Source organism: Pseudomonas sp. AFG_SD02_1510_Pfu_092 (assembly GCF_003331055.1).
Taxonomy (GTDB): domain Bacteria; phylum Pseudomonadota; class Gammaproteobacteria; order Pseudomonadales; family Pseudomonadaceae; genus Aquipseudomonas.
Genome location: NZ_PUQD01000007.1, coordinates 57672 through 112707, shown reverse-complemented (window position 1 = coordinate 112707; position 55036 = coordinate 57672). Strand labels below are relative to the sequence as shown.

General features: G+C 64.4%; 56 protein-coding genes (2 of these 56 only partly in view). 26 read left to right on the top strand and 30 right to left on the bottom strand.

The annotated features are described in order from the left end of the window. Positions 1 to 1119: the 5' portion of a sigma-54-dependent transcriptional regulator gene (locus tag C6A77_RS05425; protein WP_114168362.1), read on the bottom strand. The gene continues 441 nt to the left of window position 1, outside the view; only the first 1119 of its 1560 coding nucleotides appear in the window; it begins with the start codon at positions 1117 to 1119; its stop codon lies beyond the left edge, outside the window. Between the two features lie 256 nt (positions 1120 to 1375). Between C6A77_RS05425 and phhA the strand changes: the two genes are divergently transcribed. From phhA to C6A77_RS05405, 4 genes are all read left to right on the top strand, one after another. Then, positions 1376 to 2164 carry a phenylalanine 4-monooxygenase gene (phhA, locus tag C6A77_RS05415; protein ID WP_114168361.1) on the top strand — a complete coding sequence of 263 codons (789 nt, stop codon included), beginning with the start codon at positions 1376 to 1378 and terminating at the stop codon, positions 2162 to 2164. 40 nt (positions 2165 to 2204) lie between these two features. Further along, positions 2205 to 2561: a 4a-hydroxytetrahydrobiopterin dehydratase gene (locus C6A77_RS05410; protein ID WP_114168360.1), complete on the top strand. Its 357-nt coding sequence runs from the start codon at positions 2205 to 2207 to the stop codon at positions 2559 to 2561. Between the two features lie 292 nt (positions 2562 to 2853). Beyond that, positions 2854 to 2982, top strand: coding sequence for a hypothetical protein (locus C6A77_RS26085; protein WP_256202935.1), 129 nt, complete (start codon positions 2854 to 2856; stop codon positions 2980 to 2982). Between the two features lie 91 nt (positions 2983 to 3073). Then, positions 3074 to 4261: an MFS transporter gene (locus C6A77_RS05405; protein ID WP_114168359.1), complete on the top strand. Its 1188-nt coding sequence runs from the start codon at positions 3074 to 3076 to the stop codon at positions 4259 to 4261. 93 nt (positions 4262 to 4354) lie between these two features. Here C6A77_RS05405 and C6A77_RS05400 read toward each other — a convergent pair whose 3' ends face one another. After that, a complete protein-coding gene (locus C6A77_RS05400; protein WP_114168358.1) occupies positions 4355 to 7375 on the bottom strand; it encodes an FAD-binding and (Fe-S)-binding domain-containing protein in 3021 nt (1006 codons plus the stop codon). 152 nt (positions 7376 to 7527) lie between these two features. Here C6A77_RS05400 and C6A77_RS05395 point away from each other — a divergent pair, with 152 nt between their 5' ends. Then, a complete protein-coding gene (locus C6A77_RS05395; RefSeq protein WP_114168357.1) occupies positions 7528 to 8412 on the top strand; it encodes a LysR substrate-binding domain-containing protein in 885 nt (294 codons plus the stop codon). 179 nt (positions 8413 to 8591) lie between these two features. On the opposite strand, the gene C6A77_RS05385 is transcribed toward C6A77_RS05395, so the two are convergent. The 6 genes from C6A77_RS05385 to C6A77_RS05360 form a co-directional block, all read right to left on the bottom strand. Further along, positions 8592 to 10013 (bottom strand): amino acid permease, encoded by a 1422-nt coding sequence (locus C6A77_RS05385; RefSeq protein WP_161959647.1) that lies wholly within the window; start codon positions 10011 to 10013, stop codon positions 8592 to 8594. A gap of 742 nt (positions 10014 to 10755) precedes the next feature. Then, a complete protein-coding gene (gene rluB / locus C6A77_RS05380; RefSeq protein ID WP_114168355.1) occupies positions 10756 to 11823 on the bottom strand; it encodes a 23S rRNA pseudouridine(2605) synthase RluB in 1068 nt (355 codons plus the stop codon). Between the two features lie 273 nt (positions 11824 to 12096). Next, entirely contained in the window at positions 12097 to 12867 is a 771-nt protein-coding gene (gene scpB / locus C6A77_RS05375) for an SMC-Scp complex subunit ScpB (protein WP_114168378.1), read from the bottom strand. After that, entirely contained in the window at positions 12854 to 13579 is a 726-nt protein-coding gene (locus C6A77_RS05370; RefSeq protein ID WP_161959648.1) for a ScpA family protein, read from the bottom strand. Before C6A77_RS05370 ends, scpB begins: the two co-directional genes overlap by 14 nt. A gap of 125 nt (positions 13580 to 13704) precedes the next feature. After that, complete coding sequence (locus C6A77_RS05365) at positions 13705 to 14334, bottom strand: L-threonylcarbamoyladenylate synthase (protein ID WP_114168377.1); 630 nt, start codon at positions 14332 to 14334, stop codon at positions 13705 to 13707. 13 nt (positions 14335 to 14347) lie between these two features. After that, positions 14348 to 15208: a PHP domain-containing protein gene (locus C6A77_RS05360; RefSeq protein WP_114168353.1), complete on the bottom strand. Its 861-nt coding sequence runs from the start codon at positions 15206 to 15208 to the stop codon at positions 14348 to 14350. Between the two features lie 67 nt (positions 15209 to 15275). On the opposite strand from C6A77_RS05360, the gene C6A77_RS05355 reads away from it, so the two are divergent. The 5 genes from C6A77_RS05355 (at position 15276) to C6A77_RS05335 (ending at position 19059) form a co-directional block, all read left to right on the top strand. Next, the gene (locus C6A77_RS05355) at positions 15276 to 15869 is read left to right on the top strand and encodes a septation protein A (protein ID WP_114168352.1); all 594 of its coding nucleotides are present in this window, start codon (positions 15276 to 15278) and stop codon (positions 15867 to 15869) included. Between the two features lies 1 nt (position 15870). After that, a complete protein-coding gene (locus C6A77_RS05350; protein WP_114168351.1) occupies positions 15871 to 16170 on the top strand; it encodes a YciI family protein in 300 nt (99 codons plus the stop codon). 205 nt (positions 16171 to 16375) lie between these two features. After that, a complete protein-coding gene (locus tag C6A77_RS05345) occupies positions 16376 to 17053 on the top strand; it encodes a response regulator transcription factor (protein ID WP_114168350.1) in 678 nt (225 codons plus the stop codon). A 188-nt stretch (positions 17054 to 17241) separates the two neighbouring features. Then, positions 17242 to 17658 carry a Spy/CpxP family protein refolding chaperone gene (locus C6A77_RS05340; protein ID WP_114168349.1) on the top strand — a complete coding sequence of 139 codons (417 nt, stop codon included), beginning with the start codon at positions 17242 to 17244 and terminating at the stop codon, positions 17656 to 17658. A 60-nt stretch (positions 17659 to 17718) separates the two neighbouring features. Next, on the top strand, positions 17719 to 19059 hold the full coding sequence (locus C6A77_RS05335; protein WP_114168348.1) for a HAMP domain-containing sensor histidine kinase: 1341 nt from the start codon (positions 17719 to 17721) through the stop codon (positions 19057 to 19059). A 146-nt stretch (positions 19060 to 19205) separates the two neighbouring features. Here the strand turns inward: C6A77_RS05335 and C6A77_RS05330 are convergent, their stop codons facing one another. Next, on the bottom strand, positions 19206 to 19763 hold the full coding sequence (locus C6A77_RS05330; RefSeq protein ID WP_114168347.1) for an NAD(P)H nitroreductase: 558 nt from the start codon (positions 19761 to 19763) through the stop codon (positions 19206 to 19208). 102 nt (positions 19764 to 19865) lie between these two features. Between C6A77_RS05330 and C6A77_RS05325 the strand changes: the two genes are divergently transcribed. Next, positions 19866 to 21320, top strand: coding sequence for a TrkH family potassium uptake protein (locus C6A77_RS05325; protein ID WP_114168346.1), 1455 nt, complete (start codon positions 19866 to 19868; stop codon positions 21318 to 21320). Here the strand turns inward: C6A77_RS05325 and C6A77_RS05320 are convergent. Continuing rightward, on the bottom strand, positions 21277 to 22338 hold the full coding sequence (locus C6A77_RS05320; protein WP_114168345.1) for an AraC family transcriptional regulator: 1062 nt from the start codon (positions 22336 to 22338) through the stop codon (positions 21277 to 21279). The two genes, C6A77_RS05325 and C6A77_RS05320, sit on opposite strands and share 44 nt — an antisense overlap. Positions 22339 to 22491: 153 nt before the next feature. Between C6A77_RS05320 and C6A77_RS05315 the strand changes: the two genes are divergently transcribed. Further along, on the top strand, positions 22492 to 22803 hold the full coding sequence (locus C6A77_RS05315; protein WP_114168344.1) for a DUF962 domain-containing protein: 312 nt from the start codon (positions 22492 to 22494) through the stop codon (positions 22801 to 22803). Positions 22804 to 22820: 17 nt separating this feature from the next. Here the strand turns inward: C6A77_RS05315 and C6A77_RS05310 are convergent, their stop codons facing one another. Further along, positions 22821 to 23618 (bottom strand): UDP-2,3-diacylglucosamine diphosphatase, encoded by a 798-nt coding sequence (locus tag C6A77_RS05310; RefSeq protein WP_114168343.1) that lies wholly within the window; start codon positions 23616 to 23618, stop codon positions 22821 to 22823. 128 nt (positions 23619 to 23746) lie between these two features. Here C6A77_RS05310 and C6A77_RS05305 point away from each other — a divergent pair, with 128 nt between their 5' ends. Both C6A77_RS05305 and C6A77_RS05295 read left to right on the top strand, forming a co-directional pair. Then, positions 23747 to 24514: an AraC family transcriptional regulator gene (locus C6A77_RS05305; protein WP_114168342.1), complete on the top strand. Its 768-nt coding sequence runs from the start codon at positions 23747 to 23749 to the stop codon at positions 24512 to 24514. 184 nt (positions 24515 to 24698) lie between these two features. Further along, positions 24699 to 25589 (top strand): DMT family transporter, encoded by an 891-nt coding sequence (locus tag C6A77_RS05295; RefSeq protein WP_114168341.1) that lies wholly within the window; start codon positions 24699 to 24701, stop codon positions 25587 to 25589. On the opposite strand, the gene C6A77_RS05290 is transcribed toward C6A77_RS05295, so the two are convergent. Then, the gene (locus tag C6A77_RS05290) at positions 25590 to 25871 is read right to left on the bottom strand and encodes a SelT/SelW/SelH family protein (RefSeq protein ID WP_114168340.1); all 282 of its coding nucleotides are present in this window, start codon (positions 25869 to 25871) and stop codon (positions 25590 to 25592) included. It lies immediately after the preceding gene. A gap of 67 nt (positions 25872 to 25938) precedes the next feature. On the opposite strand from C6A77_RS05290, the gene C6A77_RS05285 reads away from it, so the two are divergent. Continuing rightward, positions 25939 to 28125, top strand: coding sequence for a patatin-like phospholipase family protein (locus tag C6A77_RS05285; protein WP_114168339.1), 2187 nt, complete (start codon positions 25939 to 25941; stop codon positions 28123 to 28125). Between the two features lie 115 nt (positions 28126 to 28240). Here the strand turns inward: C6A77_RS05285 and C6A77_RS05280 are convergent, their stop codons facing one another. Together C6A77_RS05280 and recQ are read right to left on the bottom strand one after the other, a co-directional pair. Next, complete coding sequence (locus C6A77_RS05280; RefSeq protein WP_114168338.1) at positions 28241 to 28678, bottom strand: MarR family transcriptional regulator; 438 nt, start codon at positions 28676 to 28678, stop codon at positions 28241 to 28243. Positions 28679 to 28828: 150 nt separating this feature from the next. Then, complete coding sequence (recQ, locus tag C6A77_RS05275) at positions 28829 to 30976, bottom strand: DNA helicase RecQ (RefSeq protein ID WP_114168337.1); 2148 nt, start codon at positions 30974 to 30976, stop codon at positions 28829 to 28831. A gap of 245 nt (positions 30977 to 31221) precedes the next feature. Between recQ and C6A77_RS05265 the strand changes: the two genes are divergently transcribed. From C6A77_RS05265 to C6A77_RS05255, 3 genes are all read left to right on the top strand, one after another. Next, positions 31222 to 31809 (top strand): YecA family protein, encoded by a 588-nt coding sequence (locus C6A77_RS05265; protein ID WP_025340148.1) that lies wholly within the window; start codon positions 31222 to 31224, stop codon positions 31807 to 31809. 7 nt (positions 31810 to 31816) lie between these two features. Next, complete coding sequence (locus C6A77_RS05260) at positions 31817 to 32182, top strand: YbaN family protein (RefSeq protein WP_114168335.1); 366 nt, start codon at positions 31817 to 31819, stop codon at positions 32180 to 32182. A gap of 310 nt (positions 32183 to 32492) precedes the next feature. Beyond that, positions 32493 to 33851 carry a TolC family outer membrane protein gene (locus C6A77_RS05255; RefSeq protein ID WP_114168334.1) on the top strand — a complete coding sequence of 453 codons (1359 nt, stop codon included), beginning with the start codon at positions 32493 to 32495 and terminating at the stop codon, positions 33849 to 33851. A 240-nt stretch (positions 33852 to 34091) separates the two neighbouring features. On the opposite strand, the gene C6A77_RS05250 is transcribed toward C6A77_RS05255, so the two are convergent. The 3 genes from C6A77_RS05250 to C6A77_RS05240 all read right to left on the bottom strand — a co-directional run bounded on the left by C6A77_RS05250 (position 34092) and on the right by C6A77_RS05240 (position 37452). Next, complete coding sequence (locus C6A77_RS05250; RefSeq protein ID WP_114168333.1) at positions 34092 to 34691, bottom strand: DTW domain-containing protein; 600 nt, start codon at positions 34689 to 34691, stop codon at positions 34092 to 34094. 164 nt (positions 34692 to 34855) lie between these two features. After that, positions 34856 to 36421: a PAS domain-containing methyl-accepting chemotaxis protein gene (locus tag C6A77_RS05245; protein WP_114168332.1), complete on the bottom strand. Its 1566-nt coding sequence runs from the start codon at positions 36419 to 36421 to the stop codon at positions 34856 to 34858. Positions 36422 to 36558: 137 nt separating this feature from the next. Beyond that, a complete protein-coding gene (locus C6A77_RS05240; protein WP_051099419.1) occupies positions 36559 to 37452 on the bottom strand; it encodes a LysR family transcriptional regulator in 894 nt (297 codons plus the stop codon). 224 nt (positions 37453 to 37676) lie between these two features. On the opposite strand from C6A77_RS05240, the gene speB reads away from it, so the two are divergent. Continuing rightward, the gene (gene speB / locus C6A77_RS05235; protein WP_114168331.1) at positions 37677 to 38627 is read left to right on the top strand and encodes an agmatinase; all 951 of its coding nucleotides are present in this window, start codon (positions 37677 to 37679) and stop codon (positions 38625 to 38627) included. A gap of 132 nt (positions 38628 to 38759) precedes the next feature. Next, the gene (locus tag C6A77_RS05230) at positions 38760 to 40139 is read left to right on the top strand and encodes a sodium:solute symporter (protein ID WP_114168330.1); all 1380 of its coding nucleotides are present in this window, start codon (positions 38760 to 38762) and stop codon (positions 40137 to 40139) included. Between the two features lie 189 nt (positions 40140 to 40328). On the opposite strand, the gene C6A77_RS26080 is transcribed toward C6A77_RS05230, so the two are convergent. Both C6A77_RS26080 and C6A77_RS05220 read right to left on the bottom strand, forming a co-directional pair. Further along, the gene (locus C6A77_RS26080; RefSeq protein WP_256676271.1) at positions 40329 to 40457 is read right to left on the bottom strand and encodes a PA1414 family protein; all 129 of its coding nucleotides are present in this window, start codon (positions 40455 to 40457) and stop codon (positions 40329 to 40331) included. Between the two features lie 124 nt (positions 40458 to 40581). Then, positions 40582 to 41475 carry a LysR family transcriptional regulator gene (locus C6A77_RS05220; protein WP_114168329.1) on the bottom strand — a complete coding sequence of 298 codons (894 nt, stop codon included), beginning with the start codon at positions 41473 to 41475 and terminating at the stop codon, positions 40582 to 40584. Positions 41476 to 41581: 106 nt separating this feature from the next. Here C6A77_RS05220 and C6A77_RS05215 point away from each other — a divergent pair, with 106 nt between their 5' ends. Beyond that, on the top strand, positions 41582 to 42754 hold the full coding sequence (locus C6A77_RS05215) for an MFS transporter (protein WP_114168328.1): 1173 nt from the start codon (positions 41582 to 41584) through the stop codon (positions 42752 to 42754). 127 nt (positions 42755 to 42881) lie between these two features. Here C6A77_RS05215 and C6A77_RS05210 read toward each other — a convergent pair whose 3' ends face one another. From C6A77_RS05210 to C6A77_RS05195, 4 genes are all read right to left on the bottom strand, one after another. Next, positions 42882 to 43808, bottom strand: a complete 927-nt coding sequence (locus C6A77_RS05210) for a DMT family transporter (protein ID WP_114168327.1) — start codon at positions 43806 to 43808, stop codon at positions 42882 to 42884. 106 nt (positions 43809 to 43914) lie between these two features. Continuing rightward, positions 43915 to 44310, bottom strand: a complete 396-nt coding sequence (locus C6A77_RS05205; RefSeq protein WP_114168326.1) for a transcriptional regulator — start codon at positions 44308 to 44310, stop codon at positions 43915 to 43917. Positions 44311 to 44383: 73 nt separating this feature from the next. Beyond that, complete coding sequence (locus C6A77_RS05200) at positions 44384 to 44638, bottom strand: BrnA antitoxin family protein (protein WP_114168325.1); 255 nt, start codon at positions 44636 to 44638, stop codon at positions 44384 to 44386. Beyond that, entirely contained in the window at positions 44616 to 44855 is a 240-nt protein-coding gene (locus C6A77_RS05195; protein WP_114168324.1) for a BrnT family toxin, read from the bottom strand. The genes C6A77_RS05200 and C6A77_RS05195 overlap by 23 nt, the downstream gene beginning before the upstream one ends. 38 nt (positions 44856 to 44893) lie before the next feature. On the opposite strand from C6A77_RS05195, the gene C6A77_RS05190 reads away from it, so the two are divergent. After that, positions 44894 to 45166 carry a hypothetical protein gene (locus C6A77_RS05190; protein WP_114168323.1) on the top strand — a complete coding sequence of 91 codons (273 nt, stop codon included), beginning with the start codon at positions 44894 to 44896 and terminating at the stop codon, positions 45164 to 45166. A 126-nt stretch (positions 45167 to 45292) separates the two neighbouring features. On the opposite strand, the gene C6A77_RS05185 is transcribed toward C6A77_RS05190, so the two are convergent. Beyond that, entirely contained in the window at positions 45293 to 46654 is a 1362-nt protein-coding gene (locus C6A77_RS05185) for a DEAD/DEAH box helicase (protein ID WP_114168322.1), read from the bottom strand. A 103-nt stretch (positions 46655 to 46757) separates the two neighbouring features. On the opposite strand from C6A77_RS05185, the gene C6A77_RS05180 reads away from it, so the two are divergent. Continuing rightward, a complete protein-coding gene (locus C6A77_RS05180; RefSeq protein WP_114168321.1) occupies positions 46758 to 48020 on the top strand; it encodes a mechanosensitive ion channel family protein in 1263 nt (420 codons plus the stop codon). Positions 48021 to 48387: 367 nt separating this feature from the next. Here the strand turns inward: C6A77_RS05180 and C6A77_RS25890 are convergent, their stop codons facing one another. The 6 genes from C6A77_RS25890 to C6A77_RS05145 form a co-directional block, all read right to left on the bottom strand. Then, positions 48388 to 48630 (bottom strand): hypothetical protein, encoded by a 243-nt coding sequence (locus C6A77_RS25890; protein WP_114168320.1) that lies wholly within the window; start codon positions 48628 to 48630, stop codon positions 48388 to 48390. A gap of 565 nt (positions 48631 to 49195) precedes the next feature. Then, the gene (gene arfB / locus C6A77_RS05170; RefSeq protein WP_114168319.1) at positions 49196 to 49609 is read right to left on the bottom strand and encodes an alternative ribosome rescue aminoacyl-tRNA hydrolase ArfB; all 414 of its coding nucleotides are present in this window, start codon (positions 49607 to 49609) and stop codon (positions 49196 to 49198) included. Positions 49610 to 49674: 65 nt separating this feature from the next. Continuing rightward, positions 49675 to 50610, bottom strand: a complete 936-nt coding sequence (locus tag C6A77_RS05165; protein WP_114168318.1) for an AEC family transporter — start codon at positions 50608 to 50610, stop codon at positions 49675 to 49677. Between the two features lies 1 nt (position 50611). Then, entirely contained in the window at positions 50612 to 51487 is an 876-nt protein-coding gene (locus C6A77_RS05160; protein WP_114168317.1) for a carboxylate/amino acid/amine transporter, read from the bottom strand. Between the two features lie 284 nt (positions 51488 to 51771). Next, a complete protein-coding gene (locus C6A77_RS05150; RefSeq protein ID WP_114168315.1) occupies positions 51772 to 52371 on the bottom strand; it encodes an FMN-dependent NADH-azoreductase in 600 nt (199 codons plus the stop codon). Between the two features lie 109 nt (positions 52372 to 52480). Then, a complete protein-coding gene (locus C6A77_RS05145; protein WP_012051530.1) occupies positions 52481 to 52795 on the bottom strand; it encodes a hypothetical protein in 315 nt (104 codons plus the stop codon). A 48-nt stretch (positions 52796 to 52843) separates the two neighbouring features. On the opposite strand from C6A77_RS05145, the gene C6A77_RS05140 reads away from it, so the two are divergent. The 3 genes in view from C6A77_RS05140 to C6A77_RS05130 are tightly spaced (at most 13 nt apart) and all read left to right on the top strand, a layout consistent with a single transcriptional unit that may run on beyond the window. Next, complete coding sequence (locus C6A77_RS05140; RefSeq protein WP_012273620.1) at positions 52844 to 53767, top strand: LysR family transcriptional regulator; 924 nt, start codon at positions 52844 to 52846, stop codon at positions 53765 to 53767. 13 nt (positions 53768 to 53780) lie between these two features. Beyond that, positions 53781 to 54593 carry an alpha/beta hydrolase gene (locus tag C6A77_RS05135; protein WP_114168314.1) on the top strand — a complete coding sequence of 271 codons (813 nt, stop codon included), beginning with the start codon at positions 53781 to 53783 and terminating at the stop codon, positions 54591 to 54593. Continuing rightward, positions 54587 to 55036 carry the 5' portion of a peptidylprolyl isomerase gene (locus C6A77_RS05130; protein WP_114168313.1) on the top strand. 108 nt of this gene lie beyond the right edge of the window, so the window shows 450 of its 558 coding nt (coding positions 1–450); it begins with the start codon at positions 54587 to 54589; its stop codon lies off the right edge, out of view. The genes C6A77_RS05135 and C6A77_RS05130 overlap by 7 nt, the downstream gene beginning before the upstream one ends.

Genomic DNA, 55036 nt, shown 5'->3' with positions numbered 1-55036 from the left:
CGACAACACATTGAGCCGGTGATACAGGTCCTGGCGGAATTCGCCACGGGCGCACAACTCCGACAAATCCACCTGGGTCGCGCAGATTACCCGCACATCCAGGTACACCTCTTCATCGCTGCCGACCCGGCGGAAGCAGCCATCCTGCAGAAAACGCAGCAGCTTCACCTGCAGGCGCGGGCTCATCTCCCCTACCCCGTCGAGAAACAGCGTGCCGCCGGCAGTCAGCTCCAGCAGCCCCAGCTTGCCCTCGGCCCGTGCCCCTTCGAATGCCCCAGGGCCATAACCGAACAGCTCGGTCTCGGCCATCGACTCGGGCAAACCGGCGCAGTTGAGCGCCATCAACGGCGACTGGCCGCGCGGGCTGGCCAGGTGGCAGGCACGCGCCAACAGTTCCTTGCCGGTGCCGGTCTCACCCTCGATCAGCAACGGCGCATCCAGCGGCGCCATGCGCCGCGCCTCGCGCACCACCGCAGCCATTACCCGCGAACTCTGGAAGATGCTGTCGAAACCGCGCAGCTCCTGCTTGCGCACGTTGTAGATGCGCTCACCGATCCGGTCGGCACGGTGCAGGGTGAGCACCGCGCCGGCCAGCGCCTCGCTGTCGTCGTGCTCGGACTGCAGCGGCGCGATATCGGCAAGGAACACATCGCCCTTGACCTTGATGCGCAAGCCGTTGATGCGCGACTTGTTGGCCCGTACCAGCTCCGGCAGGTCGAAATCTTCCACATAGCGCGCCAGCGGCATGCCCGGCACCTCGTCGACGCGCACCCCCAGCAGCTGCGCCGCGGCACGGTTGGCGGCGACGATGCTGCCGCCCATGTCGATCGACAACACCGGAAAGTCCAGCGCCCCCAGCAGCGCGTTCAGCTCCATGTGCCGCCGCTCGCTGGGCATCAGCCCCACGCGCTTGACGCCGAACACCCCGGCAATCGCCTCGAACTTGGGCCGCAGCGCCTGGAATTGCAGATTGATCAGGTTCGGGCAGTGCAGGTAGATGGCGTTGCCATGGTCACCGCCCACCTCGCCGCGTAGCACGTTGATGCCGTACTCCACCAGCAGGTTGAGGATGTCGCGCAGGATGCCAATGCGGTTCTGGCAGTGCACTTTGATACGCATGAGGGCTCTCGAGGCGCCGATGTTTTTCAACACCGCGCGCAAAAGTCGTAAAGATAAGCTGACAAAAACCGCCGAAGCATCAGCCAGATGGCTCGGATTTTCCGACACCTGCGGCTTTTTGTAAAATTATCGTTACGAAATCCGCGGCAAAAGCCGCCCGCACCCCTGGCCCTCCCCCGTGCAAAGCAGTCGATGAGGGGATATTCCTTAGGCATGTCCTGCACATAACAAGAAAAGCCCTCACCAGGAGAGCCCCATGAAACAGACGCAATACGTGGCACGCGAGCCCGATGCGCATGGTTTTATCGAGTATCCGCAGCAAGAGCATGCGGTATGGAACACCCTGATCACCCGTCAGCTGAAGGTGATCGAAGGCCGCGCATGCCAGGAATACCTGGACGGCATCGACCAGCTCAAGCTGCCCCACGACCGTATTCCGCAACTGGGCGAGATCAACAAGGTGCTGGGCGCCACCACCGGTTGGCAGGTAGCCCGGGTGCCGGCGCTGATCCCCTTCCAGACCTTCTTCGAACTGCTGGCCAGCAAGCGCTTCCCGGTCGCCACCTTCATCCGCACCCCGCAAGAGCTGGACTACCTGCAAGAGCCCGACATCTTCCACGAGATTTTCGGCCACTGCCCGCTGCTGACCAACCCGTGGTTCGCCGAATTCACCCACACCTACGGCAAGCTCGGCCTGGCCGCGACCAAGGAACAACGCGTGTATCTGGCGCGCCTGTACTGGATGACCATCGAGTTCGGCCTGATGGAAACCGCCCAGGGTCGCAAGATTTATGGCGGTGGCATCCTCTCGTCGCCGAAAGAGACCGTCTACAGTCTGTCTGGCGAACCGGAGCACCAGGCCTTCGACCCGGTCGAGGCGATGCGTACGCCGTACCGCATCGACATCCTGCAGCCGCTGTATTTCGTGCTGCCGAACATGAAGCGCCTGTTCGACCTGGCCCACGAAGACATCATGGGCATGGTTCACAAAGCCATGCAGCTGGGCCTGCACGCCCCCAAGTTTCCACCCAAGGTCGCCGCCTGAGCGGACCTTGCCGATAACAACTCGAAGCGGAAAACACCACATGAATGCCTTGAACCAAGCCCATTGCGAAGCCTGCCGCGCTGACGCACCGAAGGTCACCGACGAAGAGCTGGCCGAGCTGATTCGGGAAATCCCGGACTGGAACATCGAAGTACGTGACGGCCACATGGAGCTGGAGCGCGTATTCCTGTTCAAGAACTTCAAGCATGCCCTGGCGTTCACCAATGCCGTGGGCGAAATCGCCGAGGCCGAGGGCCACCACCCGGGCCTGCTGACCGAGTGGGGCAAGGTCACCGTGACCTGGTGGAGCCACTCGATCAAAGGCCTGCACCGCAATGACTTCATCATGTGCGCGCGCACTGACAAGGTTGCGCAGACGGCTGAAGGCCGCAAGTAATCGTTTCAGGATTGGGGCCGCTGCGCGCCCCTTCGCGGGCTTGCCCGCTCCCACAGAGGCCGCGTAACCCTGGGTTTTCGCAGCACCCTGTGGGAGCGGGCGCGCCCGCGAAGGGGCGCACAGCGGCCCCAATTTTTTCCCCCGCCAAATGTCCGCTGTTCGCCCGCAAAACCGACCAACGATCGGCAAAAAATCCAAACTGTCATCCAGACTTGTGTATCCTGCCCTTGCTTCGCGAAGCCCAAACGCGCCTGGCGCAGACTTTTCACTCACACTTGCGAGGAACGACGAGATGCATGAAATCCCGAATCTTCCCTTCCCAAGCCTGAACCCAGAAGAGCCAACCGTGACCGTTCACGCCGAACCGGCAACTGCCGTCGAGCAGGATGGTGACGATCAATCCAGCGCTGACCAGGAATAACCGCGCATCCCCCGACTGTGTGAAAACGGCTGACCTGCGGGCTACCCCCGTCATCACGTTTTCACACCGTCCAGAATCTACGTAGGCCCTCATGCCCGACTCACCGCGCCCCCTTGCGGTCACCCTGCAAGTCGTCTCCATCGTCCTGTTCACCTTCATCGGCTACCTGAACATCGGCATCCCGCTGGCCGTACTGCCCGGCTATGTGCACAACGAACTGGGCTTCAGCGCCGTGGTCGCCGGCCTGGTGATCAGCGTCCAATACCTGGCCACCCTGCTCAGCCGCCCCACCGCCAGCCGCATCATCGACAACCACGGCAGCAAGAAGGCCGTCATGTATGGCCTGGCCGGCTGCGGGCTCAGCGGGGTGTTCATGCTGGCCTGCGCCTTTCTCACCCAGCTGCCGTGGCTGAGCCTGACCTGCCTGCTGCTCGGCCGCCTGGTGCTGGGCAGCGCGGAAAGCCTGGTGGGTTCGGGCTCGATCGGCTGGGGCATCGGCCGGGTGGGCGCGGCCAATACCGCCAAAGTCATTTCCTGGAACGGCATCGCCAGTTACGGCGCACTGGCGGTCGGCGCGCCGCTCGGCGTGCTGATGGTCAAGGGCCTAGGGCTGTGGAGCATGGGCGTGAGCATCATCTTGCTATGCGCGCTCGGCCTGTTGCTGGCCTGGCCCAAGCAGGCGGCACCGATTGTCAGCGGCGTACGCCTGCCGTTTCTGCGGGTGCTGGGCAAGGTGTTTCCGCATGGGTCCGGGCTGGCCCTGGGCTCGATCGGCTTTGGCACCATCGCCACCTTCATCACGCTGTACTACGCCAGCCGTGGCTGGGCCAATGCCGCACTGACCCTGAGCCTGTTCGGCGCCAGCTTCATCAGTGCGCGGCTGCTGTTCGGCAACCTGATCAACCGGCTTGGCGGTTTTCGCGTGGCGATCGCCTGCCTGTCGGTGGAAACCTTGGGGTTGCTGATGCTGTGGCTGGCGCCCAGCGCCGAACTGGCGTTGGCCGGGGCTGCGTTGAGCGGGTTCGGATTCTCGCTGGTGTTCCCGGCCTTGGGCGTGGAGGCAGTGAACCAGGTATCGGCAGCCAACCGCGGGGCGGCGGTGGGGGCGTATTCGCTGTTCATCGATTTGTCGCTGGGCGTGACCGGTCCGCTGGTGGGCGCGGTGGCGGCGGGGTTCGGCTTTGCTTCGATGTTCCTGTTTGCTGCTGGGGCGGCGGCTTGCGGGCTGGTGTTGAGCCTGTATCTGTACCGGCAGGCGCGTCGGGAGCGTAGTCACTAAAAGCGCGGGCGCTCCCACAGGAGATCGCACACTTCCTGTGGGAGCGGCCTTGTGTCGCGATGGGCTGCGAAGCAGCCCCCGAGGCCATCAGCCCTAGCGCTTGACGTACTGCAACACCACTTCCAGCGGGTGGCGCATCTGCCGTTCGGTCATACGCTTGACCTGGCTGCGGCACGAATAGCCGGTCGCCAACGGCTCGCCTTGCTTGTCCAGCTTGGTCGCCCAGCTCTGCTCGAAGATGGTCCGCGAGGTGTCCTGGTTGCGCGCCTCGTGCCCATAGGTACCGGACATGCCACAGCACCCCGTCGCCTCGGTCACCAGCTTCAACCCCAGACGCGCGAACACCTGCTCCCATTGCCGGGTACTGGCCGGTACGTTGGTCTTTTCGGTGCAATGGGCCATCAGGCGGAAGTTGCCCGGCGCGGTCGGCGCCTGTTCCGGCAGCACATCCATCAGCCATTCCTGCGGCAGCAGCACCTGCGGGCAACCCTCCAGCCCCGGCACCTTCTGGTATTCCTGGCGGTACACCAGGGTCATCGCCGGGTCCAGGCCGACCAGCGGCACGCCGCAATCGGCCAGCGCCTTGAGCTGGGTGGCATTGCGGATCGCCGCCCTGGCGAATGCGCCGAGGAAGCCCTGCACATGCAGCGGCTTGCCATTGGCACTGTACGGCGCCAGGAACACCCGGTGGCCCAGGCGGTGCGCCAGGTCGATGAAGGCCGACAGCAACGGCGTCTCGAAGTAACGGGTAAAGGCATCCTGCACCAGCACGATGCTGCGCTCGCGCTGGGCCGGGGTCAGTTCGCGCAGGGCCGGCACCGTGGCCACGCCCACGCGGCAGCGGGTCAGGGTGGCCTGGAAGTTGAAGCGGCTGATCAGCGGGCTATCGACCATACCGACCTTGTCGGCCAGCAACCGGCTCACCCACTTCGAGCCCATCACCGCGTTGTACAGGCCCGGCGCATGGGCCAGGTACGGGATGGTGAACTCCAGCGAGCCGATCAGGTAGTCACGCAGCGGGCGCTGGTAGCGGCCGTGGTACAGCTCGAGGAAGCGCGAGCGGAAGTCCGGCACGTTGACCTTGATCGGGCACTGCCCGGCGCACGACTTGCACGCCAGGCAGCCGGCCATGGCGTCGTATACCTCATGGGAAAAATCTTCCTGGCCCTGGCTGCGCGCGCGGTTGTTGCGCAGCCGCGCTGGCAGGCCCTTGAGCCACGACACCTGGTTGCGCGCGGCGGCCAGCACATCGATGTTCGCGTCGCCCTGCAAGCGCAGCCATTCGCGCATCAGCGAGGCACGGCCCTTGGGCGAATGCTGGCGCTCACGGGTGGCCTTCCACGACGGGCACATGGCGTCGTTGGGGTCGTAGTTGTAGCAGGCGCCATTGCCATTGCAGTGCACGGCGCCAGGGAAATCCTGCCACACGCGCTCGTCGATGGTACGGTCGAGGTCACCGCGCAGGGTCACGCCGTCCACCGGGGTCAGGCCCTCGGCGCTGCCTGGCGGGGTGCAGATCTTGCCCGGGTTGAGCTGGTTGTGCGGGTCGAAGGCGCCCTTCAGGCGCTGCAGCGCCGGGTACAGCTCGCCGAAGTATTCCGGCACGTACTCCGAACGCAGGCCCTTGCCGTGTTCACCCCACAGCAGGCCGCCGTAGCGCTTGGTCAGCGCCGCCACGGCATCGGAAATCGGCTTGACCAGGGCAGCCTGGGCCGGGTCTTTCATGTCCAGCGCCGGGCGCACGTGCAGCACCCCGGCATCGACATGGCCGAACATGCCGTAGGCCAGGCCATGGCCATCGAGCAAGGCGCGGAATTCGGCGATGTAGTCGGCCAGTTGCTCCGGCGGTACCGCGGTGTCTTCCACGAACGGCTGCGGGCGCACTTCGCCCTCGACGTTGCCCAGCAGGCCAACCGAGCGCTTGCGCATGGTATACACGCGGGTCACCGCTTCGGCGCCCTCGGCCAGGGTATGGCCCAGGCGCTCGACGCTGGTGTCGCTCTGCAGGTGCTGGATGAACGCCTGCACCTTGGCGTTGACCTCGGCCGGGTCGTCCCCGCAGAACTCCACCAGGTTGATGCCCAGGGTCGGGCGCTCGGGGTCGGCCGGAAAGTATTCGGCGACGCTGTGCCAGACGATGTCCTTCATCGCCAGCATCAGCACCTTGGAGTCGACCGTCTCGATCGACAGCGGCTTGTGCGCCATCAGCGCGTTGGCATCACGCAGGGCATCCATGAAGCTGCTGTAACGGACGTTGACCAGCACCGCGTACTTGGGGATCGGCAGCACGTTGAGCTTGGCTTCGACCACATAGCCCAATGACCCTTCGGCACCGCACAGCACGCTGTTGAGATTGAAGCGGCCCTGCTCGTCGCGCAGGTGCGCCAGGTCGTAACCGGTCAGGCAGCGGTTGAGCTTGGGGAAGGTGGCCTCGATCAGTTCGCCTTGGGTTTGCTCGATCTCGCGCGCCATGCGGTACACCTCGCCGACCCGGCCGGGCGCGGCACAGGCCTGTTCCAGCGCGGCTTCGTCGATCGGCAGGCTGTGCAGGCGCTCGCCACCGAGCAGCACGCTGTGCAGTTCCAGCACGTGGTCGCGGGTCTTGCCGTAGGTGCAGCTGCCCTGGCCGCTGGCGTCGGTATTGATCATGCCGCCGACAGTGGCACGGTTGGAGGTGGACAGTTCCGGGGCAAAGAACAGGCCGTGCGGCTTCAGCGCGGCGTTGAGCTGGTCCTTGACGGTACCGGCCTGCACCCGCACCCAACGCTCCTCGACGTTGATTTCGAGCACCTGGTTCATGTGCCGCGACAGGTCGACCACGATACCGTCGGTCAGCGACTGGCCGTTGGTGCCGGTGCCACCGCCGCGCGGGGTCAGCTTGACTTGGCGGAAGCGCGCCTCGGCCATCAGCGTGGCGACCCGTGCCACGTCATCGGCGTCAAGCGGGAACACCGCCGCCTGCGGCAAGCGCTGGTAGATCGAGTTGTCGGTGGCGAGCACGGTGCGGGTGCCGTAGTCGGCGCTGATCTGGCCACGGAAGCCGCTGCTGCGCAGGGCTTCGAGGAATTCGGGGTAGGTGGCAGCGGGGGCAACGGTCGGCAACTGGGCGATCATCGAAGGATGGCCTCTTGATATGGGCTAATTCACGGGATTCCTGTCATACCAGCATGAGTGATGCCATGCGGGGATGACGCATGGGCCAATGTTCCTGTAGTTTCGCTTGCGGGGCAAACGGATAATCCTGCCGCTATCGATGACTTTAATGAATGAATTACCGCCACCTGACCCCGTCCATGTCGCTGCTGCTGGCATTCGAGGCCGCCGCCCGGCATGAAAGCTACACCCGCGCCGCCGCCGAGCTGTCGCTGACCCAGAGCGCGGTCAGCCGCCAGGTGCAGGCGCTGGAGCAGCAGCTGGGCCTGACCCTGTTCCGCCGCGAGGGGCGCCAGGTGCAGCTGACCGATGTCGGCCGGCTGTATCAGCGCGAGCTCAGCGAGGCGCTGGGGCGCATACGCAGCGCCACCTTGCAGGCACTGGCCTACCAATCGGGGGTCGGCACCTTGCGCCTGGCCACCTTGCCCACCTTCGGCTCGAAATGGCTGCTGCCGCGGCTGCATGCGTTCTACAGCGCGCACCCGGGCATGCTGGTGCACATTCATTCACGCATCGAAGCGATCAATTTCGACACCAGCGAGATCGATGCCGCCATCGGCGTGGCCAGCCACGACCTGCCGGGGCTGGTCTGCCATCGCCTGCATGCCGAGGAACTGGTGGTGATCCTGCCGCCGGAGGCGGCTGCGCATGGCCAGGACTGGCCCCCGGCGCGGATCAGTGAAGAGGTGCTGCTGAACGTGGCCAACAACCCGCACGCCTGGGGCGAGTGGTTCTCCCACCATGGCCTGGCACACCGGGCGATGCGCCTGGGGCCGAGCTTCGAGCTGACCTCGCACCTGATCCAGGCGGTACGGGCCGGGATCGGCATCGGCCTGGTGCCGCGCATCCTGGTGGAGGAAGAACTGGCCAAGGGCGAGCTGTACAGCCCCGGGGAGGCGTTTGCCAGCCAGCGCAGTTATTACCTGATTTACCCGCCGCGGAACGAGGCCTTGCCATCGTTGCGGGCGTTTCGCAGCTGGTTGCTCGAACAGATCTGAAGTCTGGGCTGCCTGTACCGGCCCTTTCGCGGGCACGCCCGCTCCCACAGGGACATCACAGGCCCTGAGTGCTGCGCTGTACCTGTGGGAGCGGGCGCGCCCGCGAAAGGGCGGCACAGGCAACAAAAAACCCGAAGCCAGTCACCTGGCTTCGGGTTTCTCTGATCACCTGTAGCGCCTTACTTGGCCACGCTACCGACAACCCCACCGACCTGCGCCTTACGGCGACGCGGCTTGACCATGTACACCACGAACATCGCGAACAGCCACAGCGGCATCACATACACCGACACCTGGATACCCGGGATCATCAGCATGATGCCAAGGATCAGCACCACGAAGGCCAGGCAGATGTAGTTGCCATAGGGGTACCACAGCGCCTTGAACAGCGGCTTCTGGCCGGTGCGGTCGAGGTGCTGGCGGAACTTCAGGTGCGAGTAGCTGATCATTGCCCAGTTGATCACCAGGGTGGCCACCACCAGCGACATCAGCAGCTCCAGGGCGTTCTGCGGCATCAGGTAGTTGAGCAGCACGGCGAAGAAGGTCACGGCGGCCGAAGCCAGGATCGAACGCACTGGCACGCCACGCTTGTCGACCTTGGCCAGCGACGCCGGGGCATCGCCCTGCTCGGCCATGCCCAGCAGCATGCGGGCGTTGCAGTAGGTGCCGCTGTTGTACACCGACAGCGCGGCGGTCAGCACCACGAAGTTCAACAGGTGCGCGGCCACATCACTGCCCAGCAGCGAGAACACCTGCACGAACGGGCTGCTGCCATAGCTGCCGCCGGACGCGTCGATGCTGGCGACCAGGTTGTCCCACGGGGTCAGCGACAACAGCACCACCAGGGCACCGACATAGAAAATCAGAATGCGGTAGATGACCTGGTTGATCGCTTTGGGGATCACGGTCTTCGGCTTGTCGGCCTCGGCGGCGGTGAAGCCGAGCATTTCCAGGCCACCGAAGGAGAACATGATGAACGCCAGGGCCATCACCAGCCCGCTGACACCGTTCGGGAAGAAGCCACCATGCGACCACAGGTTGGCCACGGTGGCTTCAGGGCCGCCGCTGCCGCTGGTCAGGAGGTAGGCGCCCAGGCCGATCATGCTGACGATGGCCACCACCTTGATGATGGCGAACCAGAACTCGGCCTCACCGAAGAACTTCACGTTCATCAGGTTGATGGCGTTGATCAGCACGAAGAAGCCTGCCGCCGTGACCCAGGTAGGGATCTCCGGCCACCAGTAGTGAACATACTTGCCGACCGCCGAAAGCTCCGACATGCCCACCAGGATGTACAGCACCCAGCAGTTCCAGCCCGACAGGAAGCCGGCGAAACCACCCCAGTAGGTGTGGGCGAAATGGCTGAACGAGCCGGCCACCGGCTCTTCGACGATCATTTCGCCGAGCTGGCGCATGATCATGAAGGCGATGAAGCCGCAGAGGGCGTAGCCGAGGATCATCGACGGGCCGGCGGATTTCATCACGCCGGCAGAGCCGAGGAACAGACCGGTGCCAATCGCACCACCAAGGGCGATCAGCTGGATGTGGCGGTTCTTCAGGCCCCGCTTGAGCTCGCCTGAATGCATGTTTTGTCCACTCATGAACGAAGTCACCTGCATTGTTTTTATCTGTGACGGAATCGGACCCACGGCGCTTGTGGCGCAGCGGAATGGGCAAGGTGGTTACCTTGGGTTTCCTGACCTCAGGTGCCGCCGGGGCGGCTCAACCGGGTGTGATCAAGAGTGCGCGGTACGCAAAGGAGTCACAGGTAAAACGCGGCGCACTGTATACCCCTGCAAACGCGCAGGCGTCAACGCACTGCATCGTTTCCCCGGGAAAAAACGCAGCGATCCTGTGGTGTGGGCCTTGAAAGGCGGAGTGATCGGCGTACATGGCGCCTCCATTTGTTGTTTTGTCAGCCTGGCTCTGTGGACAGGCTTTTGCACACGGCAATTGCAGCTATAACACCGTGGCACGGGGGTTTGGGCAAGGGCGGGCGGGGGCTGGGCGACGGGCTGGGCGCATGGAGGTCGGCAAGGTTTGTTTACAGAATTGGCCCTGATCTGAAATGCGGACTGAAATCGGCCAGATTCGTATAGATTTTTTTACAGAGTGGTTCGGGAACTTGCCAGTCGTCCGAAAAATTCTTTTAGCTCAATATCTTGGGGCCGCTTTGCGGCCCATCGCCGGCAAGCCAGCTCCCACAGGGTCAGCACAATGGCCGGATTTACGGCAATCCTGTGGAAGCTGGCTTGCCGGCGATGGGCTGCAAAGCAGCCCCAAATTCTCACAGGCGTAAAAAACCAGCCCGAAGGCTGGTTTCTTTTTCAACGCAAAGGCCAATCAGCCACGCGGCTTGCCACGACCGCGTCCTGCCGGCTTTTCACCGTCAGGCTTGTTCGGGCGCTTGCGCATCTCGCTCGGGCGCTCGGCCACGGTGCTGCCACGGCTGGTCTTGCGCGGGGCTTCTTCACGCGGCTTGCGCGCCGGGCGCTCGTCGCCAGCGCCACCGTCCTGCGCCGGGCGCAGGTTGCGCACGCGCTCGCCACGGCCCAGCGGGCGGCTGGATTTGCGCTGCAGGCGCTCCATTTTGTCCTTGGCCTTGAGCTTCATGGCTGGCAACGCGACCGGCTGCAGGCCCACTTCAGCGGCGAGGATGTCGATTTCGCCCTGGCTCATTTCGCGCCAGCGGCCCATCGGCAGGTCGGAGTTGAGGAACACCGGGCCGAAACGCACGCGCTTCAGGCGGCTGACCACCATGCCCTGGGACTCCCACAGGCGACGCACTTCACGGTTACGGCCTTCCATCACCACGCAGTGGTACCAGTGGTTGAAGCCTTCGCCACCGGGTGCCTTCTGGATGTCGGTGAACTTGGCCGGGCCATCTTCCAGCATCACGCCGGCTTTCAGGCGCTCGATCATTTCGTCGTCGACTTCACCACGCACACGTACCGCGTACTCGCGGTCCATCTCGTAGGACGGGTGCATCAGGCGGTTGGCCAGTTCACCGTCGGTGGTGAACAGCAGCAGGCCGGTGGTATTGATGTCGAGGCGGCCGATGTTGATCCAGCGGCCTTCTTTCGGCCGTGGCAGGCGGTCGAACACGGTCGGGCGGCCTTCCGGGTCGTCACGGGTGCAGATTTCGCCATCGGGCTTGTTGTACATGATCACCCGGCGGGTGGCCTCGGCGGCCTCTTCGCGCTTGATCAGCTTGCCGTCCACGGCAATGGCATCGTGCAGGTCGACGCGCTGGCCAAGGGTGGCCTCGACGCCGTTGACCTTGATGCGGCCCTGGCTGATCCAGGCCTCGACATCACGGCGCGAGCCGACGCCAATGCGCGCCAGCACTTTCTGCAGCTTTTCGCCGGATGGAGGGGTGATTTCGGTATTTTGCAGGTCTTGCTCACTCATCTGGGCACCTCCCGGTGTAGGAATGAAAAAGGGTTTCTGGCGACGAATGCGCCAAAAGGCCGCGCATCATACGCGGTTCGTTGGGGGAACGCACTGGAGGGTAGAGAGTTTTGTGGGCTTTGCCAGGGGTTTCTGCCTAATGGTGATGTATTGGCAGTGCTGGCCTCTCCGCGGGTAAACCCGCTCCCACAGGTACAGCATCACTCTCAGGCCTGTGATATCCCTGTGGGAGCGGGTTTACCCGCGAAAGGGCCAGCACAGGCAACAAAGCCATCAGGGCAGTGACTTGCCCTCTTCCTCCACAGAGGCCTCGGGCTCTTCCTCGCGCAAGTCATCGAAATCGGTTTTCAACCCCTCCTCCATGGCATCCAGCTCCACCAGCAGGCTGCGGAAGCTGGTTTCCTCCTTCGGCTCGGCAACCTCCTCTTCTTCCCCCAGGCTGGCATCGGCCAAGGCCTGCAGGTGCGCCGGTACCGGGGCGTCATCCGGGTCGAGCAGCGGCTCCGGTTCCATCTCGCGCAGCTCGGCCAGGGCCGGCAGTTCGTCCAGGCTCTTGAGGTTGAAATGGTCGAGAAACGCCTTGGTGGTGGCGAACATCGCCGGCCGGCCGGGCACTTCGCGGTAGCCGACCACGCGGATCCATTCGCGCTCCATCAGGGTCTTGATGATGTTGCTGTTCACCGCCACGCCCCGCACATCCTCGATCTCGCCGCGGGTGATTGGCTGGCGGTAGGCGATCAGCGCCAGGGTTTCCAGCAGCGCGCGCGAGTAGCGCTGCGGGCGCTCCTCCCACAAGCGCCCGACCCACGGCGCAAAGCTCTCGCGAATCTGCAGGCGGTAGCCGCTGGCCACCTCCTTGAGTTCGAAGGCGCGGCCCTTGCACGACTCGCCCAGCAGCTCCAGGGCGCGCTTGAACACCTTGGGCTCCGGGCGCTCGGCTTGCTCGAACAGTTCGTACAGGCGCTCCAGGGATTGCGGCTTGCCCGAAGCCAGCAGGAAGGCTTCGATCAGCGACGCCAGGTCGCGGGGTTCATTCAGGTTCATCAGGTTCTTCAACACGCGCCGGGCGAAGCCGCACATGGATGGCGGCGAAGGGTTCATTCTGCACCAGTTCGACCAGCGATTCCTTCACCAGCTCAAGAATCGCCATGAACGTAACCACCACGCCCAGCTTGCCCTCCTCGGCGGCAAACAGCTCGACGAAGGGGACGAACGCGCCGCCCTTGAGGCGCTCCAGCACCTGGCTCATGCGCTCGCGGGTAGACAGGGTCTCGCGGCTGATCTGGTGGCTTTCGAACAGGTCGTTGCGGCGCATCACCTCGGCCATCGACACCAGCAGCTCTTCCAGGCTGACCTGCGGCAACAGCTTGCGCACCTTGGCCTGCGGCGCTTCCAGGCGCGGCACCAGCACCTCGCGGCCGACCCGTGGCAGCTCGTCGATGCCCTCGGCGGCGGCCTTGAAACGTTCGTACTCCTGCAAGCGGCGGATCAGCTCGGCGCGCGGGTCGCCCTCCTCTTCCTCGACCTCGGTCGAACGCGGCAGCAGCATGCGCGACTTGATCTCGGCGAGCATGGCGGCCATCACCAGGTATTCGGCAGCCAGCTCCAGGCGCACGCTCTTCATCAGCTCGACATAACCCATGTACTGCCGGGTGATTTCGGCTACCGGGATGTCGAGAATGTCGATGTTCTGCTTGCGGATCAGGTACAGCAACAAGTCCAGCGGCCCCTCGAACGCTTCGAGGATGACTTCCAGGGCGTCCGGCGGGATGTACAAATCCAGCGGCAGTTCGGTCAGGGCTTCGCCGTAGACCAGCGCCAGTTGCAACTGCCGAGGCTCCTCGGCCTGTGCGGCCGGCGCCTCGGGCGCATCCACCTGGCTCACGCGTCGACCAGGAATGGCGTCGGGTCGCCGCAGCCTTCGCGGATCAGCGCCGGCTCGTCGCCCGTCAGGTCGATGATGGTCGAGGCCTTGAGGTCACCGTAACCACCGTCGATGATCAGGTCGACATGGTGCTCCAGGCGCTGGCGGATCTCGTAGGGGTCGGTCATCGGCTCTTCTTCGGGCGGCAGGATCAGGCTCACGCTCATCAACGGTTCGCCGAGTTCTTCCAGCAGGGCCAGCACGATCGGGTTGGAGGGCACACGCAAGCCGATGGTGCGGCGCTTTTCGTGCATCAGCAGCCGCGGGACTTCGCGGGTGGCGTTGAGAATGAAGGTGTAGGGCCCCGGGATGTGCGCCTTGAGCAGGCGGAAGGTAGAGGTATCGATCTTGGCGAACAGGCCCATCTGCGACAGGTCGCAGCACAACAGGGTGAAGTTGTGCTGCTTGTCCAGCTTGCGCAAGGTGCGCACACGTTCGATCGCGCCCTTGTCACCGATCTGGCAGCCAAGCGCATAAGCCGAGTCGGTCGGATACACCACCACGCCACCCTTGCGGATGATCTCGACGGCCTGTTTTATCAGGCGCGCCTGCGGGTTCTCCGGATGAATCTGGAAAAATTGGCTCACGTAGTCGTCCTGTTCATAGCGCCAAAGGCTGTTCATGGCTGAATCGACGCCACAGAGGTGGCAGGTCCTCGGGCAATGGCCGGTAGGCACCGATCTCGCCCCAGGTGCCGGGGCCGTGGAAGTCGCTGCCAGCGCTTGCCAGCAGACCAAACTCACGGGTAAGGATGGACATCGTGCCCACCTGCTCGGCCGGCATCATCCCGTTGACCACTTCAAGTGCCTGCCCGCCTGCCTGAATATAGTCGGCTATCAGCCTTCTGCGCTTGCTGCGGGTCAGATCGTAGTGCATGGGATGCGCCAGGCTCACCCAAGCGTTGGACTGGCGCAAAGTGGCGACGGTTTCATCCAGGCTCGGCCAGTGCTGCTTGACGTCGCCCAGCTTGCCGGCGCCCAGCCACTTGCGAAACGCCTCGCCGCGGTCCTTGACATGCCCGGCACGCACCAGAAACTCGGCAAAATGTGGGCGCGCCGGGGCGTTGCCGCTGTCACCCAGCTCGTGCTGCACGGCGCGGGCGCCTTCGAGGGTACCGGGCATGCCCTTGGCCGCCAGCCGTTTGTCGATTTCTTCGGCACGCAGCCAGCGGCCACGGTGCAACGCCTCGATTGCGGCCAGCAGGGGCGGCGCGTCAAGCGGGAAGTCATAACCCAGCACGTGGATGGTCGCGCCGCCCCAGGTGCACGACAGCTCCACCCCGCTGACCCAGTGCATGCCCTTGTCGCGGCAGGCCTGGCGCGCCTCGGGCAGGCCTTCGAGGGTGTCATGGTCGGTCAGTGCCAGCGTTTGCACCCCGTGCTCATGGGCCCGGGCGACCAGTACCGTGGGCGACAGGGCGCCGTCGGAGGCCGTGCTGTGACAGTGCAGATCAACATTCATGGAGGAGCGCTTTCGCTGGAATCGATGTTTGTTATTATGCCGTCACATCCCGATTCTGGCTGCCATTGTGAAACAATTCATCGATTTCATCCCGCTGCTGCTGTTCTTCATCGTCTACAAGCTCGACCCGCGCCCCATGGAAGTCGCCGGCCACAGCTTCGAATTCGGCGGTATCTACAGTGCCACGGCCATGCTGATCATCAGCTCGCTGGTGGTGTACGGCGCGCTGTTCCTGCGCCAGCGCAAGCTGGAAAAGGGCCAGTGGCTGACCTTGGTGGCGTGCCTGGTGTTCGGCGGCTTGACCCTGACCTTCCACAGCGAAACCTTCCTCAAGTGGAAGGCGCCGGTGGTGAACTGGCTGTTCGCCCTGGGCTTTGCCGGCAGCCACTTCGTCGGCGACCGGGTGCTGATCAAGCGCATCATGGGCCACGCGCTGAGCCTGCCGGATGCCATCTGGGCCCGCCTGAACCTGGCCTGGATCGCCTTCTTCCTGTTCTGCGGCGCGGCCAACCTGTTCGTCGCCTTCACCTTCCAGGACTTCTGGGTCGACTTCAAGGTGTTCGGCAGCCTGGGCATGACCGTGATTTTCCTGGTGGCGCAGGGCGTGTACCTGTCGCGCCACCTGCACGACGACCCTTCCACCTCCAAAACCAAGGATTGACATGCTCTACGCCATCATCGCCAGCGACGTCGCGAACTCCCTGGAAAAGCGCCTGGCCGCCCGCCCGGCGCACATCGAACGCCTGCAGCAGCTGAAGGCCGAGGGCCGCGTGGTACTGGCCGGCCCGCACCCGGCCATCGACAGCAACGACCCGGGCGAAGCGGGTTTCAGCGGCAGCCTGATCGTTGCCGAGTTCGAATCGCTGGCGGCGGCGCAGGCCTGGGCCGATGCCGACCCGTATATTGCGGCCGGGGTTTACGACCAGGTCGTGGTCAAGCCATTCAAGCAGGTACTGCCCTGAGCTGAGACCGCTTCGCCTGCTTCGCGGGCTTGCCCGCTCCCACAGGTAATCCACCAACCTCAAGATCTGTGGTGTCCCTGTGGGAGCGGGCAAGCCCGCGAAGAAGGCGACGCGGTACTGGCAGTTATACGCTTGCCATCAGTCTGCGGTATCTTTGCCACTGGCGGGCCGAATAGCCGCCGTCAATGGTTGAATTGAGTGAGTCATGAGCGAGCTGTTACTGATTGATGATGACCAGGAGCTGTGCGAGCTGCTCGGCAGCTGGCTGACCCAGGAAGGTTTTACCGTGCGTGCCTGCCATGATGGCCACAGCGCACGCCAGGCCTTGGCCACGCACGCCCCGGCGGCTGTGGTGCTGGATGTGATGCTGCCCGACGGCAGTGGCCTGGAACTGCTCAAGCAGTTGCGCAGCGAGCACACCGAACTGCCCGTGCTGATGCTCTCGGCCCGTGGCGAGCCACTGGACCGCATCCTCGGCCTGGAACTGGGCGCCGACGATTACCTGGCCAAACCCTGCGACCCGCGTGAACTCACCGCCCGCCTGCGTGCCGTGCTGCGCCGCAGCCACCCCACCGCCACCAGCAACCAGGTCGAACTGGGCGACCTGGTGTACAGCCCTGCGCGTGGCGTGGCCAGTGTCGATGGCCGCGAAATGACCCTTACGCTGTCCGAAAGCCGCATACTCGAAGCCCTGCTGCGCCAACCCGGCGAGCCACTGGACAAGCAGGAACTGGCGCAGATCGGCCTGGGCCGCAAGCTGACCCTGTACGACCGCAGCCTGGACATGCATGTCAGCAACCTGCGCAAGAAGATCGGCCCGCACGCCGATGGCCGGCCGCGCATCGTCGCCCTGCGCAGCCGTGGCTATTACTACTGCCTGTAACAAGGCTGGGGCCGCTGCGCGGCCCATCGCCGGCAAGCCAGGCTTCCCACAAGCACTGCGTTGGCTTCGGGTTCACACGGCACTGACTGGTCTTTACCGAGCCTTTACCTTGTGCTGACTGCGCCTGACGGTGATCTCCCTAGACTGTGCTCATCCGGTAACCACCGGCCCCTGAAAGGAGAGACACCATGCGCAAGACCCTTATCGCCCTGATGTTCGCCGCCGCCCTGCCGACCGTGGCCATGGCCATGCCTGAAGGCGGCCCGCGTCACGACGGCCCGCATCATCGCGGTGATGCGCCTTTCCACCAACTGGACCTGAGCCGTGACCAGCGCCAGCAGGTCGGCAAGCTGATGGGCGAGCAGATGAAACAGCGCCGCGACGTCACCGAGCGCTACCTGGCCAAGCTGCCAGAGGCCGAGCAGAAAGCCATGCAGGCCGAGCTGCAGGCCAACCGCGACAAGACCGACAGCGCCATTCGTGCCCTGCTCCAGCCCGAGCAGCAGAAGAAGTTCGACGAACTGCAGAAGGAACGCGCCGCACGAAAAGCCGAGTGGCAAGAGTTCCAGGCCTGGAAAGCTGAAAAAGCCGGCAAGGCCCAGTAAGCTGTCCGCCCGACGCCCGGCCCGCCTCAGCGCGAGCCGGGCTTTTACCGTTTGCAGGAGGTGCACTTGCGTTCACTGTTCTGGCGCATCCTGGCCAGTTTCTGGCTGGCCATCACCCTGGTTGCGGGCCTGTCGATCCTGCTCGGCCACATGCTCAACCAGGACACCTGGATCCTCAGCCGCCACCCGGGCCTGAACACCCTGGCCAGCAAGTGGGCCAAGCACTACGAACACGAAGGCCTGGCCTCGGCGCAGCACTTTCTGGAACGGCGCAAAAGCCGCTACAAGATCGACGTACAGGTGCTCGACGACAGTGGCGAGGCCGTGGTGCCCGGCACCTTCCCGCGCCGTGCGGCGGCACTCGAGGCGCGCCAGCACAACGACCAGCGGCGCCTGCCGTGGCGCCGCCTGACCGAGGAATACACCAGCCCCGACACCGGCGAGACCTACCTGCTGATCTACCGTATCCCGCACCCGGCGCTGGATGCCTGGCACCGTGAAAGCCTGTTGTGGCCGCTCAGCGCACTGGGCATCGCCCTGGTGGTGCTGACCCTGTTCAGCCTGCTGGTGACCCTGTCCATCACCCGCCCGCTCGGCCGCCTGCGCAGCGCCGTGCACGACCTCGGCCAGACCACCTACCAGCAGAACAGCCTGGCCCGGCTGGCGGCGCGGCGCGACGAATTCGGCGTGCTGGCCAAGGACTTCAACAAGATGGGCGCGCGCCTGCAAAGCACCATCGGCAGCCAGCGCCAGTTGCTGCGCGATGTGTCCCATGAGCTGCGTTCACCACTGGCCAGGTTGCGCATCGCCCTGGCCTTGGCCGAGCGCGCCGAGCCTGAGCAGCGCGAGGCCCTGTGGCCACGCCTGACCCGCGAATGCGACCGCCTGGAAGCGCTGATCAGCGAAATCCTCGCCCTGGCGCGGGTCGATGCCGAACAGGCCCATGCCGAGCCGGTCGACCTCAATGCGCTGCTCGGCAGCGTGCGCAAGGACGCCCTGCTCAGCGCCCCGGAACAGGACGTACGCCTGGAGGCGCAGCCGGGCTTGACCCTGCTGGGCTGGCCAACGCTGCTCGAGCGTGCCGTGGATAACCTGCTGCGCAACGCCCTGCGCTTCAACCCGGTGGGCCAGCCAGTCGAACTCAGCGCGGTGCGCGAGCACGACCGTATCCTGATCAGCGTGCGTGACCATGGGCCGGGGGCGGCGGCGGAACACCTGGCGCAGTTGGGCGAGCCGTTCTTCCGTGCCCCGGGGCAGGATGCGCCGGGGCATGGGTTGGGGCTGGCGATTGCGCGCAAGGCGGCGGAGCGCCATGGCGGCAGCCTGGAGCTGGGCAATCACCCGCAGGGTGGCTTTGTGGCGAGGCTGGAATTGCCTGTGGCTGAAGCGACAGGCAGTTGATTTGATGTAAATGCTCCCGGCCCTTCGCGGGCTTGCCCGCTCCCACAGGTAAAACACTGCCTTCAAGGCCTGTGTAGTACCTGTGGGAGCGGGCAAGCCCGCGAAGGAGCCGGGTGCCCTACTCCAGCAGTCAGCCCGAAACGGCGCTATTCGCCCCAGGCACTGACAAAATCAGCAGTCTGCAGAACAGGCGCGGTACGCGGCTCGGTCAACGGCGTGCCGACATACAGGTAACCGACCACCTCCTCGTTCTCGGCCAAGCCCAAGCCCGTGCGCACATGGGCATCGAAGGCCATGTCACCGGTGCGCCATACCGCGCCGATACCTTGCGCGTGCGCCGCAATCAGGATGCCGTGCGCGGCACAGCCGGCCGCCAGGCGCTGCTCGGACTTGGGCACCTTGAAGTGCTCCTGCAAGCGGGCCACCACCACGATCAGCAAAGGCGCCCGCATGGGCAGGGCGCGGGCCTTGTCCAGTGCAGCCTGGCTGGCATCTCCCTTGTGCTGCAGCGCTTCGGCGAACAGCTCGCCCAGCTTCTCGCGGCCCTGGCCTTCGATGGTAAGGAACCGCCACGGCCGCAGTTGGCCATGGTCGGGGGCGCGCAAGGCGGCCTGGAACAGCGCTTCGCGCTGGGCGGCATTGGGCGCCGGATCGGTAAGGCGTGGCACGGAAACACGGTTGAGCAATGCGTCGAGAGCCTCCATCGGCTACCCTCCTGGTAGGTGAATGTGCCGCCATTCTAGCGTTTACATCAGCAGACCCATAGGTAGAATGGCGCCCTTCCGTTTCGAGTCAGAGCAGATCACATGGCGTTGCCGACCTTAAGGATCATTGGTTTCATCATCGGCATCTTCCTGATTACCCTCGCCGTCAGCATGGCAGTGCCCATGGCCACCCTGGTGGTCTTCGAGCGCACCCGTGACATGCCGTCGTTCCTCTGGTCGAGCCTGATCACCTTCCTCGCCGGCCTGGCGCTGGTGCTGCCGGGTCGCCCCGAGCATGTGCACCTGCGCCCGCGCGACATGTACCTGCTGACCGTCAGCAGCTGGCTGGTGGTGTGCGTGTTCGCCGCCCTGCCGTTCCTGCTGACCCAGCACATCAGCTACACCGACGCCTTCTTCGAAAGCATGTCGGGCATCACCGCCACCGGCGCCACCGTGCTCAGCGGGCTCGACAACATGTCGCCGGGCATCCTGATGTGGCGCTCGATGCTGCACTGGCTCGGCGGTATCGGCTTCATCGGCATGGCGGTCGCGATCCTGCCGCTGCTGCGCATCGGTGGCATGCGCCTGTTCCAGACCGAATCGTCCGACCGCTCGGAAAAAGTCATGCCGCGCTCGCACATGGTCGCCAAGTCGATCGTGGGCGTGTACGTCGGCTTCTCGATCCTCGGTGCGCTGGGCTTCTGGTGGGCCGGCATGAGCCCGTTCGATGCGATCAACCACGCCATGTCGGCGATTTCCACGGGCGGTTTCTCCACCTCCGACCAGTCGCTGGCGAAATGGGACATCCCCGCCGTGCACTGGGTCGCGGTGGTGGTGATGATCCTTGGCAGCCTGCCCTTCACCCTTTATGTGGCAACCCTGCGCGGCAACCGCAAGGCACTGCTGCGCGACCAGCAGGTGCAGGGCCTGCTGGGGATGCTGGTGGCCACCTGGCTGGTGCTGGGCACCTGGTACTGGGCCACCACCAACCTGCACTGGCTCGACGCCCTGCGCCACGTGGCGCTGAACGTGACCTCGGTGGTCACCACCACCGGCTTCGCCCTCGGCGACTACAGCCTGTGGGGCAACTTCTCGCTGATGCTGTTCTTCTACCTGGGCTTCGTCGGTGGCTGCTCCGGCTCGACGGCCGGCGGCATCAAGATCTTCCGCTTCCAGGTCGCCTACATCCTGCTCAAGGCCAGCCTCAACCAGCTGATCCACCCACGCGCTGTGATCAAGCAGAAGTACAACGGCCACCGCCTCGACGAAGAGATCGTGCGCTCGATTCTGACCTTCTCGTTCTTCTTCGCCATCACCATCTGCGTAATGGCGCTGCTGCTGTCGCTGCTCGGCGTGGACTGGATGACCGCCCTGACCGGGGCCGCCGGCACGGTCTCGGGCGTCGGCCCGGGCCTGGGTGAAGTGATCGGCCCGTCGGGCAACTACGCCAGCCTGCCGGATGCGGCCAAGTGGATTCTCGCCAGCGGCATGCTGCTCGGGCGCCTGGAGATCATCACCGTGCTGGTGTTGTGCATGCCGGCGTTCTGGCGTCACTGAGCACGTCGCCGTCCGTGCCCAGGCGGGCACGGTATTCGCCTGGGGTGGCAGCGAACCAGCGGCGGAATGCCCGGTAGAAGTTGCTGGGGTCGGCAAAGCCCAGCAGGTAGGCGGTTTCCAGCAGGGTCATGGCGGGCTGCGCCAAGTATTGCTCGGCCAGTTCGCGGCGGGTGTCGTCGAGCAAGGTCTGGAAGCTGGTGCCTTCTTCCTGCAGCCGCCGCTGCAGGGTGCGCTGCGACAGGTGCAGGGCCTGGGCCACGGCTTCGCGCTTGGGCTCGCCCTGCGGCAGCACGCGGCACAGCACCTGGCGCACGCGGTGGCTGACCCGGCTTTCCGAGAAGCGCGCCAGGTACTCCCCGGCAAAACGGTCGTGCAGCACTGCCATGGCTTCGTTGGCGGTGGGCAGCGGCGCCTCCATGTCGGCGCGCTCGAACACCAGCGCATCGTGCGGTGCACCGAACACCAACGGTGAATGGAAAGCGACCCTGTACGGTTCGATGTTCTTTGGCTGCGGCCCCTGCACCAGCACCCGGCGCGGCTGCACCGGCCGGCCGCTGAGCCATTTGCACAGCGCCAGCGCACAGGCCAGCGACGCTTCGGCACTGTGCCGGGTGGGTGGCAAATGGTCGCCGTGCACGGTCAGGATCAGCGAATAACCTTCGGCGCCGAGGACGAAGCTGAGGTCGGAGCTTTCGGCGATGATGCGCTGGTAACGCACCAGGCGCTCGAAGCCTTCGGCCAGGGTGCGGCTGGACATCAGCGCATAGCCGACCACATGGAACGACGCCGGGCGCACCACCCGCGCCATGTTCAGGCCGATGGCCTCGTTGCCCGACAGCTCCACCGCCAGCTGCCACAGCCGGGTCATGGCGTCCTGAGGGAAGCGCGCATCGGGGTCGTCGAGGGCGGCGAAGTCCAGCCCCAGCTGCCGGAACATGGCCCGGCAGTCCAGCCCTTCCAGTTCCAGCGCCTTGACGATCCCTGATGCCCAGCTGGCTGACGTGGTTCTTTCGCTCATGACAGGATTCTTCTGCCGCCCGCTCCTGCGGTGCACCCCAAGGATATTCGATTGGCGCCTATTGTCACTGGTAGGCTTCGCCAGTCACTCTAGACTCGAATCAGGCTCCACGCCGTGCAGCTTGTCCAGAAGTATTAATCCCGGAGCACTGCCATGAACCGCACAGCGCCGTTTCGCAGTTTTGCCGAGTTCTATCCTTACTACCTGGGGGAGCACAGCAACCCCACCTGCCGCCGCCTGCACTTTGTCGGCACCAGCCTGGTGATTGCCCTGCTGGCCTACACCATTGGCAGTGGCAAATGGTTGCTGCTGCTGGCGGTGCCGCTGTTCGGTTACGGCTTTGCCTGGGTCGGGCATTTCTTTTTCGAGAAGAACCGGCCGGCGACCTTCAGCCACCCGCTGTACAGCCTGGCCGGGGATTTCGTGATGTTCCGCGACATCCTGCTGGGCCGGATCAGCCTCTAGTTCGCGGCGCTGACCGCTTACGCCGGCTCGCGGACCGCCGCCGCTGCCTGCGCCTCGGCCAGCCGGTACAGCTCGATCGTGCCATCCCAATGCTCGATCAGCGCGGTACACGACTCGACCCAATCCCCGCAGTTGAGGTACTCCACCTCGCCAACCCGGCGGATCTCGGCATGGTGGATATGCCCGCACACCACGCCCTGAAAACCACGCCGGGTACATTCATGGGCGATGGCATCTTCGAAATCGCTGATGAAGTTCACCGCGCCCTTGACCTTGTGCTTCAGGTAGGCCGACAGCGACCAGTAGCCATAACCGTAACGGGCACGCCAGTGGTTGAGCCAACGGTTGAGCACCAAGGTGAACTCGTAGGCGCGGTCACCGAGGAAGGCCAGCCAGCGGTGGTAACGGGTGATCACATCGAACTGGTCACCATGGATCACCAGCAGGCGGCGGCCATCGGCGGTCAGGTGCTCGGCCTCGTCGACCAGCTGGATGTTGCCGAGGATCAGCCGCGAGTAACGGCGCAGAAACTCGTCATGGTTGCCGGTGACGTAGATCACCTCGGTGCCGCGCTTGCTCATGGTCAGCAGGCGGCGGATCACGTTGGTGTGGGCTTGCGGCCAGTAGATCCCGCCGCGCAGCTTCCAGCCATCGATGATATCGCCCACCAGGTAGATGCGGTCGGCCTGGTAGCCCTTGAGAAACTGCGACAGGTGTTCGGCCTGGCAGTCGCGGGTGCCCAGGTGCACATCGGAAACCCACAAGGTACGCACGCGTTGCTTGCGCGAAGGGCGGGACAGTTCGGCATGGGTCATGGGCAGGCTCCGGCGCAGTTTGCTGGAGACTGGCAGGCGCGGATGACAGCGCGGTGGCAATACCGTTACGAGTGATGGGCAGCCGCGAATGAGGCACAATGCGCGTCTGCCTTGCGAGGACGCTACCCATGACCGCCGGCCCGATCCTCTCGCTACGCCATTACCGCGACAGCCTGATCGCCCACAGCCACGAACACCCGCAACTGGTGTTCGGCCTGCGCGGCCGCCTCGAGTTCGAGGTGCAGGGGCATGGCGCCGGCATCGATCGACACGGGCTGGTCGTGGTACCGGCGGGCGCCCATCACACCTGCGCCAGCGACGCTGGCAGCGATTGCCTGGTGCTGGATGTGCCCGGCGACCACTGGCTTGGCGAACAACTGGGCGAGCATGCCGACGCCAGCCGCCGTCTGCTTGACCGCGCCGCCGCCCTGGGCCTGGATGCACGCCAGCAGCAACTGGTGGACTGGCTGGCGGCCAGCCCCATGCATGACCCGCTGATTGCCCGCCAAGGCGCGGCGTTGCTGCTGGCCAGCCTCACCCCCACGGCAGCTGCCAGTGTCAGCGCCAGCCGGCGTCTGCCCTACGCGGCGTTCGATGCGCATATCGAGCAGCAGGCCGCCTACCCGCTGCAAGTGGCCGACCTGGCGCGTATCGCCGGGCTGTCCAGCGCCCGTCTGCATGCGCGCTTCACTGCCGAGTGCGGGATGACACCGATGGATTACATTCGCCAGCGGCGCTTGCTCAAGGCGCGCCGGCTGGTGCTGCAGACCTCGCTGCCGATGGGCGAGATTGCCGCGCAGGTGGGCTACAGCTCGCAGAGCGCGTTTTCGGCAGCGATGTTGCGGGCGTTCGGCTGTACGCCGCTGGCGTTGCGGCGCGAGTCTGCCGACAATTGACGCCAGTCTTGCGACAGAACGCGTTTGCCTGAGCCTATACACTTTGCCTGTGCCGGCCCTTTCGCGGGTAAACCCGCTCCCACAGGTACTGCACAGGCATCGAAAGCGGTGCAGTACCTGTGGGAGCGGGCATGCCCGCGAAGAGGCCGGCACAGCCAGTAGAGATCTTGAGCAAGGACTACCCATGAACCACCGCACCGCCCTCGGCGCCCTGCACATCGGCGCGCTGTTCTTCGGCCTCACCGGCGTCTTCGGCAAACTGGCCGCCAGCGCCAGCCCGGCGATCATCGTCTTCGGCCGCGCCGCCTTCGCCGTGCTCGCCCTGGCCCTGTTCGCCAGCCTGGCCGGCCCGGGCTGGCAGCGCCTGAGCGGCCAGGATGCGCGCCGCCTGTTGCTCGGCGGTATGCTGCTGGCCGGCCACTGGGTCAGCTTCTTCATTGCGGTGAAGGTCGGCGGCGTGGCCATCGCCACCCTCGGCTTCGCCAGTTTCCCGGCCTTTACCGTGATCCTCGAAGGCCTGCTGTTCCGCGAACGTATCCGCCGCAACGAGGCCGTGCTGGTGCTGCTGGTCAGCCTCGGCCTGGTACTGGTCACGCCGGCATTCGACCTGGCCAGCGAAGCCACCGGCGGCCTGCTCTGGGCCTTGCTGTCCGGGCTGCTGTTCTCGTTGCTGTCACTCACCAACCGCGCCGGCTCCGGCCGCCTGCCTGCAGTGCAGGCGGCGCTGTGGCAGAACCTGGTGGTAGGCCTGTGCCTGCTGCCGTTCGCCGCACCGGGCCTGGCCGCGGTCGCCGCCATGGACTGGCTGTGGATCGCCCTGCTCGGCATCTTCTGCACCGGCGTGGCGCACAGCCTGTTCGTCGCCAGCCTGGCGGTGATCAAGGCGCGCACGGCGGCCGTGGTGTTCGGCATGGAGCCGGTCTACGGCATTGCCGTGGCCTGGGTGGTGTTCGCCGAAACCCCGACCCTGCGCATGCTGCTGGGCGGTGCGCTGATCATCTTCGCCATCGTGCTGTCCAGCCGCCTGGCCGCCGAGCAACCGCCCAGGCAGCGGCCACTGGCCGAGGGCGCCTGATCAGCGGTCGTTGTGACCCAGGTCTCGCTGCGGGTCGATCTGGTCGCGCACGCGTTGCTTCAACACCTTGGCTTCGGGGAAGCCACCGTCGGCCTTGCGCTCCCAGACCTGCACGCCATCGCAGGTAATGCGGAACACCCCACCGGTGCCAGGCTCCAGGGCCACCCGGCCAAGGTCGTCGGCGAAGGTGCTGAGCAGTTCCTGGGCCAGCCAGGCGGCACGCAGCAGCCATTGGCACTGAGTGCAATACGTGATGACGATTTCCGGCTTGCTGTCGGCCATGGTGAAGCATCTCCAGGTGAGGGGCCGCTTATACTAGCGGTCTTTAGCCCACGGTTTGAGACTCACGATGCGCCGTTTGCTGTTCTGTTTCCTGCTCGCCTTCACTGCACTTACGGCGATTGCCGCCGAAGCGCCCCGGCCCAAGGTCGGCCTGGTGCTGTCTGGCGGCGCAGCCCGTGGCCTGGCCCACATCGGTGTGCTCAAGGCGCTGGAGCAACAGGGCGTACGCATCGATGCCATTGCCGGCACCAGCATGGGCGCGGTGGTCGGCGGCCTGTACGCCTCGGGTTATAGCGTCGAAGAGCTGGAAAAGCTGGCCACCACCCTCGACTGGCAACAGGCGCTGTCGGATGCCCCGCCACGCAAGGATGTGCCGTTCCGGCGCAAGCAGGACGACCGGGATTTTCTGGTCAAGCAAAAGCTCAGCTTTCGTGACGACGGCAGCCTGGGCCTGCCGCTGGGGGTGATCCAGGGGCAGAACCTGGCGTTGCTGCTGGAAAGCAAGCTGGCGCATACCGCCGATACCCGTGACTTCGACAAGCTGCCGATTCCCTTCCGCGCAGTGGCCACCGACATCGCCAGCGGTGAAAAGGTGGTGTTCCGCCGTGGCCACCTGCCCCAGGTGATCCGCGCCAGCATGTCGATCCCGGCGGTGTTCGCCCCGGTCGAACTGGACGGCCGGCTGCTGGTGGACGGCGGCATGGTCGATAACATCCCGCTCGACGTCGCCCGTGAAATGGGCGTGGACCTGGCCATCGTGGTCGACATCGGCACGCCGCTGCGCGACCGCAAGCAGCTGGCCACGGTGGTCGATGTGCTCAACCAGTCGATCACCCTGATGACCCGGCGCAATTCCGAAGAACAGTTGGCCAGCCTGCACCGCGACGATATCCTGATCCAGCCGCCGCTGAGCGCCTTCGGCGTGACCGATTTCGGCCGCGCCGAGGCAATGATCGACGCCGGTTACCGCGCCACCCGCCTGCTCGACCCGCGCCTGGCCGCCCTGCGCCGCCCCGAAGGCGACAGCAGCCTGGCGGTGGCCCGCTCGCCGCGCCAGCGCACGCCGACGATCACCGCGATCCGCATCGAGAACGATTCCAAAGTCAGCGACGAGGTCATCCGTTCGTACATCCGCCAGCCGATCGGTGCACCGCTGGAGCTCGGCCGCCTGCAGACCGACATGGGCACGCTGTATGGCCTGGATTACTTCGACCGCGTGCAGTACCGCGTGGTGCACAAGGGCGACGACAATACCCTGGTGATCAACGCCCGGGGCCGACGCGGCGGTACCGACTACCTGCGCCTGGGCCTGAACCTGTCGGACGACCTGCGCGGCGACAGTGCCTTCAACCTGGGCGCCAGCTACCGGGTCAACGGCATCAACAGCCTGGGCGCCGAATGGCTGACCCGTGGCCAGATCGGCGACCAGCAAGAGCTGTACAGCGAGTTCTATCAGCCGCTGGATGTCGGCTCGCGCTATTTCATCGCGCCCTACCTGGACTTCGGCTCGCAGAACATCGAAGCGACCCTGGACAACGACCCGGTCGCCGAATACCGCCTTCAGCGTTACGGCTTCGGCCTGAACGTCGGCCGGCAGATCGGCACCAATGGCGAAGTGCGCCTGGGTGTAGGCAAGGCCTGGGGCGAAGCCGAGGTGCGCATCGGCGACCAGGACCTGCCCAAGGTCAGTTTCAACGAAGGCTTCTATGAGCTGAAATACTCGTTCGACACCCTCGACAACGTGTACTTCCCGCACCGTGGCGAGGATATCGGCCTGACCTTGCGCAAGTACGACCCGTCGCTGGACTCTGACCAGGATTACCGGCAGTGGCTGTTCAACCTGGACAAGGCGCTCAGCAGCGGGCCGAACACCTTCGTGCTGGGCGGGCGCTACGGGCGCACGCTGGACGCAACCGAAGTGGTCACCTCGAGCTTCGTGCTGGGCGGGGCGCGGGAGCTGTCAGGCTTCCGCCAGGACTCGGTGTCGGGGCAGAACCTGAGCCTGCTGCGTGTGGTCTACTACCGCCGCCTGACGCCACGGGCCTACGTGCCGCTGGACTTCCCGCTGTACATCGGCGGCTCGCTGGAGCGCGGGCGGGCGTGGAACAACGACAACGAATTTGACAGTGGTTACATCAATGCGGCTAGCATCTTCCTGGGGCTGGAGACGCCGTTGGGGCCGTTGAATTTCAGCTATGGCGCCAACAGTGCGCATGAGCAGGCGGTGTACCTGAACCTGGGGCATACGTTCTGAACGGGCGGGGCCGCCGTGCGGCCCTTCGCGGGCATGCCCGCTCCCACAGAGAAACGCGATACACCTGTGGGAGCGGGCATGCCCGCGAAGGGCTGCAAAGCAGCCCCGGTGGCCCTCAGGATTTCTCCAGGTTGGCCAGAATCTTCGCATGCACGCGCATGCACACCTGCAGCTCCGCTTCATCCACGCCAGTGAACAGCTCGACCCGCAGCTGATTGGCAATGGTCTCGATCTGGTCGATCAGCGGCTTGGCCGGCGGGCACAGCACGATCTTCTTCGCCCGCCGGTCCTCCAGCACTGCCTGCCGGCGCACCAGCCCCTGCCCTTCCAGGCTGTCGAGCAGGCGCGCCAGGGTCGGGCCTTCCACGCCCACGCTCTGCGCCAGTTCACGCTGGGTCGGGGCTTCTTCGAAACGCGCCAGGTGCAGCAGCACCAGCCAGCGCGCCTGGGACAGGTTGAGGCCGGCCAGGCGGCGGTCCAGCTCGGCGCGCCACCCCCGGGACATCTGGGCCAGCTGCATGCCGAAGCGGTGTTGGTTGTCGGTCAGGGGCATAAGTGACTCATTGAACAGATCTAATTATTAGGCAGCTAACCATGGCCGCTCCCGCGAGGCAAGGCTTGCGCCTGCGGGAAGGATCGATAATCGGCAAAAAACATGACCAGGGTCAGCCGTTGGCAATTCTGCCGTGGACCCGGCCGCCGGTCACAGCTCGAACTCGGCCGCCAGCGCCGCACGCACGCAATACAGCACACCTTCCGGCACCCGCCCGGCGAACTGCGGGGCAATCGCCGACACCGGTGGCAGCTCGCCCTCACCATCGAGGAAGGCGTCCTGCACCTCCATCAACAGGTCTTCCGGCAAGTCCAGGGCCTGCTCCAGGCTCAGTTCCTGACGGCACAGCGCCTCGGCCAGCAGGCTGTAGACGTTCTTCTCGCTGCAGTTGAGCTGCCCGGCGATCTGCGCCGGGGTCATGCCGGCACGCGCCAGGCTGACCAGTTCGTGGCGCAGGTCGAGCACCACTTTCGGCGCCTCGTCGCTGCCGCCGCTGCTGTTCAGCACCTCGAGGAAGGCCTGGCCGTAACGCTCCAGCTTGCGCGCACCGACGCCGCTGACCTGGGCCATGTCGCTGAGGCTGGCCGGCTGGCTGCGCAGCATCTCCAGCAGGGTGGAGTCGGGGAAAATGACATAGGGCGGCACGCTGTGCTCCTCGGCCAGCTTGCGCCGCAGGGTGCGCAGCGCTTCCCACAGTTCGCGCTCTTCGGCCCGCACCAGCTGGCTGGCCGGGCTGCCGCCGCTGGACGACGAGGCCTTGGCGCTGGTCTGCGGCTTGAGGTCGCGGCGCAGTTGCAGGGTCACCTCGCCACGCAGCAGCGGCCGGCAACTGTCGGACAAGCGCAGGCCGCCATAGCCTTCCAGGTCGATGTCGACCAGGCCGCGCGCCACCAGCTGGCGGAACAGCGAACGCCACTCGAACTCGGCCAGGCCCTTGCCGACGCCGAACACCGAAAGCTTCTCGTGGCCGAAATTGCGCACCTTTTCGGTGTCCTTGCCCAGCAGCACATCGACCAGATGGCCGACGCCATAGCGCTGGCCGGTGCGGAACACCGCCGACAGCGCCTGACGGGCCGGCTCGGTGGCGTCCCAGGTCTGCACCTGGTCGACGCAGTTGTCACAGTGCCCGCACGGCTGTTCGAGGGTTTCATCGAAGTAGGCCAGCAGCGATTGCCGGCGGCAGCGGGTTTCTTCGCACAGCGCCAGCATGGCGTCGAGCTTGTGCTGTTCGATGCGTTTGTGCCGCTCGTCACCTTCGGAGTTCTGCAGCATCTGCTTGAGCATCACCATGTCCTGCAGGCCGTAGGCCATCCAGGCATCGGACGGCAGCCCGTCACGGCCGGCACGGCCGGTCTCCTGGTAGTACGCCTCGAGCGACTTGGGCAGGTCGAGGTGCGCGACGAAGCGCACGTTGGGCTTGTCGATGCCCATGCCGAAAGCGATGGTGGCGACCATGATCAGCCCTTCCTCGTTGAGGAAGCGGTGCTGGTTGGCCGCGCGCGTCTCGGCTGCCAGGCCGGCGTGATAGGGCAGCGCCGGAAAGCCCTGGTCGCAAAGGAAAGCGGCGGTTTCATCGACCTTCTTGCGCGACAGGCAGTAGACGATACCGGCGTTGCCGCGGCGCTCGCCGAGGAAGGCCATCAACTGCTTGCGCGGCGCCTCCTTGGGTACGATGCGGTAGAAGATGTTGGGCCGGTCGAAGCTCGACAGGAAGCGCTCGGCGCCTTGCAGGTGCAGGCGCTGGACGATCTCTTCACGGGTGCGCATGTCGGCGGTGGCGGTCAGCGCGATGCGCGGCACATGCGGGAACAGCTCGGCCAGCTGCCCCAGCTGCAGGTATTCGGGGCGGAAATCGTGGCCCCATTGCGACACGCAGTGGGCCTCGTCGATGGCGAACAGCGAGATATCCAGGTCGCGCAGGAAGTCGAGCATGCGCGGCTGTACCAGGCGTTCCGGCGCCAGGTACAGCATCTTCACTTCGCCGCGGCGCAGGCGCCCGGCCAGGTCACGCTGCTGCTCCGCGGTCAGCGTCGAGTTCAACGCCGCGGCCGCCACCCCCAGTTCATCGAGCGTGGCAACCTGGTCGTCCATCAGCGCGATCAACGGCGAAACCACCACCGTCAGCCCCGGGCGCAACAACCCCGGCACCTGGAAACACAACGACTTGCCGCCGCCGGTGGGCATCAGCACCAGGGCATCGCCGCCATTGGCCACGCAGTCGATGATCGCTGCCTGGCGCCCGCGGAAACTGTCGTAGCCGAAGACGTCCTTGAGAACGCGCTGAGCCTGTTCGAGCATGTGCAACTCCACAAATCGCCGTACCATCCTGGACACAGGCTGGACGAAAAACCCGCCCCGCACACGCCGAATGCGTAAGCGGTTTTTGCCAGGCAGCCGGCAAACCCTGCCCCTGGATGAAAATCGCGGAGTATACCGCAGCACCGCGCCGCGCAGGGCACCACGGCGATAGACGTTCCCTTTGCCCCGCCAGCGCTGCAAGGTGCTAGAATTCGTTATCGTTTATTCCCCAAGGTAGCCCTGTAATGTCCTTCGCCGAGCAACTGACCCGCCTGCAAGCCTTCCTCGACGCCGACGAGCTGCACGAAGAAGCGCTGGACTACGTCGCCGCCCACGGCTACCTCACCGCCCTGTCGATCAATGCCGAGGAGGTGCCCGAGCGCGAGTGGATCGACGCCCTGTTCGCTGAAGAGCCGCATTACGCCAGCGATGCCCAGCGCACCGAGATCGAAGCCACCCTGGTTGCGCTGAAGGCGCACATCGCCCGCCAGCTGGCCAGCGATGACGAGTTCGAGCTGCCATGCGACCTCGACCTGACCGACGAGCCGGACGATTCCGACCTGCGCGGCTGGTGCATCGGCTTCATGGAAGGCGTGTTCCTGCGCGAAGAAGCCTGGTTCGAGAACGCCGAAGAAGAAGTCAGCGAAATGCTCTTGCCGATCATGGTCGGCTCGGGCCTGTTCGACGAGCAGCCGGAGTTCGCCGACATCGCCAGCAACGCCAACCTGCAGGACGACATGATCGTTCAGATCCCCGAGGCGCTGACTGCGCTGTTCCTGTTGCTGCATGCCCCTGACGAAAAACCGGCGCTGCTCAAGCCACGCCACCACTGAGTCGCCCGTGCGCTACCTGCTGCTGGCCTGCGGCTGGCTCAGCGTCGCGCTGGGGGTATTGGGGATTTTCCTGCCGGTACTGCCCACTACCCCTTTTCTGCTATTGGCGGCGGCCTGTTTTGCCCGCAGCTCGCCGCGCTTTCACCACTGGCTGGTCCATCACCCGAAGCTCGGGCCGTGGATCCGTGACTACCTCAGTGGTGAAGGCATCCCCCTCAAGGGCAAGCTCTACGCCATCGGCCTGATGTGGGCCAGCATCGGCCTGTCGTGTTATCTGGTGCCGCTGTTCTGGGCGCGCACATTCATGTTGAGCAGCGCTGTCCTGGTAAGCCTGTTCATTCTCAGCCGGAAAACCCTGCACAAGCCAAGGTGACAATATTTTGTCGCCAAATATCAATTTCGCCTAACTGATAGCGAACTTATCCAAAATCGTTCTGGAACCCGTCGAAAGCCTCGTATTTACTGGGTTTGATGGCAATTCGCGCGTCCGGATTTGTCGCCTCTCCGTCAAGGAGTTAGACAATATATGTCTTACATGGCAAATTGATATGAAGAAATCTTCTTATCTATCGCAATGAATGTACTTAGCTGTGTTGTTAAAAACCTGCAACACTATATGCGATAAGTTTATCGTCATTTTTTTGGCGAACAGCAGGATCAATCCAGGATCAGGGAGATGTACCATGCGCGTTTTGAACCCCATCACCAGTGCATTACTGTTGGCCCTGGCCAGTGCCAACGTACAGGCGATGTCGATCACCGAGGCTGTGCAAAGCGCCGTGGACTACCACCCGCAAGTCAGCTCCAACCGCAACAGCAAACTGTCGGCCGATGAAGATGTGAAGTTTGCGCGTGGTGGCTACTACCCTTCCGTGGACCTGGTCGCCGGCTATGGTCGTCAGCGTTCGGACAACGTCAACACCCGTGCCGAGGGTAACCATAACAAGGCAACCCTCAACTACACCCAGTCCGAGCTGCGCCTGCGGCAGATGATCTTCGACGGCTTCAACACCTCGAATGAAGTGGGCCGCACCGAAGCGGTTTCCACCTCCCGCGCCTATTACACCCAGGCGATCGCCCAGGATGTCGCGCTGCGTGCGGTCGAGGTCTACCTCGAAGTGCTCAAGCGCCGTGAACTGGTGGCCCTGGCACGGAACAACCTGCAAGCCCACCTGCGGGTCAACGACCAGATCGGTCTGCGCAACGAGCGTGGCGTCGGCAGCACCGCCGACCTCGACCAGTCCCGCGCCCGTCGCGCCCTGGCGGAAAACAACCTGGACACCGCCGAAGTCGACCTGGCCGATGCCGAGGCCGCCTTCTTCAGCGTGATCGGCCGCATGCCCGACGAGCTGGAAGACCCGCAGTCGATCAAGGTGGAGATGCCGACCGATCTTGAACAGGCGCGTGAAGGCATGCGTCAGAACAACCCGTACATCAAGTCGGCCCAGGCTGATGTGAATGCCGCCGAGAAGCAGTACGAAGTGGCCAAGTCGACCTTCTACCCGCGCTTCGATGCCATTCTGGCCACCGGTGCCAACAACAACACCGGCGGCGAGAAAGGCCACAGCAACAACGACTGGCAAGCCGGCGTCGAGATGAACTACAACCTGTTCCGCGGCGGCAGCGACAAGGCGCGCCTGAACTCCGACGCGCACAAGGTCAACCAGGCCCTGGACATTCGCAACAACGCTTTGCGCGAACTGACCGAGAACCTGAGCCTGGCGTGGAACGCCATGAACAACGCCAGCAAGCAGCTACCGACGGCGCGTGAATACGCCGAGACCACCAAACGCGTACGCGCGGCCTACCAGGACCAGTTCGGCCTGGGCCAACGTACGCTGCTGGACGTGCTGGACAGTGAGAACGAGCTGTACAACGCCGACCGCCGCTACACCGAGGTGCGCTACACCGAGGAGTTCTCGCGCTACCGCGTGCTGGCGACCATGGGTGAGCTGCTGAGCAAGCAGCGCATTTCGCTGCCGCCGGAGGCGCTGGCGACTACCGAAGTCCGCAGCGAGGCGCATTTGCCTGATATGCGTTGATCCGGGCTCAAGATGGTTGGGGCCGCTTTGCGGCCCTTTCGCGACACAAGGCCGCTCCCACAGGTACCGCGCAAGCCCGGGGCTGCACCGTTCCCTGTGGGAGCGGGCAAGCCCGCGAAGCAGACGACGCGGAGGATGGCACCGGCTGTGCCGGTGTTCGCGGCTAAAGCCGCTCCCACAGGTACCGCGCAAGCCCGGGGTTGCACCGTCCCCTGTGGGCTGCAAGGCAGCCTCCAGCCTTCACTCGGTCTCGTGATTACGCTGAAACGTCTCCAGGCCCATGGCCCTGATCTGCCCCTCGATCAACGCTTCGAACGGCGCCAGCAGCGCATCGAAGCGCGCTGGTTGCTCCAGCGCATTCAATGCCCCCACCACCGCCTCGATGGTCGACAACGCCCCCGCCTCGGGCGCCTTGCGCAAGCGATAGCGCGAGGCTGCCACTTGCCCCAGCGTCACGCGCGGCAACGCCTCCAGCAGCGGGTTCAGATACAGCAGCTTGCGCGCCTTGCGCCAGGTGCCGTCGGGCACGATCAGCAGCCAAGGTGCGGCGCCCGCCTCGCCATAGCCCGCCAGCACCTGGGCATCCTCGCCCGGGAACAACAGCGCAGGCCGGTAGCCAGGTGTGGCCAGTAGCTGCTCCAGGTCGTCGAACACCTCACCCACGCGCAACTCGGCGTTGTTCAGGCCAAGGGCAGCCAGGCGCGCGGTGTTCAGCGCGTGGCCGGTTTCACTGGGGTGCTGCAGCAGGATCACGCGGGTGCGGCTGTCCAGCGCGGGAATCAACGGGCATAGGCAATGGTCGAGCGGGCGCTGGCAGCGCTCGCAGCGGGGTCTGGGCATGAGGTTCTCCTTGGCGGGAACAGTTTGCCACAAACCCGCGGCCCGCTTTGCGGGCCTTTCGCCGGCAAGCCAGCCCCCACAGGGTCACCACAGGCCTGAACCTCGTGCAATACCTGTGGGAGCTGGCTTGCCGGCGAAAGGGCTGCACAGCAGCCCCGGCGATTTCAGCGGTTGAAACGCTCCGCCAGGCTATGCAGGTACTCTGCCATACGCTCCAGGTCCTGGCTGATTTCCGCGCCCTGCCTGGCCTGCCCGGCGCTCTGGTCGCACAGCTGGGCAATCCTCACGATCTGCTGGTTGATGTCCTCGGCCACATGGCTCTGCTGCTCCGATGCAGTCGCCATCTGCTGGCTCATGCCGGTGATGCGGCTGACCGCCTGGGCGATCCCGCCCAATGCCGCCTGCACTGCCTCGACACTGTGCACGCTGTCCCGCGAAATCTGTTCGCCACGGCTGGCGCTGCTCACCGCGCGCTCGGCCCCGGCACGCAACGAAGCGATGATGTGGTGGATCTCCTCGGTCGAGGCACGGGTACGCTGGGCCAGCGAACGCACCTCGTCCGCCACCACGGCAAAGCCGCGCCCCTGCTCGCCGGCGCGCGCCGCCTCGATGGCCGCGTTCAGCGCCAGCAGGTTGGTCTGTTCGGCGATCGAGGTAATCACATCGACCACGCTGCCGATCGACTGGGTCTGCTCGGCCAGGGCATTGACCGCCAGGCCGATGTCGTTGACCGCATCGCTCATGCTGCCCATGGCTTTCAGGCTCTGCAACGCCAACTCGCTGCCCTGCTGAGCCAGCTGGTCGGCATCGCCCGCCGCGTGCGCCGTACTCTGCACGTTATGGGTCACCTGCTGGATGGTCGCCGCCATCTGCGCAATGGCGGTGGCCGACTGGTCGGTCTCGCTCCGCTGGCGGTCGAGCATCTGTGCCTGGGCATCGGACAGGTCGGATGACTGCGCCGCCCGCGACTTGACCCCGACACCGGCATCCACCAGGCGGGTCAGCGCCGTTTGCAGGCGCGCTTCCTCACTGATGATGGCCAGGTCGAGTTGGCCCTGCAGGCCCGGGTTATCGCTGTAGGTCAACGCCACCAGCGGGCTGGTAAAGGCCTTGGGATGCTCGGCCAGCGTACGCCGGATGATCTGGTTCTGCCGGTGCTCGATCAGGTACCAGGCCAGCAACAGGCTGGCCATCAGCAGCCCGAGCGCGGCATAAGGCGGCAGCCACAGGTAGCCCGCCGCCGACAGCAGGCCGGCACCGATCAATGGCCAGCCGTGGCCCAGGCCACGCCCCAGCCGGGCCGCCCACGGCACCGGCGCACGGCCGGCGCGCAAACGTGCATACAACGCCTCGGCGCGGCGAATCTGCTCGCGCGTGGGCACCGAGCGCACCGACTCGTAGCCGCTGATGCGGCCCTGTTCGTAGATGGCCGTGACGTAGGCGCTGACCCAGTAGTAATCACCGTTCTTCGCCCGGTTCTTGACCACGCCCATCCACGGCTTGCCCTGCTTGATGGTGTCCCACATATGGCCGAACACCGCCGGCGGCATGTCCGGGTGACGCACCAGGTTGTGCGGCTGGCCGACCAGTTCGTCATAGGTGAAACCGCTGATCGCCACGAAAGCGTCGTTGCAGTAGGTGATGCGGCTGTTGAGGTCGGTGGTGGAAATCAGGCGTTGTTCGCTGGGGAAGGTTCTTTCGTGCTCGGTGACGGGCAAGTTCATGCGCATCTTGGGCGATCCTTGCAGGATAATTTAAGAAAAAATCATCAGCGCAAGTTGATATGTAGCAGAGCGCTATCAGTTTAGCGGCGTGCTTTTACAGGAATTTAGCGGTATCCCGACAAAATGTATCAACGCCGTGTTCATCAGCCGACGTTGAGCTGGCTTTTCAGCAGGTCGCGGAAGGTCTGGATCAACGGTTCGCGGCTGCGCCCGCGGCGAATGATCAACGAGAACGGCGCCTGGTAGCCGAAGGTCGACGGCGACAGTACGCGCAAGTCGCCCTTGTCGACCCAGGCCTGGGCATAGTGCTCGGGCAGGTAGCCGATGTACGCCCCGGACAGAATCAGGATCAACTGGGCCTCCATGCTCTCCACCGTCGCCGCGCTGTGCTTGAAGCCATGCCGGGCCAGCTCGGCCTGGCTCCAGTAGCCACGCCCGACCATGCGCTGCTGGGTCACCACTTGCTCGGGGATGCGCCGCTCGCCATACAGCGGGTGGCGGCTGCTGCAGTACAACCAGTGCTGCTCACGGTACAGCGGCTGATACAGCAGCCCGCTCATGCGCGAGGAAAACGCCCCGATGGCCAGGTCCAGGCGGTTGTCCTGCACGCCCAGCTGCAGCTCGTAAGGGCTGGACACCGACAGGTGCAGGTGCACCGCCGGGTGTTCCTGGCTGTAGGCGCCGATGGCTTCGGCCAGCGGCAAGGCCCGGTCACCGACGGTGGAGTCGATCACCCCGAGGTTCAGCGTGCCACGCAACTCCCCCTTCAGCGCAGCAGCGTACTGCTCGAAACCGTCCAGCTCGGCCAGCAGGCGCAGGGTCTCCTGGTGAAACAGCTCACCCTTGCTGGTCAGGCTGAAGCCGCCACGGCCGCGGTGGCACAGCACGATGCCCAGGGCGCCTTCCAGCTGGCTCATGTAGGTGCTGATCGCCGAGGTCGACAGGTTCAGCTCGCGCTGGGCGTTGGCAAAGCCCTGGTGGCGCACCACGCTGACGAAGATGCGCAGCAGTTTCAGGTCGGGCAAGGTCGAGGCCATGGGGCACGGTTCCGCAAGGGTATTGGCGCGCAGTCTAACCGCTCTGCCGGCCGTTAGTTCAGAAATTCCTGAACTAAGTATTTGCCGGTAGCGATTTGTCCCCGCCACTACCTTCAGCAGACTTGGCCGAAATGTCCCTGCCCGCCGGCAACAGCACACCTGCAAGGCGCGCGGCGGCACAGGTTCGAACAAACAGAACAATCGACCGACTGATGAGGCCCACCGTGGACAAGATCCTCCACCAACCACTGGGCGGCAACGAAATGCCGCGTTTCGGCGGCATCGCCACCATGCTCCGTCTCCCCCACCTGCAAACTGCCCAGGGCCTGGACGCCGCGTTCATCGGCGTGCCACTGGACATCGGCACCTCGCTGCGCTCCGGCACCCGCTTTGGCCCACGGCAGATCCGCGCCGAATCGGTGATGATCCGCCCGTACAACATGGCCACCGGCGCCGCACCGTTCGACTCGCTGTCGGTGGCCGACATCGGTGATGTGGCGATCAACACCTTCAACCTGCTGGACGCTGTGCGCATCATCGAAGAGGCCTATGACGAGGTCCTCGAGCACAACATCATCCCGCTGACCCTGGGTGGCGACCACACCATCACCCTGCCGATCCTGCGCGCCCTGCACAAGAAGCACGGCAAGATCGGCCTGGTGCACATCGATGCCCACGCCGACGTCAACGACCACATGTTCGGCGAGAAGATCGCCCACGGCACCACCTTCCGCCGCGCCGTGGAAGAAGGCCTGCTCGATTGCGACCGCGTGGTGCAGATCGGCCTGCGCGCCCAGGGCTACACCGCCGATGACTTCAACTGGAGCCGCCGCCAGGGCTTCCGCGTGGTCCAGGCCGAAGAGTGCTGGCACAAATCGCTGGCGCCACTGATGGCCGAAGTGCGGGAAAAGGTCGGTGGCGGCCCGGTGTACCTGTCGTTCGACATCGACGGCATCGACCCGGCCTGGGCGCCTGGCACCGGCACCCCGGAAATCGGCGGCTTGACCACCATCCAGGCGATGGAGATCATTCGCGGCTGCCACGGCCTGGACCTGATCGGCTGTGACCTCGTCGAAGTCTCCCCGCCTTACGACACCACCGGCAACACCTCGCTGCTCGGTGCCAACCTGTTGTTCGAGATGCTCTGCGTGCTGCCAGGCGTGGTGCGTCGCTAATACCGCTGGACCCCGGCAGGAGCCATATGGGAGGGCCACAGAGGCCCGCCAACACACGACATGACCGCCGGGCGCCGTGCAAACGCCCGGGCGGTCGATCTCGCCATAATAAAGATAATCGGGAGACCCCCAATGGCCTTGGACATCATTGTTGTAATGATCTATACCGCCGGCATGCTCGGGCTTGGCTGGTATGGCATGCGGCGCGCGAAAACCCATGAAGACTACCTGGTAGCCGGGCGCAACCTCGGCCCAGTGCTGTACATGGGCACCATGGCCACCACCGTGCTCGGTGGCGCGTCGACCGTCGGCACCGTGCGCCTGGGTTACGTTCACGGCATCTCCGGCTTCTGGCTGTGCGCAGCGCTGGGCCTGGGCATCATCGCGCTCAACCTGTTCCTGGCCAAACCCCTGCTGCGCCTGCGCATCTTCACCGTGACCCAGGTTCTGGAGCAGCGCTACAACCCGACCGCACGCCAGGCCAGCGCAGTGATCATGCTGGCTTATGCGTTGATGATCGGCGTGACCTCGACCCTCGCCATGGCCACCGTGCTGCAGGTGTTGCTGGACCTGCCGTTCTGGGCTTCGCTGCTGCTCGGCGGCGGTGTGGTGGTGCTGTACTCGACCATTGGCGGCATGTGGTCGCTGACCCTGACCGACATCGTCCAGTTCGTGATCAAGACCGTCGGCCTGATGTTCATCCTGCTGCCGGTGTGCCTGTACAAGGCCGGTGGCTGGGACACCCTGGTGGCCAAGCTGCCGGCGGCCAGCTTCCAGCTGACCACCATTGGCTGGGACACCATCATCACCTACTTCCTGATCTACTTCTTCGGCATTCTCATTGGCCAGGACATCTGGCAACGGGTGTTCACCGCTCGTGACGCCAAGGTCTGCCAGCGTGCCGGCACCACCGCCGGAGTGTATTGCGTGCTGTACGGCCTGGCCTGCGCCGCGATCGGCATGGCCGCGCATGTGCTGATGCCCGACCTGGCCAACCCGAACAATGCCTTTGCCGAGATGATCAAGACCACCTTGCCCGATGGCATTCGTGGCCTGCTGATGGCTGCGGCGCTGGCCGCCATGATGTCTACCGCCAGTGCCGGCCTGCTGGCGGCGTCGACCACCCTGACCGAGGACCTGCTGCCCAAGCTGCGCGGCGGCAAGCCGTCGAGCCTGGGCGTCAGCCGCCTGTTCACCCTGCTCACCGGCCTGGTGGTGCTGGGCATCGCCCTGGTGGTGAACGATGTGATCAACGCCCTGACCCTGGCCTACAACCTGCTGGTCGGCGGCATGCTGATCCCGCTGATCGGGGCGATCTTCTGGAAGCGCGCGACCACCGCCGGGGCCATCGCCAGCATGTCGCTGGGCTTTGCCACCGCCCTGCTGTTCATGTTCAAGGATGGGCTGGAGGCCAATACACCGATCTACTACAGCCTGGTGGTCGGGCTGGTGAGCTTTGTCGTGGTCAGCCTGGTGTCGCGCAAGCCGGCGGCGGCGGTGAAGCTGGCCTGACAGGGCTCGGCTAACCGTACCGGCCTCTTCGCGGGCTTGCCCGCTCCCACAGGTACTGCACCGCTCTCAGGCTGTGCGCGATCCCTGTGGGAGCGGGCAAGCCCGCGAAGAGGCCGGCACAGGCAACAGATTTTCATCGAACACAAAAAGGCCGCTGTACCCACCCAGGTGCAGCGGCCTTTTTGTGTATCAGCGACGACGCGGTTGGCGTTTGCGCTGCTCTTCATCAGTCGGAATCGGTACCGGCTGCAAGGGTGGTGGAATCAGCCCCAAGGCGACAGCCAGGTCGTGGAGCCAGTTGGACAGTGGTCTATTCATAATGCCCCCTTGACGGGTCAGCCTCGCGGTCATTCAATCCTGCGATGTTTCATACAGATCATAGCTCCATGCTCTGTATTACGCATGCCTCTATTCCTACAGATACGGGCCATTTTGATACGGATCAAGCCGTAACGGCGCATTCCGACGACTGGTTAATCGTTTCGCTTTGTTGCAAATCGATCCAGGCCTGCAAATTCGCCCCGCGCATGCCCTGGCGCCACATCAACCAGGTCACCGCCTGATCGAACGGTGCTTGCAGCGGGTGCACCCGTACCCGGTCACGCCCAGGCAGGCTGTCGAGCATCGAGCGGGCCATCAGGGCCACGCCTGCCCCGGCGATCACGCAGGCCAGCATGCTCTGGTACGACTCGATCTCCATCACCCGGCCCATGGGCGTATGGGCATGGGCATACCAGGCCTCCAGGCGCATGCGGTACGAGCAGCCCTGGCGGAAGGTGAACACAGCCTTGCCCGCCACATCCCGGGCAGTGTGCACCGCCGGGTGCTCGGGGCTGGTGATCAGCACCAGCTGTTCGTCGCATAGCGGCACGCCATCCAGCCCGGCCAGGTTCAACGGGCCGTCCACCAACGCTGCGTCCAGGCTGTGGTTGAGCAGCCCCTCCAGCAACTCGCCACTGGGCGCAGCGCGCACCTGCAGGTTCACCGCCGGGTAGGCCTGGTGGTAACGCGCCAGCAGCGCCGGCAGATGGGTCGCCGCCGTGCTGTACATGGTCCCCAGCACAAAATCCCCGGCCGGCTGGCCGCCGCGCACGGCTGCCAGCGCCTCGTCGCGCAAGGCTGAAAGGCGGTTGGCGTAGTCCAGCAACACCTTGCCCGCCGGCGACAGCTGCAAGCGCTGGCGCTCGCGCAGGAACAACTCGATACCCAGTTGCTGTTCAAGCTGGCGCAGGCGCGTCGACAGGTTCGACGGCACCCGGTGCAGGCGCTCGGCAGCGCGGGTGACCGACCCCTCCTCGGCGACGGCCTGGAAGATACGCAGTTGGCTGAACTCCACGACATTCTCCAAAACAGAACAACTTGCTCATCATTATTCAATTTTATTGAAAAAGAAACCGCCCTAACCTGCCAGCCATCGCTTACCTCGGCACAGGAGACCTGCCATGTCGCCACTCACTCAACTGCTGGCCAGCGCCGTGGCGCTGATGATGGCCATGGGCATCGGCCGTTTCGCCCTCACCCCGCAACTGCCGCAACTGATCGCCGAAGGCCAGTTCGACCTGACGGTGGCCGGGCTGGTCGCAGCGGCCAATTACCTGGGGTACTTCATCGGTGCGGTCGATGCCATGTTCGCCCGCTCGCCCGGCCAGGTGCGTTTGCGCCTGCATGGCGGGCTGTGGCTGTGCGTGCTGCTGACCTTGGCCTCGTGGGCCGCCGACGGCTTCTGGGGCCATCTGCTGTTGCGCTTCGGCACCGGCGTGGCCAGCGCCTGGGTGCTGGTGACGATCACCAGCCTCAGCCAGCAGGTGGCAAATGCCCATCACCACCCGCGCCTGGGCGCCCTGGTATTCGCCGGGCCCGGCCTGGGCATTGCGCTGACGGGCTTGCTGGCGCTGGTGGCGCATGTGGGCGGGCTGGGTTCGGCCGCACTGTGGCTGATCTATGCCGTAGCCGCGCTGGTAATGCTGCTGGCGCTCAGGCCTTGGCTACCGCGGGCACTGCAAGCGGCACCGGCGCCCTCCGTTGCCCGTCAGGGCCCGATTGGCAGCGTCGGCGTAGGCCGCCTGGGGCTGGTCTATGCGTTGTACGGTATCGGTTACATCCTGCCGGCCACCTTCCTGGCGCAGATGGCCAACCAGCAGTTCCGGGGCCAATGGCTGGCCGACCTGTTCTGGCCGGCGTTTGGCCTGGCGGCGGCGCTCGGGGTGCTACTGGTGAGTCTGCGACGCGGCGGCCGTACATCGACCTGGCTGACCGCCACCTTGTGGTTGCAGGGGTTGGGTGTGCTGGCCTGCCTGATGGGTGGCGGTGCGGGGTTGGCGTTGGGCGTGGTGCTGTGTGGCGGGCCGTTCCTGGCCTGCATGCAGTTGGTGATGCAACGTTCACGCGAACTGGCGCCGCACGCCACGCAGCGCAATGCCGGGTTACTGACTGCGTGCTTTGCCCTGGGGCAGTTGAGCGGGCCGTTGCTGGCAGCGGTCAGCAGCCATTACAGCGGTGGGTTGCAGCCGGCCTTGATGCTGGCGGCGGGCGGGTTGCTGGTGGCTGGGGGGTTGGTGCTGTTTGCGAGCGCTGCACAGCAGGGCAGCGCCTGTCAGGCCAAGGCTGCATCCTGAATGGTGGTCGCCTGCGCCGGCCTCTTCGCGGGCTCGCCCGCTCCCACAGGTACTGCGCAGGTCTTGAAGATTGTGCGGCCCCTGTGGGAGCGGGTTTACCCGCGAAGAGGCCGGCACAGACAACTCACTACCCCACAAACTTACGCAATTGCTGCCTCACCCAAGGCTCGGCGCTCACCAGCACCACCCCCAGCAACACCATCAACGCCCCCACCACAAAGTTCACGCTCAGCGGCTCATCCAGCAGCAACACGCCAAAGGTCACCCCGAACAGCGGGGTAATAAAGGAAAACACCGCCAGGTTCGACGCGAGGTATTTGCGCAGCAACCAGAACCAGGTCAGGTAGCTGATGAACGACACTACAATCCCCTGGAACAGCACGCTGCCCATCGCCAAAGGTGTCAGCGCCACCGCGCCGATCTGCCCGCTGAGCAAAGCGATCAACAGCAGCCCGGCAAAGCCCACCGCCAGTTGATAGAACAGCGTCAGGGTCGCCGGCGCCTCCGACAGCCGCGAGCAGCGCACCACCACCGTGGTCGCGCCCCAGGCCAGCCCGGCGATCACGCCAAAGGCATCGCCCAACAGCATACGGCCATCCATGTCTTCGAACGACATGCCGCCGGCAAACGCCATGGCTATACCGCCGAAGGCCAGCAGAATCCCCAGCCACTGCAGCAGCCGCAGGCGTTCGCTGGGTAGCCGGAAGTGCAGGCCCAACGCGGTGAACACCGGCGCGGTGTAGAGGAACACCGACATGTGCGCCGCCGATGTCAGTTTCAGCCCCTCGGCGATGAACAGGAACTCCACGCCGAACAACCCGCCCGCCAGTACCCCGGCGCGCCAGGTGACGCCGACCTGTTCCCAGCCACCGCGCCAGCACAGCATCAGCCCCACCAGCACGGCGGCAATGCCGTTGCGCAAGGCCGCCTGCATCACCGGCGCAATGTCCACGGCGGCGGTCTTGATCAGCACCTGCTGACAGCCCCAGATCAGGCACAGCCCCAGCATCACCTGGAAAGCAAAGGCATCAGGGTTCTTGCGGACCGCACTCATGGGCGGGCCTCTGGGGTAGTCGATGGCATGGGCAAGGGCTCGGCAGCGTTCGGAAGTTACCGATTATCGGGTGTTAACGCTTGCCCTTGCCAGCCTCAAAACGACCTCAGGCGATCTGCGCTTTCGCCGACACCTGCTCGAAAGTGGTTTCGTCCAGCGCATCTTCCTGCTCATCCAGCACCTGGCGCGGGTGCTCGAAGCCGGGGATGCTACTGTCGATCAGGCTCATCAGCCGCGAACCCCGCTCGGTCAGGACGAAGTTTTCGCCGTTGCCACCCTCTTCTTCGGGCCGGCTTTCGATGAAGCCGCGCTCGAACAGCAGCTTTTCGTACTGGCAAGCGCGGGTTTTCAGGTGGTCCAGATCGCCCACCGGCTCACCCTTGGCGGCCAGTGCTGCAGCGTGCTGCTCGGCATAGGGGCGTGGCGTGAAGCTGTGACCGGCGCCGTTCTGCACCTCGTGCAGCAAGCGTTCGATCAGGTCCCAGTCGTAGGCGATGCTCATGGTTATGGGCTCCTGTGGACGGAAGGGGTACACAGGTGGGACCGTTAGGGATGGTCGGGTGTTCCGAAAGTTCTCAACGCTGACGTTGTTGGGCCTGCATGTACTGGCGCAGCAATTGATTGATGCGGGTCTGATAGCCACTACCCTGCTCTTTGAACCAGGCGAGAACATCGGAATCCAAGCGAATGGTTACCGCCTGCTTTGCGGGCACGCGCAACTCTGCCTGGCGGAAGAAGTTCTGATCCAGCTCCGGAATATCCGAAGTATCGATATCCTTATCGTCCTGCCGGGCCAGGCGGCTCCAGTCAGTTCTTGATGATTTGGTCATAGTGTCTGGCCTCCCATCTGGTGGCTTTTCGCGCGCAGATGATGCGTATCACCTCACCCCGCCTTTCCGTATACACAACGACGCCTATCAGCGCCTTCAGCCATCCGAGGCTGACCCATCGCTCCGAGTCAGCATGGGATGATTGACTCGGAAATGGACTACTGCCAGGCGAAAACCAGCCACCGGTCGCAGCTTCTGAACTTCCAACCGTCCACACCCCTCAATCGCGCATAGCCACTGCTAGAGGTAGAAAGGATGAAACCGCTGCTACCCATTGCCTGCGCCACTGCCGTGTTGCTGGCCCTTCCTGCCTGGGCCTGCACACCGGAAGAAGCGACGCAGAAACGCGAAGAGCTGGCCGGGCTGGTCAAACAGTTGACCGAGCAGAACCCGCAGAAGGCCAAGGAGATCAATGACGAGCTTCAAGGGATGGAGCTGGGGACGGCGAGCAAGGACTTGCCCGACAAATGTCAGTTGATCGACAAACGGATCAAGGAATTGAAAGACGCGGAGAAAAAGGCTGAATAGGGGTTGCCTGCACTGGCCTCTTCGCGGGTAAACCCGCTCCCACTGGGAATCGCATAGAGCTTGAAATCAATGCAGTACCTGTGGGAGCGGGTTCACCCGCGAAGGGGCCAGCGCCGTTGCCGGGGCTTACTCAGCCACAACCTTGCGCTTCTTCAGCGGTGCCAGGCCGTCAGCGCTGGCCAGCGGTGCGTTGGCCTTCGGCTTGGCAGTCGGCTTGCGCTTGGCAGCAGCTTTCTTGTCGCCGGACTTCTTCTCGACCTTCTTTTTCTTGCTGCCGGCCGCCTTGCCCGAAGCCTTGACCTTCTTCGGCCCGTTGTAGGTGCCCTTCACTTCCTTGATCACCCGGCGCTCGAACTGCTGCTTGAGGTAGCGCTCGATGCTCGACATCAGGTTCCAGTCGTTGTGGGTGATCAGCGAGATGGCCAGGCCTTCGCCACCGGCACGGCCGGTACGGCCCACGCGGTGCACGTACTCGTCACCGCTGCGCGGCATGTCGAAGTTGATCACCAGGTCCAGGCCGTCGATGTCCAGGCCGCGGGCCGCCACATCGGTGGCCACCAGCACCTTGGAGCTGCCTTGCTTGAAGCGCTCGATGGCCAGCTTGCGGTCCTTCTGGTCTTTCTCCCCGTGCAGCACGAAAGCTTTCACATCCTTGGCCACCAGGTGACCGTAGATGCGGTCGGCCAGGGCCCGGGTATTGGTGAAGATGATCGCCTTGTCGAAGGTCTCGTTGGCCAGCAGCCATTGCACGATGTGCTCTTTGTGCTGGTCATGGTCGGCGGTGATGATCTGCTGGCGGGTGCCTTCGGCCAGCTGCGAGACGCTGTTGAGCATCAGGTGCTCAGGGTCTTTCAGCACCTTGCCGATGATGTCGCGCAGGGCCGCGCCACCGGTGGTGGCCGAGAACAGCAGGGTCTGCTGGCGGTTCTCGCACTCCTTGCACAGGCGCTCCATGTCTTCGGCGAAGCCCATGTCGAGCATGCGGTCGGCTTCGTCGAGGATCAGCACCTGCACATGGGACAGGTCGAGGTTGCCGGCATTGAGCTGCTCTAGCAGGCGGCCTGGGGTGCCGATCAGCACATCCGGCACCTTGCGCAGCATGGCGGCCTGTTCCTTGAAATCTTCACCGCCGGTGACCAGACCCGCCTTGATGTAGGTGAACTGCGAGAACAGCTGCACTTGCTTGAGGGTCTGCTGGGCCAGCTCGCGGGTTGGCAGCAGGATCAGCGAGCGGATCTCGACACGCCCGCCTTTGAGGTCGACCAGGCGGTTGAGCAGCGGCAGCACGAAAGCGGCCGTCTTGCCACTGCCGGTCTGCGCGGTCACGCGCAGGTCACGCCCTTGCAGGGCCAGGGGGATGGCCGCAGCCTGCACCGGGGTAGGCTCGACAAAGTTAAGCTCGGCCACGGCTTTCAGCAGGCGTTCGTGCAGGGCGAATTGGGAGAACACGGAGGTAACCTCAGGCAAGTGCGGGAAATTCAGTTGCATAGGGTAACGTTTTCTGCCGGCTTAGCCGAATTTCTTTTGGCAACTTTGTCGCCATCCGCGCTCTAATGGCGCTTCGTTAGGCAACACGACTGTACGCAAGCCCATGGATATCCAACGAATCTGGCGTGACTCCCTCGACCTGTGGGGCACCCTTGACCAACACCCGATGCTGCACGCGGCCATCGGCCTGGCCGTGCTGCTGCTGGTTTCGCTGGTGGTCGGCCGCCTGGCGCGCTTTCTGGTACTGCATGGCGCCCGCCTGCTGGCCCGCCAGCCAGCGCTGAAGTGGCTCGATGACCTGCGCAACAACAAGGTGTTCCACCGCCTGGCGCAGACCACGCCGTCACTGGTGCTGCAGTTCGGCCTGAAGCTGGTACCAGAGCTGTCCGACACCGCCCAGCACTTCCTCGGCAATGTCGCCCTGGCCTTTACCCTGCTGTTCATGACCATGGCGCTGTCGTGCCTGCTGGATGCCCTGCTCGACATCTATGCCCGCACCGAACACGCCCGCACCCGTTCGATCAAGGGTTACGTGCAGCTGGCCAAGATGATGCTGTGGATTTTCGCCTCCATCGTCATCGTCGCCACCCTGATCGACCGTTCGCCGCTGTTGCTGCTGTCGGGCCTGGGTGCGATGTCGGCGGTGCTGCTGTTGGTATACAAGGACACCCTGCTGTCGTTCGTCGCCAGCGTGCAGCTGACCAGCAACGACATGCTGCACGTGGGCGACTGGATCGAAATGCCCCAGGTGGGCGCCGATGGCGATGTGGTGGACATCACCCTGCACACGGTGAAAGTGCAGAACTTCGACAAGACCATCGTCTCCATCCCCACCTGGCGCCTGATGAGCGAGTCGTTCCGCAACTACCGCGGCATGCAGCAATCCGGCGGCCGGCGCATCAAGCGCAGCCTGTTCATCGATGCCGCAGGGGTGCGCTTTCTCACCCGCGAAGAAGAACAGCGCCTGAGCCAGGTGCACCTGCTGGCCGACTACCTGGCCGGCAAGCGCCAGGAGCTGCAGCGCTGGAACGAGGCCATGGGGCCGGTGGCCGAACTGTCGGCCAACCGCCGCAAACTCACCAACATCGGCACCTTCCGCGCGTTCGCCCTGGCCTACCTGAAAAACCACCCCAATGTGCACCCGAACATGACCTGCATGGTGCGGCAGATGCAGACCACCGCCGAGGGCGTGCCGCTGGAGATCTACTGCTTCACCACCACCACGGTGTGGGCGGATTACGAGCGGATTCAGGGGGATATCTTCGATTACCTGCTGGCGGTTTTGCCGGAGTTCGGGCTGAGCCTGTATCAGCAGCCGAGTGGCAATGACATGCGCGTGCGGGCGCTGCCGGAGCCATGCCTGTAAGGATCGTTTGAAAATAAACCCTCAAAGACAGTTGCTCCCACAGATTCCGCGCAAAATTCGAGACGTGTGCAGTACCTGTGGGAGCTGGCTTGCCGGCGATGGGCCGCAAAGCGGCCCCCAATTGCTTGACTGACAGGCATTACGCCTGAGAGCCCTGTTCTCGGGCGCTCTGGCAAGGTATGCCGGCTTCGATGCGGAACAGCGGATGGGTCTGGTTTTCACCTTGGTAGAGTAGTTTTGCCAACGGTGAACCTGGCTTCTTCTGTAGACATTGTTCAATCTCCCCTAAATCTCCAATGCCTGAGCTGGCCCTGTCGTCGGCAAGCCGAGCCCCCGCAGAGACAGCACCAGGCGGATCATGATGCGGTTAATGCAACGTCTGCGGCTCTGCTGGCTTCTGGACTTGAGCCAGCGCTAGTTCGAGCAACTTGCGAAGGGTTTCCAGTTCGTGCATCGACGTCATTATCAAGATCGAGACGGGTGATCTAGGTTGCATCAACACGGCTTGCTGGGCGACAGCTTCTGCGCATAGGGCGTAGTCCGCTGCCATCAGCAATGTGTCTTCCAGGGAGTGGAGGTTGCAGGGTGGACCGGGGACTATTTTCAGCATGGTGTAACCCTCAATTTGTGGTTGGGGACTACCGCCGTTTGCTGTCAAACAAAGGGTGGCAGCTGTGCACGGGTTGACAGACCGGTCAAATTGAGAAACCCGGCGCACCCGAAGGTGCCCCATGCACAGCCGCCATTGAAGGCAAAGCTGTGGATTGTAATTTGAGTCGGCCTGTCAAAGCCGGTCGTTGAATTGCAACGACCAGGCGAGACTAGTGATCAACTCGGAACACCACAATGGGTGGCAGTATCTTTGGGAAATGCCCTACAAGAAAGGGGCATAATCTGATTTTTTTAGCCGTTAGGCCTAACAGCATGTAACGCTTCCACTCCATGTGATCTGCTGCGTAGGGATTAGCAATACCCAGAAACGTTAGTAACGGCCTGGACTTGACCCAGTCAAGCCGGGCGCTGGCACCCCGTTTGAGAAAATGAACGAGGCTTGAGATTGCCGGGGCTGCTTCGCAGCCCATCGCCGGCAAGCCAGCTCCCACAGGTTCCGCGCAAAATACGAGAGTTATGCAGTACCTGCCAGTACCTGCCAGGACTGTTCCACCACCCGCATTTTAAAAGTCCACCTTACCCCGCCCCGCCTTGACTGTGCTGCGCCTGGCCTTCCCTTCCAGGCGGCGGGTTTTCGAGCCAAGGGTGGGCTTGGTGGGGCGGCGTTTCTTCTCGGTCTTGCCGGCGGCGATGATCAACTCGGCCAGACGCGCCAGGGCGTCAGCGCGGTTCTGCTCCTGGGTGCGGTACTGCTGGGCCTTGATGATCAACACGCCGTCGCCGGTGATGCGGCTGTCACGCAGCGCCAGCAGCCGCTCCTTGTAAAACGCCGGCAGCGACGAGGCCTGGATGTCGAAGCGCAGGTGCACGGCGCTGGACACCTTGTTGACGTTCTGCCCACCCGCGCCCTGGGCGCGGATGTAGGTCAGTTCGATGTCGGCATCCGGCAGATGCACGTTGTTGGAGATGGTCAGCATGTCATGGCCCTTGCGGTTGCCCCTGTTATCACAGCCTGCGCCGCCCTTTCATGGTACACCGACCGCTACCCCGCATACCCCAACAGGTACAACAACCCGGTCAAGGTCACCAGCGAAGCCACGGTCGACAACAGGATCGTCCGCGAAATCAGCCCGGCCTCACGGTTGTAGTACTCGGCCAGCATGAACGGCCCGGTGCCGGTCGGCAGCGCCGCCAGCAGCACTGCCGAAGCCGCCCACATGCTCGGCAGGCTGAACACCTTGAACGCCAGCACCCAGGTCAGCGCCGGCTGCCCCACCAGCTTCAGGCCGACCAACGGCCATGGGCTGGCCTGCGCACCCGGGCGCTTTTCTGCCAGGAATGCGCCCAGCGATATCAGCGCACACGGCGTGGTGGCCAGCGCCAGCATGTCGAGAAAGTGCAGCACCGGCTCTGTCAGCCCCAACCCGCTCATGGCCCACCCCGCCCCCGCCAGTGGCGAAATCACCAGCGGGTTCTTCGCCAGCGCCTTGCTCACCAGCAGGACGGCGCGGCCGATCTGCCGCTCTTGCTGCAGGCCGATCTCGATCAGCGTCAGGGAAATCGCGAACACCAGGCAGACCACGATCAACGACGAGATCAGCGCCGGCTGCAGGCCCGGCTGGCCGAACAGCAGCAGGCACAGCGGGATGCCGATGTAGCCGGTATTGGCATAGCCGGCACTGAGCCCGTCGATGCTCGCGGCTACCAGGCCATGGCCGCTGTACAGGCGCCAGGCCAGGGTCACGACGAACATCGCCAGCGCCCCGGTAGCGAAGGCGACAATGAACCCCGGGTGCCAGATCTCGCTCCAGGTCGCCGTGGCGGTAACCTTGAACAGCAACGCCGGCAGGCACAGCCAGACCACCATCTTGTTGATCTCGGCAGCGGCCTTGTCACCGAGCTTGTTGGTCTTGCGGCACAGGTAGCCAACCAGGATCAGGGCGAAGATCGGCGCGACGATGACGAAGATGGTGTGCATGTCAGGCCTTGCCGGCCAACGGCGTCTGCGCGCGCCCGCCCAGGCGGCTCAGCCACACCGAGGCGAGGATGATCGCGCCGCCGAGGAACAGCCGCCCCAGCGGTTCATGCTGGTTCCAGATCAGCAGGTTCAGCAGCAGCCCTAGCGGCACATGCAGGTTGTTCATCACCGCCAGCGTAGCGCCGGAAACCAGGCAGGCGCCCTTGTTCAACCAGTACAGGCCCAGCGCCGTGGGGCACAGGCCGAGGAACAGCAGCACCAGCCACTGCACATCGGTGCTCGGCAGGTGCTGGGCATTGCCGAACAGCAGGAACGCCGGCAGCACCACGATCAACGCGCCGAGGTAGAAATAGCCGAAACGCTTGTAGTGCGGCAGGTCGCTGGGGTGGCGGGCGACCAGGTGGCGGTACAGCACCTGGCCGGCGGCGTAGGTGAAGTTGGCCAGTTGCAGCAGCAGGAAACCGATGAAGAACTCGCCACTGATGGTATCGAAGCGGATCACCGCGGCGCCGGCTACCGCCACCAGCGCTGCCACCAGGGCCCAGGGGTTGAAGCGCCGGTTCATGGCGTCTTCGATCAGCGTCACGTGCAGTGGCGTGAGGATGGTGAACAACAGCACCTCCGGCACGCTGAGCACGCGGAAGCTCAGGTACAGGCAGACGTAGGTGATGCCGTACTGCAGCGCGCCGATCAGCAGCATCGAGCGCAGGAAACGCGGCTCGACCTGGCGCCAGCGGGTCAGTGGCAGGAACACCAGGCCAGCCAACACCACCCGGGCGAGTACGGCGAAATAGCTATCGACATGCCCGGCCAGATATTCGCCGATCAGGTTGAAGGAAAACGCCTGGATCAGCGCGACGATTATCAGGTAGCCCATGGTTGCCTCTCGTGGATCAAGGGCGCGACCTTAGCGGGTTGCGGCGAATGAGTTCAACCATGAGGAATGTGGGGCTGTGCCGGCCTCTTCGCGGGCTTGCCCGCTCCCACAAGTACACCGCAGGTCTTAGGTACTGTGATATCCCTGTGGGAGCGGGCAAGCCCGCGAAGAGGCCGGCACAGGCACCCACAAAATTTCAGGCACAAAAAAGCCCGGCCATGCAGGCCGGGCAGGTACACCCAAAGGAGCAACAACAGGTGTCAGGGTTGGGAATTCGCTAAGCCTCAGGCCACCGCTGCCAGTTTGGCCTTGGCCTGGTTGACGCCCTTCTCGTGGAAGTCGGCGCTCATGTTCAGGCCTTCGGCGTGGATGAAGTCGACATCGTGAATGCCGATGAAGGCCATCACCTGGCGCAGGTACGGTTCCTGGTGGTCGCTGGTAGCACCGGCGTGGATGCCGCCACGGGCGGTCAGGACGATGGCGCGCTTGCCGGTCAGCAGACCCTGCGGGCCGGTCGGGGTGTACTTGAAGGTGATGCCGGCGCGCAGCACATGGTCCAGCCAGGCCTTGAGGGTGCTGGGGATGGTGAAGTTGTACATCGGTGCCGCCATCACCAGCACGTCGGCCGCGAGCAATTCATCCGTCAGCTCGTTGGAGCGGGCCAGCGCTTCCAGCTCGGCGGCGCTGCGCTGCTTTTCGGGCTTCATCCAGCCACCCAGCAGGTTGGCATCCAGGTGCGGCACCGGGGTTACCGCCAGGTCGCGCACGCTGATCTGATCGGCCGGATGCGCGGCCTGCCACTGTTGGATGAAATCCCGGGTCAGCTGGCGGGAAACGGAATCCTGTTGGCGGGCACTGCTTTCGATGATCAGAACGCGGGACATGGGGAGCCTCCATCGGCAAAAAGGGTTGCGATTCGATGGAGGTGAGATTACGGCTTGACCTATCGATAAAAAAGCGTAAAAAGTGGGTTCAACCTATCGATTTATCGGTTTATTCTGCACTGCAGTTCAAGGCGATCCGCAGTTTGATGATCTGCCGGTTGAACTTGGCGGTGACATCGACGCTTTTACCGGCCGGTACGTTCACCCGGCGCACCCGTGGTGCCTCCGGGCCGTTGCGAAAGGTTACCTTGCACGCCGCCGGTACCTGCCCATAGTTGTTGAGGGTGATGGCGCCAATGTCATAGGCCGTGTCATAGGCGGTGTAGTCGAGCTTTACCCCGGTCAGTTCCTTCTCCACATCGATGGGATAAGCCATGGCCCCGAGGGGCAGGCACATCAGTATTGCCGCACAACATTTCTTCATGGGCCGCTCTCCTTGAAAGAGCGCAGCTTAGGACAACAGGAGCGAAAGATGAAAGCGCCGCGCGTAACCCTTGACCAGTGGCGAACCCTGCAGGCAGTGGTCGATCACGGCGGGTTTGCCCAGGCCGCCGAGGCCTTGCACCGCTCGCAGTCGTCGGTCAGCTACACCGTGGCCCGCATGCAGGAGCAACTGGGCGTGCCGCTGTTGCGCATCGACGGCCGCAAGGCGGTGCTGACCGAAGCCGGCAACGTCCTGCTGCGCCGTTCGCGCCACCTGGTCAAACAGGCCAGCCAGCTCGAAGACCTCGCTCACCATATGGAGCAGGGCTGGGAAGCCGAGGTGCGCCTGGTGGTCGACGCGGCCTACCCCAGTGCCCGCCTGGTCCGCGCGCTGGCCGCGTTCATGCCGCAGAGCCGGGGTTGCCGGGTGCGCCTGCGCGAAGAAGTGCTGTCTGGCGTGGAAGAAGTGATGCACGAAGGCATCGCCGACCTGGCCATCAGCAGCTACAGCATCGGCGGCTACCTGGGCGCCGAACTCAGCGCGGTGGAGTTCGTCGCCGTCGCCCACCCCGAACACAGCTTGCACCGGCTGGGCCGCGAGCTGACCTTCCAGGACCTGGAAAGCCAGTTGCAGGTGGTCATCCGCGACTCCGGCCGCGCCCAACCGCGCGATGTCGGCTGGCTGGGCGCCGAACAGCGCTGGACGGTCGGCAGCCTGGGTACCGCCGCCACCTTCGTCAGCAGCGGCCTGGGCTTTGCCTGGCTGCCCCGGCACATGATCGAGCGCGAGCTGCGCGAAGGCGTGCTCAAGCCGTTGCCGCTGGATCAGGGTGGCAGCCGCCATCCGCTGTTCTACCTTTATTCGAGCAAAGAGAAGACCTTGGGCCCGGCCACGCAGATTCTCATCGACCTGCTGCGCAATTTCGACACCGCGCCGCTGGACGTGCCCTTCGCAGCCCCCCCGCAAGCTTGAGAGGACCGCGCCCATGGCCTATTTCGAACACGAAGGATGCGCACTGCATTACGCGGAATATGGCCAGGGTGAACCCCTGGTATTGCTGCATGGCCTGGGTTCCAGCTGCCAGGACTGGGAGCTGCAGGTGCCGCTGCTGAGCCAGCATTACCGGGTGATCGTGATGGACATCCGCGGCCACGGCCGCTCCGACAAGCCGCGCGACGGTTACCAGATCGCCACCTTCAGTGCCGACCTGCTGGCCCTGCTCGAACACCTGCACACCGGCCCGGTGCACTTCGTCGGCCTGTCCATGGGCGGCATGGTCGGCTTCCAGTTCGCCGTCGACCACCCGCAATGGCTGCGCAGCCTGTGCATCGTCAACAGCGCCCCCGAGGTCAAGCGCCGCACCCGCAGTGACTGGCTCTGGTGGCTGAAGCGCTGGAGCCTGGCGCGCATCCTCAGTGTCGAAACCGTCGGCAAGGGCCTGGCCGAACGCCTGTTCCCCAAGCCCGGGCAGGCCGAGCTGCGAGAGAAGATGGCCCAGCGCTGGGCACGCAACGACAAGCGCGCCTACCTCAAGAGTTTCGACGCCATCGTCGACTGGGGCGTGCAGGAACGCATCGGCCAGATCGGCTGTCCTACCCTGGTGATTGCCGCCGACCACGATTACACCCCGATACGACTGAAACAGCGCTATGTCGCCCTGATGCCCCACGCCAGGCTGGTGGTCATCGACGATTCCCGGCACGCTACACCCCTCGATCAACCCGAGGTCTTCAACCAGACCCTGCTGCAGTTCCTTGCAGCTGCTTCCACCTCTCAAGGATCTTTGAGCCCATGCTGAAAAAACTCCTGCTCACCGCCTGCTCGGTCGCCTTCGCCACCAGCGTCATGGCCTCCGACAAGACCCCGCACGTTCTGCTGGACACCAGCTTCGGCCAGGTCGAGATCGAGCTGAATGCCGAGAAGGCGCCGATCAGTACCAAGAATTTCCTCGGCTACGTCGACAGCGGCTTCTACAACAACACCATCTTCCACCGGGTAATCCCGGGGTTCATGGTCCAGGGCGGCGGCTTCACTGAACAGATGGTGCAAAAGCCCACCCAGGACCCGATCAGGAACGAAGCCAGCAACGGCTTGCAGAACACCCGCGGCACCCTGTCGATGGCGCGCACCTCCGACCCGAACTCGGCCACCAGTCAGTTCTTCATCAACGTCGCCGACAACGACTTCCTCAACCCGGGTCGTGACGCCGGTTATGCCGTATTCGGCAAGGTCACCAAAGGC

Excerpts from the sequence above, each read along its gene's own strand:
- phhA (WP_114168361.1), top strand. The coding sequence starts at position 1,376 with ATGAAACAGACGCAATACGTGGCACGCGAGCCCGATGCGCATGGTTTT.
- C6A77_RS05410 (WP_114168360.1), top strand. The coding sequence starts at position 2,205 with ATGAATGCCTTGAACCAAGCCCATTGCGAAGCCTGCCGCGCTGACGCA.
- C6A77_RS26085 (WP_256202935.1), top strand. The coding sequence starts at position 2,854 with ATGCATGAAATCCCGAATCTTCCCTTCCCAAGCCTGAACCCAGAAGAG.
- C6A77_RS05405 (WP_114168359.1), top strand. The coding sequence starts at position 3,074 with ATGCCCGACTCACCGCGCCCCCTTGCGGTCACCCTGCAAGTCGTCTCC.
- C6A77_RS05400 (WP_114168358.1), bottom strand. The coding sequence starts at position 7,375 with ATGATCGCCCAGTTGCCGACCGTTGCCCCCGCTGCCACCTACCCCGAA.
- C6A77_RS05395 (WP_114168357.1), top strand. The coding sequence starts at position 7,528 with ATGAATTACCGCCACCTGACCCCGTCCATGTCGCTGCTGCTGGCATTC.
- C6A77_RS05385 (WP_161959647.1), bottom strand. The coding sequence starts at position 10,013 with ATGAGTGGACAAAACATGCATTCAGGCGAGCTCAAGCGGGGCCTGAAG.
- rluB (WP_114168355.1), bottom strand. The coding sequence starts at position 11,823 with ATGAGTGAGCAAGACCTGCAAAATACCGAAATCACCCCTCCATCCGGC.
- scpB (WP_114168378.1), bottom strand. The coding sequence starts at position 12,867 with ATGAACCTGAATGAACCCCGCGACCTGGCGTCGCTGATCGAAGCCTTC.
- C6A77_RS05360 (WP_114168353.1), bottom strand. The coding sequence starts at position 15,208 with ATGAATGTTGATCTGCACTGTCACAGCACGGCCTCCGACGGCGCCCTG.
- C6A77_RS05350 (WP_114168351.1), top strand. The coding sequence starts at position 15,871 with ATGCTCTACGCCATCATCGCCAGCGACGTCGCGAACTCCCTGGAAAAG.
- C6A77_RS05345 (WP_114168350.1), top strand. The coding sequence starts at position 16,376 with ATGAGCGAGCTGTTACTGATTGATGATGACCAGGAGCTGTGCGAGCTG.
- C6A77_RS05340 (WP_114168349.1), top strand. The coding sequence starts at position 17,242 with ATGCGCAAGACCCTTATCGCCCTGATGTTCGCCGCCGCCCTGCCGACC.
- C6A77_RS05330 (WP_114168347.1), bottom strand. The coding sequence starts at position 19,763 with ATGGAGGCTCTCGACGCATTGCTCAACCGTGTTTCCGTGCCACGCCTT.
- C6A77_RS05325 (WP_114168346.1), top strand. The coding sequence starts at position 19,866 with ATGGCGTTGCCGACCTTAAGGATCATTGGTTTCATCATCGGCATCTTC.
- C6A77_RS05320 (WP_114168345.1), bottom strand. The coding sequence starts at position 22,338 with ATGAGCGAAAGAACCACGTCAGCCAGCTGGGCATCAGGGATCGTCAAG.
- C6A77_RS05315 (WP_114168344.1), top strand. The coding sequence starts at position 22,492 with ATGAACCGCACAGCGCCGTTTCGCAGTTTTGCCGAGTTCTATCCTTAC.
- C6A77_RS05310 (WP_114168343.1), bottom strand. The coding sequence starts at position 23,618 with ATGACCCATGCCGAACTGTCCCGCCCTTCGCGCAAGCAACGCGTGCGT.
- C6A77_RS05305 (WP_114168342.1), top strand. The coding sequence starts at position 23,747 with ATGACCGCCGGCCCGATCCTCTCGCTACGCCATTACCGCGACAGCCTG.
- C6A77_RS05295 (WP_114168341.1), top strand. The coding sequence starts at position 24,699 with ATGAACCACCGCACCGCCCTCGGCGCCCTGCACATCGGCGCGCTGTTC.
- C6A77_RS05290 (WP_114168340.1), bottom strand. The coding sequence starts at position 25,871 with ATGGCCGACAGCAAGCCGGAAATCGTCATCACGTATTGCACTCAGTGC.
- C6A77_RS05285 (WP_114168339.1), top strand. The coding sequence starts at position 25,939 with ATGCGCCGTTTGCTGTTCTGTTTCCTGCTCGCCTTCACTGCACTTACG.
- C6A77_RS05280 (WP_114168338.1), bottom strand. The coding sequence starts at position 28,678 with ATGCCCCTGACCGACAACCAACACCGCTTCGGCATGCAGCTGGCCCAG.
- recQ (WP_114168337.1), bottom strand. The coding sequence starts at position 30,976 with ATGCTCGAACAGGCTCAGCGCGTTCTCAAGGACGTCTTCGGCTACGAC.
- C6A77_RS05265 (WP_025340148.1), top strand. The coding sequence starts at position 31,222 with ATGTCCTTCGCCGAGCAACTGACCCGCCTGCAAGCCTTCCTCGACGCC.
- C6A77_RS05255 (WP_114168334.1), top strand. The coding sequence starts at position 32,493 with ATGCGCGTTTTGAACCCCATCACCAGTGCATTACTGTTGGCCCTGGCC.
- C6A77_RS05250 (WP_114168333.1), bottom strand. The coding sequence starts at position 34,691 with ATGCCCAGACCCCGCTGCGAGCGCTGCCAGCGCCCGCTCGACCATTGC.
- C6A77_RS05245 (WP_114168332.1), bottom strand. The coding sequence starts at position 36,421 with ATGCGCATGAACTTGCCCGTCACCGAGCACGAAAGAACCTTCCCCAGC.
- C6A77_RS05240 (WP_051099419.1), bottom strand. The coding sequence starts at position 37,452 with ATGGCCTCGACCTTGCCCGACCTGAAACTGCTGCGCATCTTCGTCAGC.
- C6A77_RS05230 (WP_114168330.1), top strand. The coding sequence starts at position 38,760 with ATGGCCTTGGACATCATTGTTGTAATGATCTATACCGCCGGCATGCTC.
- C6A77_RS26080 (WP_256676271.1), bottom strand. The coding sequence starts at position 40,457 with ATGAATAGACCACTGTCCAACTGGCTCCACGACCTGGCTGTCGCCTTG.
- C6A77_RS05215 (WP_114168328.1), top strand. The coding sequence starts at position 41,582 with ATGTCGCCACTCACTCAACTGCTGGCCAGCGCCGTGGCGCTGATGATG.
- C6A77_RS05210 (WP_114168327.1), bottom strand. The coding sequence starts at position 43,808 with ATGAGTGCGGTCCGCAAGAACCCTGATGCCTTTGCTTTCCAGGTGATG.
- C6A77_RS05205 (WP_114168326.1), bottom strand. The coding sequence starts at position 44,310 with ATGAGCATCGCCTACGACTGGGACCTGATCGAACGCTTGCTGCACGAG.
- C6A77_RS05200 (WP_114168325.1), bottom strand. The coding sequence starts at position 44,638 with ATGACCAAATCATCAAGAACTGACTGGAGCCGCCTGGCCCGGCAGGAC.
- C6A77_RS05190 (WP_114168323.1), top strand. The coding sequence starts at position 44,894 with ATGAAACCGCTGCTACCCATTGCCTGCGCCACTGCCGTGTTGCTGGCC.
- C6A77_RS05185 (WP_114168322.1), bottom strand. The coding sequence starts at position 46,654 with ATGCAACTGAATTTCCCGCACTTGCCTGAGGTTACCTCCGTGTTCTCC.
- C6A77_RS05180 (WP_114168321.1), top strand. The coding sequence starts at position 46,758 with ATGGATATCCAACGAATCTGGCGTGACTCCCTCGACCTGTGGGGCACC.
- C6A77_RS25890 (WP_114168320.1), bottom strand. The coding sequence starts at position 48,630 with ATGCTGAAAATAGTCCCCGGTCCACCCTGCAACCTCCACTCCCTGGAA.
- arfB (WP_114168319.1), bottom strand. The coding sequence starts at position 49,609 with ATGCTGACCATCTCCAACAACGTGCATCTGCCGGATGCCGACATCGAA.
- C6A77_RS05165 (WP_114168318.1), bottom strand. The coding sequence starts at position 50,610 with ATGCACACCATCTTCGTCATCGTCGCGCCGATCTTCGCCCTGATCCTG.
- C6A77_RS05160 (WP_114168317.1), bottom strand. The coding sequence starts at position 51,487 with ATGGGCTACCTGATAATCGTCGCGCTGATCCAGGCGTTTTCCTTCAAC.
- C6A77_RS05150 (WP_114168315.1), bottom strand. The coding sequence starts at position 52,371 with ATGTCCCGCGTTCTGATCATCGAAAGCAGTGCCCGCCAACAGGATTCC.
- C6A77_RS05145 (WP_012051530.1), bottom strand. The coding sequence starts at position 52,795 with ATGAAGAAATGTTGTGCGGCAATACTGATGTGCCTGCCCCTCGGGGCC.
- C6A77_RS05140 (WP_012273620.1), top strand. The coding sequence starts at position 52,844 with ATGAAAGCGCCGCGCGTAACCCTTGACCAGTGGCGAACCCTGCAGGCA.
- C6A77_RS05135 (WP_114168314.1), top strand. The coding sequence starts at position 53,781 with ATGGCCTATTTCGAACACGAAGGATGCGCACTGCATTACGCGGAATAT.